General features: G+C 46.9%; 62 protein-coding genes and 2 pseudogenes (1 of these 64 only partly in view). 44 read left to right on the top strand and 20 right to left on the bottom strand.

Features of this window, described 5'->3' with window-relative positions; translation table 11 throughout:
- The first annotated feature begins 419 nt into the window (after positions 1-419).
- The 7 genes from EGM51_09765 to EGM51_09795 all read left to right on the top strand — a co-directional run bounded on the left by EGM51_09765 (position 420) and on the right by EGM51_09795 (position 5535).
- A complete protein-coding gene (locus EGM51_09765; protein ID QBG47666.1) occupies positions 420-923 on the top strand; it encodes a hypothetical protein in 504 nt (167 codons plus the stop codon).
- A gap of 346 nt (positions 924-1269) precedes the next feature.
- Positions 1270-1824: a menaquinone-dependent protoporphyrinogen IX dehydrogenase gene (locus tag EGM51_09770; protein QBG47667.1), complete on the top strand. Its 555-nt coding sequence runs from the start codon at positions 1270-1272 to the stop codon at positions 1822-1824.
- Between the two features lie 67 nt (positions 1825-1891).
- The gene (locus tag EGM51_09775; GenBank protein QBG47668.1) at positions 1892-2356 is read left to right on the top strand and encodes a hypothetical protein; all 465 of its coding nucleotides are present in this window, start codon (positions 1892-1894) and stop codon (positions 2354-2356) included.
- Positions 2357-2692: 336 nt separating this feature from the next.
- Positions 2693-3235 carry a hypothetical protein gene (locus EGM51_09780; protein ID QBG47669.1) on the top strand — a complete coding sequence of 181 codons (543 nt, stop codon included), beginning with the start codon at positions 2693-2695 and terminating at the stop codon, positions 3233-3235.
- 51 nt (positions 3236-3286) lie between these two features.
- The gene (locus tag EGM51_09785) at positions 3287-3919 is read left to right on the top strand and encodes a PEP-CTERM sorting domain-containing protein (protein ID QBG47670.1); all 633 of its coding nucleotides are present in this window, start codon (positions 3287-3289) and stop codon (positions 3917-3919) included.
- A 15-nt stretch (positions 3920-3934) separates the two neighbouring features.
- Positions 3935-4546: a PEP-CTERM sorting domain-containing protein gene (locus EGM51_09790; GenBank protein QBG47671.1), complete on the top strand. Its 612-nt coding sequence runs from the start codon at positions 3935-3937 to the stop codon at positions 4544-4546.
- Between the two features lie 395 nt (positions 4547-4941).
- Positions 4942-5535, top strand: a complete 594-nt coding sequence (locus EGM51_09795) for a hypothetical protein (protein QBG47672.1) — start codon at positions 4942-4944, stop codon at positions 5533-5535.
- A gap of 546 nt (positions 5536-6081) precedes the next feature.
- Here EGM51_09795 and EGM51_09800 read toward each other — a convergent pair.
- Both EGM51_09800 and EGM51_09805 read right to left on the bottom strand, forming a co-directional pair.
- Positions 6082-6357 carry a hypothetical protein gene (locus EGM51_09800; protein QBG47673.1) on the bottom strand — a complete coding sequence of 92 codons (276 nt, stop codon included), beginning with the start codon at positions 6355-6357 and terminating at the stop codon, positions 6082-6084.
- Between the two features lie 60 nt (positions 6358-6417).
- Positions 6418-6735, bottom strand: coding sequence for a hypothetical protein (locus tag EGM51_09805; GenBank protein QBG47674.1), 318 nt, complete (start codon positions 6733-6735; stop codon positions 6418-6420).
- Positions 6736-7349: 614 nt separating this feature from the next.
- Between EGM51_09805 and EGM51_09810 the strand changes: the two genes are divergently transcribed.
- The 13 genes from EGM51_09810 to EGM51_09870 all read left to right on the top strand — a co-directional run bounded on the left by EGM51_09810 (position 7350) and on the right by EGM51_09870 (position 20597).
- On the top strand, positions 7350-8033 hold the full coding sequence (locus EGM51_09810) for a PEP-CTERM sorting domain-containing protein (GenBank protein QBG47675.1): 684 nt from the start codon (positions 7350-7352) through the stop codon (positions 8031-8033).
- Between the two features lie 128 nt (positions 8034-8161).
- Positions 8162-9418, top strand: a complete 1257-nt coding sequence (locus EGM51_09815) for an ISL3 family transposase (protein ID QBG49289.1) — start codon at positions 8162-8164, stop codon at positions 9416-9418.
- A 316-nt stretch (positions 9419-9734) separates the two neighbouring features.
- Positions 9735-10058: a hypothetical protein gene (locus EGM51_09820; protein QBG47676.1), complete on the top strand. Its 324-nt coding sequence runs from the start codon at positions 9735-9737 to the stop codon at positions 10056-10058.
- Positions 10059-10461: 403 nt separating this feature from the next.
- Positions 10462-10710, top strand: a complete 249-nt coding sequence (locus EGM51_09825) for a hypothetical protein (GenBank protein ID QBG47677.1) — start codon at positions 10462-10464, stop codon at positions 10708-10710.
- 113 nt (positions 10711-10823) lie between these two features.
- Complete coding sequence (locus EGM51_09830) at positions 10824-11399, top strand: hypothetical protein (protein ID QBG47678.1); 576 nt, start codon at positions 10824-10826, stop codon at positions 11397-11399.
- Positions 11392-11574: a hypothetical protein gene (locus tag EGM51_09835; GenBank protein QBG47679.1), complete on the top strand. Its 183-nt coding sequence runs from the start codon at positions 11392-11394 to the stop codon at positions 11572-11574. The genes EGM51_09830 and EGM51_09835 overlap by 8 nt, the downstream gene beginning before the upstream one ends.
- Before the next feature lie 695 nt (positions 11575-12269).
- Positions 12270-13526 (top strand): ISL3 family transposase, encoded by a 1257-nt coding sequence (locus tag EGM51_09840; GenBank protein ID QBG49290.1) that lies wholly within the window; start codon positions 12270-12272, stop codon positions 13524-13526.
- Positions 13520-13957 carry a hypothetical protein gene (locus EGM51_09845; protein QBG47680.1) on the top strand — a complete coding sequence of 146 codons (438 nt, stop codon included), beginning with the start codon at positions 13520-13522 and terminating at the stop codon, positions 13955-13957. Before EGM51_09840 ends, EGM51_09845 begins: the two co-directional genes overlap by 7 nt.
- 58 nt (positions 13958-14015) lie before the next feature.
- Entirely contained in the window at positions 14016-15233 is a 1218-nt protein-coding gene (locus tag EGM51_09850) for a hypothetical protein (GenBank protein ID QBG47681.1), read from the top strand.
- A gap of 2767 nt (positions 15234-18000) precedes the next feature.
- Positions 18001-18276 carry a hypothetical protein gene (locus EGM51_09855; protein ID QBG47682.1) on the top strand — a complete coding sequence of 92 codons (276 nt, stop codon included), beginning with the start codon at positions 18001-18003 and terminating at the stop codon, positions 18274-18276.
- 412 nt (positions 18277-18688) lie between these two features.
- Positions 18689-19192 (top strand): hypothetical protein, encoded by a 504-nt coding sequence (locus tag EGM51_09860; GenBank protein ID QBG47683.1) that lies wholly within the window; start codon positions 18689-18691, stop codon positions 19190-19192.
- A 348-nt stretch (positions 19193-19540) separates the two neighbouring features.
- Positions 19541-20131, top strand: coding sequence for a PEP-CTERM sorting domain-containing protein (locus EGM51_09865; protein ID QBG47684.1), 591 nt, complete (start codon positions 19541-19543; stop codon positions 20129-20131).
- A 67-nt stretch (positions 20132-20198) separates the two neighbouring features.
- On the top strand, positions 20199-20597 hold the full coding sequence (locus tag EGM51_09870) for a hypothetical protein (GenBank protein QBG47685.1): 399 nt from the start codon (positions 20199-20201) through the stop codon (positions 20595-20597).
- Between the two features lie 95 nt (positions 20598-20692).
- Here the strand turns inward: EGM51_09870 and EGM51_09875 are convergent, their stop codons facing one another.
- Positions 20693-21937, bottom strand: coding sequence for an IS4 family transposase (locus EGM51_09875; protein ID QBG47686.1), 1245 nt, complete (start codon positions 21935-21937; stop codon positions 20693-20695).
- Positions 21938-22103: 166 nt separating this feature from the next.
- Here EGM51_09875 and EGM51_09880 point away from each other — a divergent pair, with 166 nt between their 5' ends.
- Complete coding sequence (locus EGM51_09880) at positions 22104-22277, top strand: PEP-CTERM sorting domain-containing protein (protein QBG47687.1); 174 nt, start codon at positions 22104-22106, stop codon at positions 22275-22277.
- Positions 22278-22325: 48 nt separating this feature from the next.
- The gene (locus tag EGM51_09885; protein ID QBG47688.1) at positions 22326-22571 is read left to right on the top strand and encodes a hypothetical protein; all 246 of its coding nucleotides are present in this window, start codon (positions 22326-22328) and stop codon (positions 22569-22571) included.
- Here EGM51_09885 and EGM51_09890 read toward each other — a convergent pair.
- Complete coding sequence (locus tag EGM51_09890; protein QBG49291.1) at positions 22568-23479, bottom strand: IS3 family transposase; 912 nt, start codon at positions 23477-23479, stop codon at positions 22568-22570. The two genes, EGM51_09885 and EGM51_09890, sit on opposite strands and share 4 nt — an antisense overlap.
- A gap of 125 nt (positions 23480-23604) precedes the next feature.
- Positions 23605-23838, bottom strand: a pseudogene (locus tag EGM51_09895) (transposase).
- Positions 23839-24049: 211 nt separating this feature from the next.
- Here EGM51_09895 and EGM51_09900 point away from each other — a divergent pair.
- The 9 genes from EGM51_09900 to EGM51_09940 all read left to right on the top strand — a co-directional run bounded on the left by EGM51_09900 (position 24050) and on the right by EGM51_09940 (position 31379).
- A complete protein-coding gene (locus EGM51_09900; protein QBG47689.1) occupies positions 24050-24472 on the top strand; it encodes a hypothetical protein in 423 nt (140 codons plus the stop codon).
- Between the two features lie 80 nt (positions 24473-24552).
- Positions 24553-24972, top strand: coding sequence for a hypothetical protein (locus EGM51_09905; protein ID QBG47690.1), 420 nt, complete (start codon positions 24553-24555; stop codon positions 24970-24972).
- Positions 24973-25664: 692 nt separating this feature from the next.
- Entirely contained in the window at positions 25665-26759 is a 1095-nt protein-coding gene (locus tag EGM51_09910; protein ID QBG47691.1) for a DUF4238 domain-containing protein, read from the top strand.
- Positions 26760-26859: 100 nt separating this feature from the next.
- Positions 26860-27306 (top strand): hypothetical protein, encoded by a 447-nt coding sequence (locus tag EGM51_09915; protein ID QBG47692.1) that lies wholly within the window; start codon positions 26860-26862, stop codon positions 27304-27306.
- 350 nt (positions 27307-27656) lie between these two features.
- Positions 27657-28241, top strand: coding sequence for a hypothetical protein (locus tag EGM51_09920; protein ID QBG47693.1), 585 nt, complete (start codon positions 27657-27659; stop codon positions 28239-28241).
- A 104-nt stretch (positions 28242-28345) separates the two neighbouring features.
- Positions 28346-29023: a hypothetical protein gene (locus EGM51_09925; GenBank protein QBG47694.1), complete on the top strand. Its 678-nt coding sequence runs from the start codon at positions 28346-28348 to the stop codon at positions 29021-29023.
- Between the two features lie 125 nt (positions 29024-29148).
- Positions 29149-29562 (top strand): hypothetical protein, encoded by a 414-nt coding sequence (locus EGM51_09930; protein QBG47695.1) that lies wholly within the window; start codon positions 29149-29151, stop codon positions 29560-29562.
- A 1046-nt stretch (positions 29563-30608) separates the two neighbouring features.
- Positions 30609-30830: a hypothetical protein gene (locus EGM51_09935; GenBank protein QBG47696.1), complete on the top strand. Its 222-nt coding sequence runs from the start codon at positions 30609-30611 to the stop codon at positions 30828-30830.
- Between the two features lie 117 nt (positions 30831-30947).
- Entirely contained in the window at positions 30948-31379 is a 432-nt protein-coding gene (locus tag EGM51_09940; protein QBG47697.1) for a hypothetical protein, read from the top strand.
- Positions 31380-31398: 19 nt separating this feature from the next.
- Here the strand turns inward: EGM51_09940 and EGM51_09945 are convergent, their stop codons facing one another.
- The 4 genes from EGM51_09945 to EGM51_09960 form a co-directional block, all read right to left on the bottom strand.
- Positions 31399-32994, bottom strand: coding sequence for an IS66 family transposase (locus EGM51_09945; GenBank protein QBG47698.1), 1596 nt, complete (start codon positions 32992-32994; stop codon positions 31399-31401).
- A gap of 42 nt (positions 32995-33036) precedes the next feature.
- A complete protein-coding gene (locus tag EGM51_09950; GenBank protein ID QBG47699.1) occupies positions 33037-33387 on the bottom strand; it encodes a transposase in 351 nt (116 codons plus the stop codon).
- Entirely contained in the window at positions 33381-33599 is a 219-nt protein-coding gene (locus EGM51_09955; protein ID QBG47700.1) for a hypothetical protein, read from the bottom strand. The genes EGM51_09950 and EGM51_09955 overlap by 7 nt, the downstream gene beginning before the upstream one ends.
- Positions 33600-33899: 300 nt before the next feature.
- Positions 33900-34088 carry a hypothetical protein gene (locus EGM51_09960; GenBank protein ID QBG47701.1) on the bottom strand — a complete coding sequence of 63 codons (189 nt, stop codon included), beginning with the start codon at positions 34086-34088 and terminating at the stop codon, positions 33900-33902.
- Positions 34089-34518: 430 nt separating this feature from the next.
- Here EGM51_09960 and EGM51_09965 point away from each other — a divergent pair, with 430 nt between their 5' ends.
- From EGM51_09965 to EGM51_09975, 3 genes are all read left to right on the top strand, one after another.
- On the top strand, positions 34519-35127 hold the full coding sequence (locus tag EGM51_09965) for a hypothetical protein (protein QBG47702.1): 609 nt from the start codon (positions 34519-34521) through the stop codon (positions 35125-35127).
- 98 nt (positions 35128-35225) lie between these two features.
- A protein-coding gene (locus tag EGM51_09970) for an IS5 family transposase (protein ID QBG47703.1) occupies positions 35226-35995 on the top strand; the annotation gives its coding sequence in 2 pieces (ribosomal slippage) (positions 35226-35541 and positions 35541-35995; 771 coding nt in all).
- Positions 35996-36019: 24 nt separating this feature from the next.
- Positions 36020-36664: a hypothetical protein gene (locus tag EGM51_09975; protein ID QBG47704.1), complete on the top strand. Its 645-nt coding sequence runs from the start codon at positions 36020-36022 to the stop codon at positions 36662-36664.
- A 469-nt stretch (positions 36665-37133) separates the two neighbouring features.
- On the opposite strand, the gene EGM51_09980 is transcribed toward EGM51_09975, so the two are convergent.
- Positions 37134-38384, bottom strand: coding sequence for an IS110 family transposase (locus EGM51_09980; protein ID QBG47705.1), 1251 nt, complete (start codon positions 38382-38384; stop codon positions 37134-37136).
- A gap of 339 nt (positions 38385-38723) precedes the next feature.
- Here EGM51_09980 and EGM51_09985 point away from each other — a divergent pair, with 339 nt between their 5' ends.
- Both EGM51_09985 and EGM51_09990 read left to right on the top strand, forming a co-directional pair.
- Positions 38724-39494, top strand: a complete 771-nt coding sequence (locus EGM51_09985) for a DUF3108 domain-containing protein (protein QBG47706.1) — start codon at positions 38724-38726, stop codon at positions 39492-39494.
- A 262-nt stretch (positions 39495-39756) separates the two neighbouring features.
- On the top strand, positions 39757-40053 hold the full coding sequence (locus tag EGM51_09990; protein ID QBG49292.1) for a Dabb family protein: 297 nt from the start codon (positions 39757-39759) through the stop codon (positions 40051-40053).
- A 230-nt stretch (positions 40054-40283) separates the two neighbouring features.
- On the opposite strand, the gene EGM51_09995 is transcribed toward EGM51_09990, so the two are convergent.
- Positions 40284-41891, bottom strand: coding sequence for a DUF255 domain-containing protein (locus EGM51_09995; GenBank protein ID QBG47707.1), 1608 nt, complete (start codon positions 41889-41891; stop codon positions 40284-40286).
- Between the two features lie 80 nt (positions 41892-41971).
- On the opposite strand from EGM51_09995, the gene EGM51_10000 reads away from it, so the two are divergent.
- Together EGM51_10000 and EGM51_10005 are read left to right on the top strand one after the other, a co-directional pair.
- Positions 41972-43327, top strand: coding sequence for a CCA tRNA nucleotidyltransferase (locus EGM51_10000; GenBank protein ID QBG47708.1), 1356 nt, complete (start codon positions 41972-41974; stop codon positions 43325-43327).
- 494 nt (positions 43328-43821) lie between these two features.
- The gene (locus EGM51_10005; GenBank protein ID QBG49293.1) at positions 43822-44292 is read left to right on the top strand and encodes a hypothetical protein; all 471 of its coding nucleotides are present in this window, start codon (positions 43822-43824) and stop codon (positions 44290-44292) included.
- A 104-nt stretch (positions 44293-44396) separates the two neighbouring features.
- Here EGM51_10005 and EGM51_10010 read toward each other — a convergent pair whose 3' ends face one another.
- The 6 genes and pseudogenes from EGM51_10010 to EGM51_10035 form a co-directional block, all read right to left on the bottom strand.
- Positions 44397-45326, bottom strand: a complete 930-nt coding sequence (locus tag EGM51_10010; GenBank protein ID QBG47709.1) for an MCE family protein — start codon at positions 45324-45326, stop codon at positions 44397-44399.
- Positions 45319-46083 carry an ABC transporter ATP-binding protein gene (locus EGM51_10015; protein QBG47710.1) on the bottom strand — a complete coding sequence of 255 codons (765 nt, stop codon included), beginning with the start codon at positions 46081-46083 and terminating at the stop codon, positions 45319-45321. Before EGM51_10015 ends, EGM51_10010 begins: the two co-directional genes overlap by 8 nt.
- A complete protein-coding gene (locus EGM51_10020; protein ID QBG47711.1) occupies positions 46080-46868 on the bottom strand; it encodes an ABC transporter permease in 789 nt (262 codons plus the stop codon). Before EGM51_10020 ends, EGM51_10015 begins: the two co-directional genes overlap by 4 nt.
- A 20-nt stretch (positions 46869-46888) precedes the next feature.
- Complete coding sequence (locus EGM51_10025; protein ID QBG47712.1) at positions 46889-48187, bottom strand: hypothetical protein; 1299 nt, start codon at positions 48185-48187, stop codon at positions 46889-46891.
- Positions 48184-49446, bottom strand: coding sequence for an FtsX-like permease family protein (locus EGM51_10030; protein QBG47713.1), 1263 nt, complete (start codon positions 49444-49446; stop codon positions 48184-48186). The genes EGM51_10025 and EGM51_10030 overlap by 4 nt, the downstream gene beginning before the upstream one ends.
- 19 nt (positions 49447-49465) lie before the next feature.
- Positions 49466-50844 (bottom strand): annotated as a pseudogene (locus tag EGM51_10035) (threonine synthase).
- Positions 50845-51179: 335 nt separating this feature from the next.
- On the opposite strand from EGM51_10035, the gene EGM51_10040 reads away from it, so the two are divergent.
- The 4 genes from EGM51_10040 (at position 51180) to trpD (ending at position 54008) form a co-directional block, all read left to right on the top strand.
- On the top strand, positions 51180-52121 hold the full coding sequence (locus EGM51_10040; GenBank protein ID QBG47714.1) for a serine acetyltransferase: 942 nt from the start codon (positions 51180-51182) through the stop codon (positions 52119-52121).
- 187 nt (positions 52122-52308) lie between these two features.
- Positions 52309-52497 carry a 50S ribosomal protein L35 gene (locus EGM51_10045; protein ID QBG47715.1) on the top strand — a complete coding sequence of 63 codons (189 nt, stop codon included), beginning with the start codon at positions 52309-52311 and terminating at the stop codon, positions 52495-52497.
- Positions 52498-52516: 19 nt separating this feature from the next.
- Positions 52517-52873: a 50S ribosomal protein L20 gene (locus EGM51_10050; protein QBG47716.1), complete on the top strand. Its 357-nt coding sequence runs from the start codon at positions 52517-52519 to the stop codon at positions 52871-52873.
- Positions 52874-52997: 124 nt separating this feature from the next.
- Entirely contained in the window at positions 52998-54008 is a 1011-nt protein-coding gene (trpD, locus tag EGM51_10055; GenBank protein ID QBG47717.1) for an anthranilate phosphoribosyltransferase, read from the top strand.
- A 403-nt stretch (positions 54009-54411) separates the two neighbouring features.
- Here trpD and obgE read toward each other — a convergent pair whose 3' ends face one another.
- From obgE to rplU, 3 genes are all read right to left on the bottom strand, one after another.
- Entirely contained in the window at positions 54412-55479 is a 1068-nt protein-coding gene (gene obgE, locus EGM51_10060; protein QBG47718.1) for a GTPase ObgE, read from the bottom strand.
- A gap of 186 nt (positions 55480-55665) precedes the next feature.
- The gene (locus EGM51_10065; protein ID QBG47719.1) at positions 55666-55920 is read right to left on the bottom strand and encodes a 50S ribosomal protein L27; all 255 of its coding nucleotides are present in this window, start codon (positions 55918-55920) and stop codon (positions 55666-55668) included.
- A gap of 18 nt (positions 55921-55938) precedes the next feature.
- Entirely contained in the window at positions 55939-56253 is a 315-nt protein-coding gene (gene rplU / locus EGM51_10070; protein ID QBG47720.1) for a 50S ribosomal protein L21, read from the bottom strand.
- A gap of 323 nt (positions 56254-56576) precedes the next feature.
- Between rplU and EGM51_10075 the strand changes: the two genes are divergently transcribed.
- Both EGM51_10075 and EGM51_10080 read left to right on the top strand, forming a co-directional pair.
- Entirely contained in the window at positions 56577-57341 is a 765-nt protein-coding gene (locus EGM51_10075) for a redoxin domain-containing protein (GenBank protein ID QBG47721.1), read from the top strand.
- A 7-nt stretch (positions 57342-57348) separates the two neighbouring features.
- Positions 57349-57671, top strand: partial view of a hypothetical protein gene (locus EGM51_10080; GenBank protein QBG47722.1) — the 5' portion only. Its footprint extends 178 nt past the window's final position; only the first 323 of its 501 coding nucleotides appear in the window; its start codon is at positions 57349-57351; its stop codon lies beyond the right edge, outside the window.

Here is a 57671-nt window from a genome sequence, read left to right on the forward strand (position 1 = left end):
AACAGAGTCTTTTCCAACCAGTGGTTCGAGTTTACGGTGGCCGACGCCTGTTGATTAAGTAAAGTTTATGTTCACCGAAACTCACCCATTAACGTTCGATACATGAATAAAAACACATGCTGCTCTACTGAAATTTCCAATCATCGGAACAGAATTGAAGAACAGAGATCGTTTAAAGAAAATATCCAAATCTGAATGAAATCATATTTGGCACAGAATAAAGCAAAACCAAAAACAGAGTGGAACTTCAGAGATTCATTGCTTTGCGGATGAAATCAAAAACCATCCTGATCAGGACTAAAAAAAACATAAAAATCGAACCAGTGGGTGGAGCCTACGGTGGCCGACGCCTGTTGATTAAGTAAAGTTTATGTTCACCGGCGGCTCACCCATAACGTTCGCCAGAAAAGGAGAAATTAATGTCAGATCAAATTTTGTCGTTCATCTATAGAGACGCAAAAGGAATTATCACCTTCCGTGAGGTTTTCGATATTTCCGAATCTGATGTTTATCTCCAAGCAATGTGTCTCAAAGCTCGTGCCCTGAGAACATTTAGAAAAGATCGGATTTTAGAAACGATCAAAGACAGTTCAGGTGTTGAAGAAAAGCTAGAGTTCTATAAATCCAAATTTCCAAAGCCTGAAGAAAGTGCAACACATTCCAAAAGCCGAAGTAATCGAGACCACAAACCAGAGATTTGTTTCACAGGTTTTAAGAAAGATGAAAAACAACAGCTGATTGAACTTGCTGAATCATCAAGCTTCTTTGTTCGGACAGCGGTTACAGCCAATCTCCATTATCTTTGTTGCGGAAGCACAGCTGGTCCAAAGAAAATTGAAAAAGCAAGAGCCCAAGGAGTGATAGCACTTAGTAAAAATCAGTTTGAATCATTAGTTGAATTTGGAGAAATACCAGAAGAATAAAAATGGGCGAACCAGTGGCTTGAGCCTACGGTGAACCCGCCCGTTTTGATGAAGGCAAAGTTTATGAGCACCGAGGCTCATCCATAACGTTGGAACAACTCACTTGGGTGCATGAAATTTAATGAAATCAGATTTGCAGACAATTCACCGGACAACCTGCTTTTCACCGGACTTCCTGCTGTGCCCGGACAACCTGCTTGAACTCGAAGAAAACCTGAGATACTGACTTGCTCAAAACAGAGTCTTTTCCAACCAGTGGTTCGAGTTTACGGTGGCCGACGCCTGTTGATTAAGTGAAGTTTATGTTCACCGAAACTCACCCATTAACGTTGTGTGTAGAAAAAAAATGGAAAAAATACTAATCACATATTCAACCACAGATGGTCACACCAAAGAAATCTGCAAAAAGCTGTCCTGTTTATTTGAAGCCAATAAGAAGGCCACAACAATTATTCCGATAGCGGAACTCAAGGCACCCACTCTTAATACATTTCATACGGTCATAGTTGGAGCCAGTATTCGATATGGAAAACATAACCGATCAGTCTACAGATTTATCAACAGCAATTATGAAATGCTCAATCGAATGAATAGTGGTTTATTTTCAGTTAATCTTGTGGCTCGTAAGCCAGAGAAAAAACTACCTGAAACAAACCCCTACTTCAGAAAATTCATTAAACAGATACCGTGGCAACCTAATCACTTGGCTGTATTTGCTGGTTGTCTAAATTATTCCCGTTACAAATTAATGGATCGAATGATGATTCAATTGATCATGAGAATGACAAAAGGCCCCACCAATCCAGATGCAAATATAGTATTTACGGATTGGAATGCAGTAGAAAGCTTTGGGAAGAACATATTAAAAACTCACACAACCAGCGGGTTGACCTTACCGTGAAAACGCTCGTTGAGTCAGGCAAAGCACAAGGCACGGCAGGTCACCCGTAACGTTGGAAAGGATAAAAATGAAAATCAAAATTATGCTGTTAGCAATCTCGGTTGCGTTGAGTTCATTCTCATCCAAAATCCCAGAACCAGAAAAACTACATCCTGAATTCTACACCATTCAATTTTCACTCGCAGAACTTCCCACAGATTTTGAAATGTACAAGAAATCAAGTCCACATGAGCAACCTACAATTGAGCGCGTTGAGAATTCAGGCGCAAATTTCACAACACTTACAACCATCTACACAGCTCTAAATAAAGAGTTTTCTTGTGATACTGGAGATGTAAAAGGAAAATTGGATTCTGAATCTGAAACCATTGATATTCTTAAGCTGAAAATTCCAGATTACGAAATTACTGACCCATTCACCATTGAGGCAAAATCAACCGGCTGGTCTACTTTTTTTCTAGGTGGAAAAATAGTTGAGGGGAAAGAAAAAAAATATTGCTTACTAGTCAAAACATATGCCCCTAAAAAATAAATTTCCAACCAGTGGTTTGAGCCTATCGCGATAACGCCCGCAAATTCGGTCAACGTCGTTTGCGCTCAGGCTCACCCATAACGTTGGAACAACTCACTTAGGTGCATGGAATTTAATGAAACCTGATTTGCAGACAATTCACCGGACAACCTGCTCTGCAACGGACTTCCTGCTGTGCACGGACAACCTGCAATGAATCGTAGAAAACCTGAAATACTGACTTGCTCAAAACAGAGTCTTTTCCAACCAGTGGTTCGAGTTTACGGTGGCCGACGCCTGTTGATTAAGTGAAGTTTATGTTCACCGAAACTCACCCATTAACGTTGGGATAGGAAAATGAAAAAATACATCATACTTCTTAGCATCATTTCATTAATCCCTAAACTGGGTCTTGCCTGCTTCTCTACTCCTCCAGAGCAAATCACTCCCCCAGATGAATTAATTCAGCGATCTAAAAGAATTGTATTGGCAACTGTCGTTTCCGCTGAATTCATCGAAAAAGATTATGATGTCATCTACACCTTCAAGGTAGATGAAAAATTAAAGGGAGAGGTTAAGGAACAGTTTACAGTTATTGGAAGACCATTGATATGGGATGGAGAAGCAAAAATGTTCGATCACCATAAAGAGCCCTCTTTCTGGAAGAATCAAGGTGGCAGATTATTTCATGATACTGATTGTGAAATCTATCCATCATTTTCTGTTGGAGCAACCTATCTAGTTTTCCTCGACAAACCATATCACAGAAAAAGTTTTGAACTGATTATTCGTACCCATGGCAATCCCAAGATTCGAGATTCATGGTTGTCATATGTTGAGCAGAAAATAAAAAATCCCAACCAGAACATGGAGCCTATGCTGAAAACGCCCGCTGAGTAAGTTGAAGTTTATGCCCAGCAAGGCTCACGTTTAACGTTGGAAAATGGAAATATGAAAATAATAATATCACTCATCATCACAGCATTTCTTCCAATAATTGGAATTGCCGACCTTTCTTTCCCGACCCCGCCTCTTATTGATCCTATTCCCCTGCATCAAGGTGAAAGCTATACGTTTTCGTTTAAACCAACTGATTTCTCCTTCAACCGAGACTATGACACAACAAGCGACCTTCCCATAAATGTCGAATGGTCATTTGGAGCTTATCAGCACTCACAAGAAACCATATACGACATTTCGCTGTACTCAGATTCTCCGGATCTGATTCCCACAAAAATAATCACAGTCACAAACTCAATGACTGCAATTTCTGGTCGGCTTTTTTTGTTTCAGAAAAATCCTAATACAGGAGAACCAATTGAAATTTGGGATGACATGGAAGGTTCAATCAAATTTGAGGTTAAACAAGGTTCATTTCAGTTAACTCAAGCTGACGCATCAACAATTATCGATGGTCAGATTTATACAGCAGCAATCCCAGAACCCAGCTCTGTTGCTCTTTTGATTATTGGAGGAGGAGCCATGTATATGCGAAGAAAAAGATTTCCAACCAGATCCTGGACCCTACTTGGACAACGCCCTTTTTTGATGGCGAAGTCTGTTTCCCAAGCGGGTCAGGATTAACGTTGGAAAATCAAGATGAAAACTATAGAGAAATTATTATTATCCTCAGTTATTTTTTCTCAGGTGGCTCTTGGGTCAGTGATTGATCATCTTCAGCCTCCTGTTGATCCAATTGTGATCACGATCCCTGGTGTAATTCTGCAAGAAAATGAAGTTTTTTCATGGAGTTTTGATCAATCAGATTTTTCAATTAAGGGAGATGCTCCAGAGCAAGAATCATCTAGTTCAATTTTCACTTTTTGGAGTGCATCTTTTGACCACGTTAATGAATCCTCTCAAATTGAAGTTTCTTTTTTTGAAAATCCAGATGATGAGTTTGCTTCCAAAAACATCTCGATTGGGTTTGTTGAAAATGATGTTGGAATTAAGGTTGGAACAAATTTTATTTCATCGCCTTATTGGACGGATTTTAATGGGCGCATTGAGTTTGAGTCCACTGCCGGAAATGTACATATGCCGTCATTTGAGATTTATACTATCGCCAATCAAAAAGAGTATGTAGCATCAATACCAGAACCATCATCAGTGGTTTTATTAATTGCAGGCGTGGGTGTTCTTTTTCTAGCAAAAAAAAATTTCCAACCAGTGGTTCGAGTTTACGGTGGCCGACGCCTGTTGATTAAGTAAAGTTTATGTTCACCGAAACTCACCCATTAACGTTCTGCATGATTAAACATAATGCCCAAAACAACCACACAAAGGATGGATAGATGACTGAGACTATTGAAAGAGAAGAAAGTTTTTTCTGCCCAAAAATTAATAAGTCAGTTGAGATTCTCGTAGAGTACAAATGCATCAAGAGTTACATGGGGGACGAAACAACCTCAGAAATTAAAAACAATGCTTCATGCAATCAGATTTCTGTATGTGAAATCAATGACTACGTAAAAGAATGCGCTTTCTTCAACCAAAATAATAAATAGGCAGAACCAGAGGCTTGACCTTACCGTGAAAACGCCCGTTGATTCGGTCAACGTTTATGCGCACGGCAGGTCAGCCTTAACGTTGGGATAGTAGAAAATATGAATAAGTCTATCATCACCACTTTATCGTTTTGGGCAATATCCTTAGTTGCATTCGGTAGTGTTGCAGGAGGTTTCAGAGTCGACTCTAATGAGGCATATCAAAATCTCCCATTGGTCACATACACAGACAAATATTCAACTACAGGAAAAATACATTTCAACTTAGTTTATCGAGAAACTCTACCTTTCAACAGTCGTACATACATTTTCGTTGGTGTGAGAGATGAAAAAGGAAAAGAAGTGTTCTCAGGACTACTCAGACCAAAAAAATATTACATCGGGAACGGATTTAAACACATCCAATTTCAAGTTCATGAATCAAACTTAACTAACAGTACTGTGAGTATTGAAACTGGCCTGTCAGATGAATCATCAAAATTATTTCCAAATAAATATGGATCTTCCATTAGTCATCTAGCCCTGATTATTGATCTCAATGATTTATATAATTGGAGCTCACCCAGAAATAAAAGAAGCGTCTCCCATCTAGAAGATGAAAAAAACCTTTATGAACTAAGTAGAAAACAAGACATGACCAAAGCGAAGTGGGAGAGTTTCAGAAAAAGCATTTCTCCATACACTTCAAAATAAAAATCCCAACCAGCTCATGGACCCTACTTGGACAACGCCCGTCGATTAGGTCAAAGTTTGATTCCCAAGCGGGTCATGAGTAACGTTGGAACAACTCACTTGGGTACATAAAAATTTAATGAAATCAGATTTGCAGACAATTCACCGGACAACCTGCTCAGCAGCGGACTTCCTGCTGTACTCGGACAACCTGCAATGAATCGTAGAAAACCTGAGATACTGACTTGCTCAAAACAGAGTCTTTTCCAACCAGTGGTTCGAGTTTACGGTGGCCGACGCCTGTTGATTAAGTAAAGTTTATGTTCACCGAAACTCACCCATTAACGTTGGAACAACTCACTTGGGTGCATAAAAATTCAATGAAACCTGATTTGCAGACAATTCACCGGACAACCTGCTCAGCAGCGGACTTCCTGCTGTGCCCGGACAACCTGCAATGAATCGTAGAAAACCTGAGATACTGACTTGCTCAAAACAGAATCTTTTCCAACCAGTGGTTCGAGTTTACGGTGGCCGACGCGGAATTAATCCAGTCAACGTTTATGTTCACCGAAACTCACCCATAACGTTGGAGGAGATGAGTTTCACAAAGTCATCATAACCCAACTCTTTCCAATGTTTGGGGATGCAATCCAAGTTTCCGGAATCAATCAATCCGCCTTGCAAAAACAATACACTTCGCCCCGTTTTGAGGAGGTTGTTTCTGCTGTGATTTGTGCTTTTAAAAAATAGAGAGAATTTTGTGCTGAACTCACCTTTCAGCTTAACGCCCTCAAGATTCAGGATTTCGCTATTGTCTTTTATCTTGGTGTAATAATTCATGACAAACCTCCAACCAGCGGCATCAGCCTACGCCGACAACGCCTGATTTTTATGCCGCGTTTATTTCCGGCGCGGCTGTCCCGTAACGTTCGAACTCATTTCTTTTTCATACTGAAGCTTTAGTTCAGCCTCATATTCCTGATTGTCGAACGCTTCCATTTTTACACAATCCAAGCAGTAGTATTCTCCTTCATCAGTCCAATAGCTCGTTCGCCGATAATAAAGCTCTGCGGCAGTCCCGCAGTTGTCGCAATAATCAGCCCCAAAGTCACACGCAGAGAATCCAGTCAATTCTAGCGCTTTTTTGTCCTCAATAACAACATAGTTCGAACCAGAGGTTGCAAGGGACGTGTGCCCCGCTCGCGTTTTATTGCTCATCCGTAGCTCCTTTCCGGGGCACTCGCCCCTGACCCTTAACGTTCGACTCAATAAAAATTAACCGAAGGGAAACAGATGAAAACAGAACGAGTATCAAAATACTGTTCGTATGCTGACAGAGATGTTGACCACATCACCACCCGAATTGAACATCGATCATCTACCAGTGCCCAGCGGGTTACAGACAAACGATTTTCAGAAACCTCATGTGATGAAGCGTTAACGTGCTCTGCTCAATCTAGTGAATGTCCTTTCAATCTAAAAAACTAGTCGAACCAGGGGTTGGACTTTACGGTGAAAACGCCGGTTGATTCGGTCTACACGTTATGCGCACCGAAAGTCATCCCGAACGTTGGAACAACTCACTTGGGTGCATGGAATTTAATGAAACCTGATTTGCAGACAATTCACCGGACAACCTGCTCTGCAACGGACTTCCTGCTGTGCACGGACAACCTGCAATGAATCGTAGAAAACCTGAAATACTGACTTGCTCAAAACAGAGTCTTTTCCAACCAGTGGTTCGAGTTTACGGTGGCCGACGCCTGTTGATTAAGTAAAGTTTATGTTCACCGAAACTCACCCATTAACGTTCGATAAAATAAAAAATCATCATGAAAATTAAATCCATCATAGTTTCAATATTCGTCTTAATTCTGAATGCAAATGCTTCTCTCCATTCTTTCTCGTTTAGCGGAGTGGTCGATACAGTGGATCAAAATGAAAATAACACATTGGGCATAATCGATTCAGGAGATCTATTTTCAGGAACCTTTTCATATTCAGACATTGATGATAGAGATTCTCGAGTGGGAATCGGGAATTATAGCCAAGAAGCAACACTCAACCTGACCCTTGGAAGCAAGCAAATTGAATATGATGGATATATCTATATTCGTGTGTGGAATGATCTTATAAGTCGAGATGGATTTGATTTTGCAGTAGATGATCAATTTGAAGATTGGAACATGGGTTGGTATGGATTTGAGTTGATTGACAGCACACAAACAACTTATAGCGATGAATCGCTCCCATCATCATTTTCAGCTTCAGATTTTAATAATCCAGCATTTCGTTTGGATGGATCAACAATTTCAACAGGAGATCAATTTTCTGTTAATATGACAGTTCAAAATATATCCCCAATTCCAGAACCTTCAACAATATCAATGTTGGGTTTAGCATCTGGAATCATTTGGACAATACGAAGAAAAACAAATCGAACCAGATCCTGGACCCTACTTGGACAACGCCTGTTGATTAGGTCAAAGTTTGATTCCCAAGCGGGTCAGGATTAACGTTCGCCAGAAATAAAATGAGGGTCTTCTGCTGAATCTGTGGGTAAAAAATAATGATTAACGCACCGGGCAACTTATCTGTAATGTGTGGTCTACCAGAACTGCACAACACAGAAGAGGTATGCCCGGTGCGAATCCAGACCCTACTCAACAGAGTTCATCCGCTCAAATCATTTGTTTACTCCGCCTGCCGTCTGGAACTGCGTAATGCCGGTCCGGCGTTGGTGGCGGAAATCAGGCCCCGACTCAACGGCAAGGTGCTTTGCTCGGGGTGCGGCAAGCCAAGGAAATGCTACGACCGCCAATCGGTGCGGCAATTCGAATTCGTTCCGCTTTGGAATATTCCCGTCCAACTTGAATACCGAATGCGCCGAGTCAACTGCCCCGAATGCGGTGTGAAGGTCGAAAAGGTTCCGTGGGCGGATGGAAAGTCGCATACAACCAAAGCGTTTCAGCTGTTTCTTGCCCGCTGGGCACGCAGACTCTCGTGGAAGGAAACCGCCGAATCGTTCCACACAAGCTGGGACACGGTCTACCGCTCGGTCAAAGCCATTGTCAACTATGGGCTGGCGCACCGCAACCTTGACGGCGTGATGGCCATCGGCGTGGACGAAATCCAATACGGCAAGGGACACCAATACCTTACCGTGGTCTACCAGATCGATGCGGGGATGCGCCGCCTGCTGTTCGTCGGTAAAGACCGTACGGCCAAAACCCTGCTGCGGATCTTCCGGGCCTTCGGCCGGGATCGCTGCGCCCGGCTGGAGTTCGTCTGCTCCGACATGTGGAGGGCCTACCTCAAGGTCATCGCTAAAAAGGCCCCGCAGGCATTGCATGTGCTCGACCGCTTCCACATCATTCAGCATCTGAACAAAGCCGTGAACCAGGTTCGTATCGACGAGGTCAAACGCTTACGGCAGGAGGGCTGCGATGACGAGGTGCTTAAACATACGAAATACTGCCTGCTCAAAAACCCGGAAAACCTCACCGAGAAACAGGCACTCAAACTCAATGATGTGCTCACCTACGACCTGAAGAGCGTCCGGGCCTATCTGCTCAAGGAAAGCTTCCAGCTCTTCTGGAACTACACGAGCCCATACTGGGCAGAATGGTATCTCAAGAAATGGAGCACCCGAGCCATGCGCTCGCGACTCGATCCTATGAAAAAATTTGTCGGAACGATCCGGCGGCATCAGCCGCTGATCCTGAACTGGTTCAAAGCCAAGAAGGCCTATTCATCAGGCGTCGTCGAGGGCCTGAACCGCAAAGTAAATCTGGTAACGAGAAAAGCATACGGCTTTCGAAGCTACGAAGTGCTTGAAATCGCCCTGTTTCACACGATGGGCGACCTCCCGGAGCCGGAAGCAACCCACAGATTTTGCTGAAGAGGCTAAAATGAAAGATAACCAAACCCAGAGAGAAGGATAAATCGAATGATTACATTCATTTCAGTTCTACTGACCCTCTCAACAATTGGATCTATAAACTATTTCACCGAAATCGAAATATCTGGGTTCGGAGCATTACTGATCGGAACAATTCTTTTCATGGTATTCAGACAAATTTTACTTACCATAATAAAAATAAAAAATGGGCGAACCAGCGGTTGGAGCTGACACGGTACGACGCCGGTTTCTTCGTGCCATTCGTTTGATTCCCGTGTCAGCTCATCCGTAACGTTCGCTACTAAAAAACATGACAATGCCACTACAAATTCTATCTCCGTGGACAATAATACCCATTGAGTTCATTGATGACCTTATCCCGGCAATCAAAGAATCCATTCCGGATCAACACGAATTGAAATCACATGACCTTATCCCCGACTTCAAAAAGGAAGGACGAGATGTATTCATTGTCGCAGACCAGACTTCAGGCAAAACTCTGCTTTTTGATTTTGAAAAATCATCCAGATGGAAGAATACAAAATTCGTGATTCCCAAAATTCATGAATTTGCAGATGATGAAGAAATAGCAGATTTGATCAAAGAAGATCACAGTAGAGAATACAGCATAACAGAATAAAAAAGCGAACCAGCGGGTTGACCTTACCGTGAAAACGCCCGTCGAGTCAGGCAAAGCACAAGGCACGGCAGGTCACCCGTAACGTTCGGTACAGAAATAAAAACACATGCTGCTCAACTGAAAATTTCCAATCATCGGAACAGAATTTGAAGGCACAGAAATCGATCCCAAACAGAATCAACAGTTGAGAGAAAGAATGCAGGAATACACGCATTCAATCACACGAAACAGAGAGAGGTTTCTGAGCATCATTGCTTTGCGGATGGAATTAAAAGGAATACTCAACTGGACTGAAAAACAATAAAAACCGAACCAGTGGGTGGAGCCTACGGTGGAAACGCCAGTTGATTAAGTGAAGTTTATGTTCACCGGCGGCTCACCCATAACGTTCGGCAGAAATATAATGAAGAAATCAAAGCTAAATCGAGAAATCCAACCGATGCCTGAGTTCGTCCTCGACGCACTTACAAAAGAAGGCTTAATCGAAGATTACAATTCACGTCCAGCCTACCAACGTAATGATTATTTACTCTGGATAAATTCAGCCAAACGAGAAGACACAAAGCAAAATCGACTTAACCAAATGTTATATGAACTCCGTGTTGGCGGTGTGTACATGAAAATGGAACATCCAGCCTCCAAAAAGAAATAGCAAAAAATCGCCGAACCAGGGGTTGGACTTTACGGTGAAAACGCCGGTTGATTCGGTCTATGCGTTATGCGCACCGAAAGTCATCCCGAACGTTGGATTAATAGAGATAAATTATGAATTCAGATTTTGCCACAGATGCCATTCGAATACTTTTATTTCTATTTCCCGGTTTCATCTCTCTAAAAATAGTTTCCTGCAAAAATGCCGTTGCGAAAGAAGAATACGATTCCTATTTAGTTCAAGCTCTCGTTCATTCAGTGATCATTTATATGATAGCGGGATTTTTGAAACTGAATACGAACCTGCTTTCCCCTCAATCGATTTTTTTGACATTATTAATTTCAGTTCTTGTCGGCCTTTTCGTTGGAGAACTTACTAATCGCGAGTGGACAAAATATATTTTCAAAGATAATTCATCCTACCTCTCACCACATGACAAAGTTTTTTTTGCCAACAGAAAAATAATCCTCGATCCAAATAAATGGCATTTAGTCAGCCTAAAAGATGGCACTGAATATCTTGGCTTCATTAAGCAGTTTAATACTGAGAATAATGAGCTCCTCTTGATTCGGTGCAGAAAAATAATCGATGGTTCGATGGCTGAAAACGAAGAAATAGTTTACCTGCCTCCGAATGAAGAACTTTTGTCGATACGTTGCATTAACAGCCAAGGAGAAACAAATGAGTGATGGAGATAGAGTCAAACCCGATGAAGAACAAGTAGTAATTGCTAATGAAAATTTTTCCAGAAAAGGACTCGTGACCAGTCCATCTAATGGCCCAAGAAATCCGCCGGCAGCATTTCTTTCTGGAAGTGGAAAACCTGTTGATCCGCCACCTACTCCTCCCAAAAAGGATGACTAAAATCCAACCAGAGCATTGACCCTACCGTGAAAACGCCCGTTGATTAGGTCAGAGTTTATGTGCACGGCGGGTCATGCTTAACGTTGGAACAACTCACTTGGGTGCATGGAATTTAATGAAACCTGATTTGCAGACAATTCACCGGACAACCTGCTCAGCAGCGGACAACCTGCTGTGCCCGGACAGCCTGCTTGAACTCGAAGAAAACCTGAGATACTGACTTGCTCAAAACAGAGTCTTTTCCAACCAGTGGTTCGAGTTTACGGTGGCCGACGCCTGTTGATTAAGTGAAGTTTATGTTCACCGAAACTCACCCATTAACGTTGGAACAACTCACTTAGGTGCATGGAATTTAATGAAACCTGATTTGCAGACAATTCACCGGACAACCTGCTCAGCAGCGGACTTCCTGCTGTGCACGGACAACCTGCAATGAATCGTAGAAAACCTGAAATACTGACTTGCTCAAAACAGAGTCTTTTCCAACCAGTGGTTCGAGTTTACGGTGGCCGACGCCTGTTGATTAAGTAAAGTTTATGTTCACCGAAACTCACCCATTAACGTTGGCTTCACATAAAAATGAAAATTGGGTCTTCTGCTGAATCTGTGGGTAAAAAATAATGATTAACGCACCGGGCAACTTATCTGTAATGTGTGGTCTACCAGAACTGCACAACACAGAAGAGGTATGCCCGGTGCGAATCCAGACCCTACTCAACAGAGTTCATCCGCTCAAATCATTTGTTTACTCCGCCTGCCGTCTGGAACTGCGTAATGCCGGTCCGGCGTTGGTGGCGGAAATCAGGCCCCGACTCAACGGCAAGGTGCTTTGCTCGGGGTGCGGCAAGCCAAGGAAATGCTACGACCGCCAATCGGTGCGGCAATTCGAATTCGTTCCGCTTTGGAATATTCCCGTCCAACTTGAATACCGAATGCGCCGAGTCAACTGCCCCGAATGCGGTGTGAAGGTCGAAAAGGTTCCGTGGGCGGATGGAAAGTCGCATACAACCAAAGCGTTTCAGCTGTTTCTTGCCCGCTGGGCACGCAGACTCTCGTGGAAGGAAACCGCCGAATCGTTCCACACAAGCTGGGACACGGTCTACCGCTCGGTCAAAGCCATTGTCAACTATGGGCTGGCGCACCGCAACCTTGACGGCGTGATGGCCATCGGCGTGGACGAAATCCAATACGGCAAGGGACACCAATACCTTACCGTGGTCTACCAGATCGATGCGGGGATGCGCCGCCTGCTGTTCGTCGGTAAAGACCGTACGGCCAAAACCCTGCTGCGGATCTTCCGGGCCTTCGGCCGGGATCGCTGCGCCCGGCTGGAGTTCGTCTGCTCCGACATGTGGAGGGCCTACCTCAAGGTCATCGCTAAAAAGGCCCCGCAGGCATTGCATGTGCTCGACCGCTTCCACATCATTCAGCATCTGAACAAAGCCGTGAACCAGGTTCGTATCGACGAGGTCAAACGCTTACGGCAGGAGGGCTGCGATGACGAGGTGCTTAAACATACGAAATACTGCCTGCTCAAAAACCCGGAAAACCTCACCGAGAAACAGGCACTCAAACTCAATGATGTGCTCACCTACGACCTGAAGAGCGTCCGGGCCTATCTGCTCAAGGAAAGCTTCCAGCTCTTCTGGAACTACACGAGCCCATACTGGGCAGAATGGTATCTCAAGAAATGGAGCACCCGAGCCATGCGCTCGCGACTCGATCCTATGAAAAAATTTGTCGGAACGATCCGGCGGCATCAGCCGCTGATCCTGAACTGGTTCAAAGCCAAGAAGGCCTATTCATCAGGCGTCGTCGAGGGCCTGAACCGCAAAGTAAATCTGGTAACGAGAAAAGCATACGGCTTTCGAAGCTACGAAGTGCTTGAAATCGCCCTGTTTCACACGATGGGCGACCTCCCGGAGCCGGAAGCAACCCACAGATTTTGCTGAAGAGGCTGAAAATTAAAGCACCATATATCATTCTGATCATTTTCGTCATCGGTGTTATTTTCACCCTCTCTAAATTCATCGTCTGGGAAACGTCCTACCCAGAAACTGATTTTGCCAAAGATCCTTTCCTCGAAAGAAACCCTGTCGAGCTAGCAATTGAACATCATCAAACAGCCCACAAAATTAAATGGCTCGGTTACGATGGCTACACCGTATATTTCCCAGGAGTTCCTGATGAAATTCTCAAAGAGTCCGACCGAACAGAGCGACATCGAATCATCGGAACAAGTGACAAGTTGTGCGGGAGCAAACATGAACAATATAATATTCAAGCCCAAGAGTTTGCCGAGATTTACAACAAGAAACGACTAGAACTAAATAAACAAGCCAACCAGAACATGGAGCCTACGGTGAAAACGCCCGTTGATTAGATCGGAGTTTATGTGCACCGAGGCTCACGTTTAACGTTAGCTTGTGAGAGAAAATATCATGTCAGAATTAATTCCTTCGCCAACAGCGGAACTCGTAAAAGCATCAGAAGTCCCAACACTTCTGGAAGCCATTCGACCAGCATGGCAAGCAAAAGATTTAATTAACCGAGTGCGACGTCTCATCCCCGTTGACCCAAGTAGCGCATGCCAACGGTTGTTTAATGCATCAGTACATGACTTACGTGAAAAAGTAGTGGTTGCAGGATTAGACATCGCAACAGAGGCCGCCAAGCAATATAAGCTACCTCCAGTTGGTACTGCCGAAGATATCGAGAATTATTCCACCAGCAAACTAATCGATCTTGCCTACAGGATGGGAATTTTAAGCAGACCCGACTGGCGTCGATTATCTCGTTGTTACGAGATTAGGCGAGATTTAGAGCATGAAGATGATGAATATGAGGCTGGGGTTGAAGACTGTGTTTATATTTTTCAAACATGCATCAATGTTGTGTTATCCAACGACCCAATTCATCTAATCAGAGTAACAGATGTAAAAGAGCTGGTTGAGCAACCAGATCCATCAACTCCAGCCCCCAGCCTTCTTGAGGACTACGAACATGCTCCCAAACCTCGACAGGTAGAGATCCTAAAGTTTTTAGCTTCAGTGGCATTAGATAGTAAACAATCTGACTTGGTTCGGCAAAATGCCTTTAACTTCTTAGGTCATTTTTCTGAACTCACTCAAAACTCCTCCCGGCTTGAGCTTGCATCTCACCTGCAAGGCAAGATCACCAGAGGAGGCTCCATTCATCCTATTATCCGTGTTGCATATGCTTCAGGCACATTACCATATTTAAAACAGGCACACCTTAAAGATTTCTATGCTGGCATTTTAGAACAAATGAAAAAAGTGGGATATCGATGGGGAGCCCATTCTTCTCACGGGGAGTTGTTGCGAACATTTAAAGAAGTCGGAGGTTTATCCCATTGCCCTAAGTCTGTTCGTAAAGAAATTTTACAATGGCTTATGCTCGCATATCTTGGCGAACGTGGTGGACGAACATCATACGGAAATATCCGCAATGTTTATTACAGCAACACAGCTGCTCCTTTGGTTGAAGAGTTGATTAGTTCGGCAGCAACAGTGGTTAGAGATGAAGTTCGTGACCTTGCAGAATCCAAAGCAATTAAGAGAGCGGTACAATCAGATCATATTCAAAGACGTCTTGATTCGATTTTAGACTGGATAGAAGAAGGAACAGAAGAAAGCTAACCAGAGCCTTGACCTTACCGTGAAAACGCCCGTCGATTCGGTCAACGTTTTGCGCACGGCAGGTCAGGCTTAACGTTGGAACAACTCACTTGGGTGCATGAAATTTAATGAAATCAGATTTGCAGACAATTCACCGGACAACCTGCTTTTCACCGGACTTCCTGCTGTGCCCGGACAACCTGCAGAGAATCGTAGAAAACCTGAGATACTGACTTGCTCAAAACAGAGTCTTTTCCAACCAGTGGTTCGAGTTTACGGTGGCCGACGCCTGTTGATTAAGTGAAGTTTATGTTCACCGAAACTCACCCATTAACGTTGGAACAACTCACTTAGGTGCATGGAATTTAATGAAACCTGATTTGCAGACAATTCACCGGACATCCTGCTCAGCAGCGGACTTCCTGCTGTGCCCGGACAACCTGCAATGAATCGTAGAAAACCTGAAATACTGACTTGCTCAAAACAGAGTCTTTTCCAACCAGTGGTTCGAGTTTACGGTGGCCGACGCCTGTTGATTAAGTAAAGTTTATGTTCACCGAAACTCACCCATTAACGTTGGAACAACTCACTTGGGTGCATAAAAATTTAATGAAATATGATTTGCAGACAATTCACCGGACAACCTGCTTTTCACCGGACTTCCTGCTGTGCACGGACAACCTGCAATGAATCGTAGAAAACCTGAAATACTGACTTGCTCAAAACAGAGTCTTTTCCAACCAGTGGTTCGAGTTTACGGTGGCCGACGCCTGTTGATTAAGTAAAGTTTATGTTCACCGAAACTCACCCATTAACGTTGGAACAACTCACTTAGGTGCATGGAATTTAATGAAATCAGATTTGCAGACAATTCACCGGACAACCTGCTCTGCAACGGACTTCCTGCTGTGCACGGACAACCTGCAGAGAATCGTAGAAAACCTGAGATACTGACTTGCTCAAAACAGAGTCTTTTCCAACCAGTGGTTCGAGTTTACGGTGGCCGACGCCTGTTGATTAAGTGAAGTTTATGTTCACCGAAACTCACCCATTAACGTTGGAACAACTCACTTGGGTGCATGAAATTTAATGAAATCAGATTTGCAGACAATTCACCGGACAACCTGCTCAGCAGCGGACTTCCTGCTGTGCCCGGACAACCTGCAATGAATCGTAGAAAACCTGAGATACTGACTTGCTCAAAACAGAGTCTTTTCCAACCAGTGGTTCGAGTTTACGGTGGCCGACGCCTGTTGATTAAGTGAAGTTTATGTTCACCGAAACTCACCCATTAACGTTGGAACAACTCACTTAGGTGCATGGAATTTAATGAAACCTGATTTGCAGACAATTCACCGGACAACCTGCTCTGCAGCGGACTTCCTGCTGTGTCCGGACAACCTGCAGAGAAACGTAGAAAACCTGAGATACTGACTTGCTCAAAACAGAGTCTTTTCCAACCAGTGGTTCGAGTTTACGGTGGCCGACGCCTGTTGATTAAGTAAAGTTTATGTTCACCGAAACTCACCCATTAACGTTGGAACAACTCACTTAGGTGCATGGAATTTAATGAAACCTGATTTGCAGACAATTCACCGGACAACCTGCTCTGCAACGGACTTCCTGCTGTGCACGGACAACCTGCAATGAATCGTAGAAAACCTGAAATACTGACTTGCTCAAAACAGAGTCTTTTCCAACCAGTGGTTCGAGTTTACGGTGGCCGACGCCTGTTGATTAAGTGAAGTTTATGTTCACCGAAACTCACCCATTAACGTTGGAACAACTCACTTAGGTGCATAAAAATTCAATAAAATCAGATTTGCAGACAATTCACCGGACAACCTGCTCAGCAGCGGACTTCCTGCTGTGCCCGGACAACCTGCTTGAACTCGAAGAAAACCTGAGATACTGACTTGCTCAAAACAGAGTCTTTTCCAACCAGTGGTTCGAGTTTACGGTGGCCGACGCCTGCTGATTAAGTAAAGTTTATGTTCACCGAAACTCACCCATTAACGTTGGAACAACTCACTTAGGTGCATGGAATTTAATGAAACCTGATTTGCAGACAATTCACCGGACAACCTGCTCTGCAACGGACTTCCTGCTATGCTCGGACAACCTGCAATGAATCGTAGAAAACCTGAAATACTGACTTGCTCAAAACAGAGTCTTTTCCAACCAGTGGTTCGAGTTTACGGTGGCCGACGCCTATTGATTAAGTAAAGTTTATGTTCACCGAAACTCACCCATTAACGTTGGAACAACTCACTTAGGTGCATAAAAATTCAATAAAATCAGATTTGCAGACAATTCACCGGACAACCTGCTCAGCAGCGGACTTCCTGCTGTGCCCGGACAACCTGCTTGAACTCGAAGAAAACCTGAGATACTGACTTGCTCAAAACAGAGTCTTTTCCAACCAGTGGTTCGAGTTTACGGTGGCCGACGCCTGCTGATTAAGTAAAGTTTATGTTCACCGAAACTCACCCATTAACGTTGGAATTAATCCCTGTCCGTCATTTTTAGAGTGATGGTTAGGCCACTTTCTGTCCTTGGCCTTGGGACCATCATGCCGGTGTCGCTGTTCGTCCTCAGAATCCTTTCGTTCTGATCAATAATCTTGGCGAGGTGTTCCATCGCTTGTTTTTGTATTTCTTCGTTCATTGCTTATTTCTCCATTAAAAATTCCAACCAGCCAGTAGAGCCGACACGGGCCGACGCCGCTGGGTTCAGTTAATCGTTTGTTTCCCGTGACGGCTCACCATGAACGTTCGAATAAAAAATTATGACTACTGAAAAATTAGAATCAGACATCAATCATCTCCGCGCTCTGTGCGCCCTTCAGTCCGCAGAGATTTCAGCACTTCTTCTTTTGACCGGACGATTGATTGAAAAAAATCCCGGGATTCTTGGAGATGGCGTCGATTTTGAATCCGAGTATTTACGGCTGAGATCACTTTCAGCACGCCAACAACTAGAAACACTAGAGGACAGTAAACCTCAACTTGCAGCAGACATTTTAGAGCTTCTTGAAAATTCATGTAAAAATCATCCCATTTAAAAAAATTCGAACCAGTGGTTTGAGCCTATCGCGACAACGCCCGAATTTTCGGTCAACGTCGTTTGCGCTCAGGCTCACCCATTAACGTTCGATACATGAATAAAAACACATGCTGCTCTACTGAAATTTCCAATCATCGGAACAGAATTGAAGAACAGAGATCGTTTAAAGAAAATATCCAAATCTGAATGAAATCATATTTGGCACAGAATAAAGCAAAACCAAAAACAGAGTGGAACTTCAGAGATTCATTGCTTTGCGGATGAAATCAAAAACCATCCTGATCAGGACTAAAAAAAACATAAAAATCGAACCAGTGGGTGGAGCCTACGGTGGCCGACGCCTGTTGATTAAGTAAAGTTTATGTTCACCGGCGGCTCACCCATAACGTTCGCCAGAAAAGGAGAAATTAATGTCAGATCAAATTTTGTCGTTCATCTATAGAGACGCAAAAGGAATTATCACCTTCCGTGAGGTTTTCGATATTTCCGAATCTGATGTTTATCTCCAAGCAATGTGTCTCAAAGCTCGTGCCCTGAGAACATTTAGAAAAGATCGGATTTTAGAAACGATCAAAGACAGTTCAGGTGTTGAAGAAAAGCTAGAGTTCTATAAATCCAAATTTCCAAAGCCTGAAGAAAGTGCAACACATTCCAAAAGCCGAAGTAATCGAGACCACAAACCAGAGATTTGTTTCACAGGTTTTAAGAAAAATGAAAAACAACAGCTGATTGAACTTGCTGAATCATCAAGCTTCTTTGTTCGGACAGCGGTTACAGCCAATCTCCATTATCTTTGTTGCGGAAGCACAGCTGGTCCAAAGAAAATTGAAAAAGCAAGAGCCCAAGGAGTGATAGCACTTAGTAAAAATCAGTTTGAATCATTAGTTGAATTTGGAGAAATACCAGAAGAATAAAAATGGGCGAACCAGTGGCTTGAGCCTACGGTGAACCCGCCCGTTTTGATGAAGGCAAAGTTTATGAGCACCGAGGCTCATCCATAACGTTGGAACAACTCACTTGGGTGAATGAAATTTAATGAAATCAGATTTGCAGACAATTCACCGGACAACCTGCTCAGCAGCGGACTTCCTGCTGTGCACGGACAACCTGCAATGAATCGTAGAAAACCTGAAATACTGACTTGCTCAAAACAGAGTCTTTTCCAACCAGTGGTTCGAGTTTACGGTGGCCGACGCCTGTTGATTAAGTGAAGTTTATGTTCACCGAAACTCACCCATTAACGTTCTGCTGAGATAAAAAACATGAGATCCACAATAGCTTTATTTCTAACCCTTCTTCTAACTCTTGAATCCAACGCTATTCCCATAGAGTTTGGAGGCAGTCCATCTGACGGAAACGCTTTTTTGACCTTCCAAGAAAATGTCACATTTCAAATCCAAACCGCCTCCACAAATGGAATAATTTTCGTCATGCAGGATGTTCTTCCAGGAGATCGTTCATTCGATCTTGCCAATTTTGCAGGACTCAATTTTACAAGCAATCAAAGTCAAAATATCGATCTAGATAGATGGGTTGCAAATCCTCACAGTATTATTGGAGCCGACATAAAGCCGGATGATCAATATTTCTTCGCACTAGAAACAGCAGACCAAAATTTCTATTCAGGAGATACGATTATTTTAAATTCAGGAACAGGAACATTATCATCGTCCTATCCATCATTCGATTTACCAAGTAGTGGAGATTACAACATGTTCATAGCAAATGGACATGGGATAAAAATTGGTGAAGTTATACCCGAACCATCAACAATTTCTCTATTTGGAATCGCATATATCGCAATGATAATTTATCGAAAAAAAAGCAGAACCAGAGGTTGGACTTTACGGTGAAAACGCCGATTGATTCGGTCTATGGTTTATACGCACCGAAAGTCACCCTTAACGTTGGAAAATCAAGATGAAAACTATAGAGAAATTATTATTATCCTCAGTTATTTTTTCTCAGGTGGCTCTTGGGTCAGTGATTGATCATCTTCAGCCTCCTGTTGATCCAATTGTGATCACGATCCCTGGTGTAATTCTGCAAGAAAATGAAGTTTTTTCATGGAGTTTTGATCAATCAGATTTTTCAATTAAGGGAGATGCTCCAGAGCAAGAATCATCTACAATTTTCACTTTTTGGAGTGCATCTTTTGACCACGTTAATGAATCCTCTCAAATTGAAGTTTCTTTTTTTGAAAATCCAGATGATGAGTTTGCTTCCAAAAACATCTCGATTGGGTTTGTTGAAAATGATGTTGGAACACTGTCATCCCATAGAGGGCGAAAACCGCTGGTAACCGCCCGGTTTTGTTAAGGTTTTTGATCTCTGTTCCATATAGTCAGTTCCGATTTCCTGGTTATGGGATAACAATGGCTCCTCGTTTTATGCATTTGGCTGTCCCACAGCATTCAGCCGAACCCCGGTAGAAACGCCTGTTCCGGGGCGGCGCACATGCGTCCGGGCGGTTTGGCTGTCCCATAGGATTTGAGCAGCGCATCGAGATCCCATCGCCGCCACAGCGACGCCCGCACTACAGTGAACAGCCGCTTGAAGCTGTGTTCCCATTCGTGCATGCACGCGAGGCTGCGCATAAGCAAATGGACAAGCAATCCCATCCACACCTGCCAGCGCACGGCGTTGGCGCTATGGCCAAGGAAGTCGCTGAGCTGGAGCGTCTGCTTGATTTCCTTGAAGAACACCTCGATGTCCCAGCGGCAGCGGTAGAGTTCGGCGACCGTCCACGCGCTCCACTCCAGATTGTTGGTCATGAAGACCATCTCGACATCCTGACCGTTGATTTCAACGAGGGCCGCGACGCGACGCAACTCGCGGGGGTACGCCTCTTTCGATTTGTCGAGCGCCATCTCGATCACCTCGTCACAAAGGATGCGTTTGTGTTCGGTGGTTTCGAGCGTGCGAACCACATTGTATTGCATATTGTCCTTCGCGCGGCCAACCCACCAGATGCCGCGCTCCGTCAGCTCATGGAGATGCCTGAACTTGGTGTAGGCCTTGTCGAACACGGCAATTTCGCCGGGTTCGAGCCCGGCGCACAGCTCCTGCGCCTTCGTGCTGTCATGGTGCTTCGCCGTATCGATGATGGCGCATTGCGGAAGGAAGCTTTGCAGGTTCAGGCGCAAGTGGCACTTGGCCGCGGCCTTGCGGCGGCGGTGTTTCGCCCAGTCGATGCAGTTGGCCACCAATTGGATCGTGGTCGAGTCGAGCGCGTGGATCGTCTTGTTGAAGCGGCGGAGGTATCCGCTGCGCACCTTGCGCTTCGCGAAGCCGGGCACCGTGTGCGTCAGGTGCTTCATCATGCCCCAGTAAAGCGCCTCGGCCATGTCCGCATTCCGGTTCGTGTTCGCGTGGCTCAGGCCGTTGCGCGACGGCGGCACCGCCGAACGAACCGTGGCGAGCGCCGAGGAGTTCATTTGGAGCGAGTCGCAGACGTCATTAAGCCCGAATGCATGCGAGAGGTGCGCGTACATCACCGAGACCACGTGGCTCCACGGCGTAAACGTCCTGCTTTGGGCGTCCACGCCATGCTCTTTCGCGAGCTTCGAGACCATGTGTCCCGGAATCATGTTGCACAGTTGTTTCAAGGTTGTATACCTATGTCCGGCTGGTTTGTGTTTTTGTCTCTGTTTTTTCATACCCTCCGAGTGGAGGATTTAGAGCTCACAAGCCAGCCTTTTCGTTTTAGAGCTATGGGATGACAATAATGTTGGAATTAAGGTTGGAACAAATTTTATTTCATCGCCTTATTGGACGGATTTTAATGGGCGCATTGAGTTTGAGTCCACTGCCGGAAATGTACATATGCCGTCATTTGAGATTTATACTATCGCCAATCAAAAAGAGTATGTAGCATCAATACCAGAACCATCGTCAGTGGTTTTATTAATTGCAGGCGTGGGTGTTCTTTTTCTAGCAAAAAAAAATTTCCAACCAGTGGTTCGAGTTTACGGTGGCCGACGCCTGTTGATTAAGTAAAGTTTATGTTCACCGAAACTCACCCATTAACGTTCGAATGATAAAAAAATGAAACCAAAAGCAATCACATCATCAATCCGATTCATTGCACTCGGTTTCATCTTCATTGCCCTTGCAATCCTTTGGTGGATTTTTGCACTTCCCCAACAAGCACAGGATCAAGAACCAATTTTAAAGGGACATGGATTCATTACAGCACTACAGCAAGGTGTAACCATCATCATCACCTTAATTACAGCAGGGTTGCTGTGTAATGGTTCACCGGGAATTGGAAAAACCTCGGTTCGATTTTAGTTGGTTAACTCCCGGATTTTGCTCCGCTTTATTCGGCGCTCTTCCCGGGCTTTCGATAACTTCATTTCCCGCTCTTCAAATATTTCTTTCTGCTTCCCATCCAGCATTTGCCCGGGTGTGATAAATCCAAGCGAACTGTGTAAGCGGATCGTGTTGTAATAGGTAACATATTCATCAATATTCCGACGAGCTTCATCCTGAGTTTCTGCACTTCTGGGACGAATGCATTCGGTTTTCAGACTTTTATGATAACGCTCAAGCTTACCGTTGCTCTGCGGATAATACGGGCTGGTTCTCACATGCGTCATGCCTGTCAGACGAATAAACTCCTTGAAATCCCGGGCGATGAACTGCGGGCCGTTATCACTTATAATTCTCGGAGCCGCATCAGGATATTTTTCTCTCGCACGCTGAAGAATCAGCTCTACGTCGGCCTCTTTCATCTGTTCCTTGAGCTCATAGTGAACGATCAACCGGCTGAATCCATCGAGTACCGTGCACAGATAATAAAAGGTGCCGCCACAGTTGATGTAGGAAATATCAATATGCCAATGAGCATGGGCTTTTAATGGCTGAGTGAAGCCGGTTCCCTTCCTGGACGGGCGTACGTTCCGATTGTTCAGCATCCCTGCTTTTGAAAGGACTCTGTACACCGTGGCCGGACTGACCGCAACAACATCCGCATCCATCATCATATAGCAGCACCTGCGATATCCATCAAACGGATGCTCTTTATACCAGTTAACAATCTTTTCGGTTTCATTCGCCAGCAACCAGTTGTCCCGAGGTATTTTACCATTGTGCTCATTGAGTTTTCCGTATCGTTTACGCCAGTCATAAAACCGGCTTTTACCAAGAGATGCTTTAGCAAGAAGCCAGCTCAGGGCCAGCCCGGTCTGTTCCCGGATTTCAAATACGTCATCAATAATTCGATCCCGCAGATCCGGCTCCACCCAACCTTTTAAATCTCCCCATTCTTTTTTTTTGATTTCATCAGCTCTGTTGTCACATAGGCAATAATGCTGTCTTTCTTCTGCAATTGCACTTCGAGCTGCTCGGTCTGTCTTCGCCGGGCCTTCTGTTTACGCGTGTCCGTTTTCTCGAAGGCGGCAGAGGCATTCGCTCTGAATTCGGCCTGCCATCGGTAAAACATATTCGGCTGAATATCATGCTTTACACAGATATCGGAAACCGGCACCTGGTCGACCAGGTGACTCATAACAATGTCGGCCTTCTGTTCGGCCGTGAAGTGTCTTCTCTTTGGCATTCTGTCCTCCATTCGTACTATCTAACTTGAACGAAGGTTTTGTCCAATTCCATCTGAGGCAAAACAGCTGATGTTCTATTTCGGAGTTAGAAAAATAATAACAAAATGAAATTCGAACCAGGGGTTGGACTTTACGGTGAAAACGCCGGTTGAACTATCTGTACGCTATGCGCACCGAAAGTCATCCCTAACGTTGGATAGTGATAAATAAATGACCTCTAAAATTGCCAAACTAGTAATCCAAATACTTTCCGCAGTCATTGGTTTGCTCGGACTTATATCCCTCATTTTATCCGTAATAATGATCATTATGGGAATTTCTAAAGAAATAGTGTTCATCCTGTTTGCAGCATTATTTTTGATGATCGGTTTATTATTTTTAGCAACAGCATATTCAGCGTTATTCAGATTCAAAAAAGAATCCATCAGTAACGTCACCTTCATTCTTGGTTTTGTAATCTTCGGCCAATCCAGCGATGTATTAAGACAGTTCAGCGACAATCCAATATTTGAGAATTCATCACAGGAATCTTTGTTATTTGTAATTCCAGTAATTATGGGAATTCTTACACACGTGATCCTCAAATGGATCTTTGTTAAACTAATATATAAAGACATCCAACCAGTGGTTTGAGCCTATCGCGAAAACGCCCGTGAATCCGGTCAACGTCATTTGCGCTCAGGCTCACCCATAACGTTCGAAAGAGAAAAAGAATGAGGAAAAAATATATCCCGATTGCTTTAGGAATCCTGTTTTCAGTCTCAAGCTGTGCCCATAAAACTCAAAATTCAATTTTGGGTAACTGGCAATCCCCAACGGATAATGGAGGTTCTTTAGAGTTTATAGAAAACGGCAAACTCGTGAGTCATATGGAATTCACAACAAACATTATGCAAGAGAAATTTCAGCCTCACCTCTCAGAGGAAGATATAAAAGCGATTAGACCAGAAATGGTTTCTTCTGATGTCGAGATTCCTGGTAGTTGGAAAATGATTAACAGCTCCAACATAATCCTAAATTTTGAATTCAGTAATGAAACGATCACTGTCACCAATTCAATTGTTCAGATTACTGACAATCAAATGATCATGAGTATCAATGGTAAAAACACCGTTTACACCAAAGTAAAATAAATTTCGAACCAGTGGCTTGAGCCTACGGTGAACCCGCCCGTTTTGGTAAAGGCAAAGTTTATGAGCACCGAGGCTCATCCATAACGTTCGATAAATGAACAAAAAGAGATGCTGCTCTACTGAGATTTCCAACCATCGGAAAAGAATTGGAGAACAGAGATCGTTTAAAGAAAATATCCAAATCTGAATGAAATCATATTTGGCACAGAATAAAGCAAAACCAAAAACAGAGTGGAACTTCAGAGATTCATTGCTTTGCGGATGGAATCAAAAACCATCCTGATCAGGACTAAAAAAAACATAAAAACCGAACCAGTGGGTGGAGCCTACGGTGGCCGACGCCAGTTGATTAAGTAAAGTTTATGAGCACCGGCGGCTCACCCATAACGTTCGAAGGAACACGTAGAAAAACCACAGATTCTCGGAAGAGAAAAATTCCGATGGTCGGAGAAAACCCAGTATTTTCCTTAACGGATTCCGCATCCGAATGCGTAGAAAACACACAGTTTCTCCACCATTCCTTCCTGCTGGATTTCGTAGAAAATTCACTCCCTTTCTCGTAGAAAACAAATAAGAACCAAACTAACTTCGAACCAGTGGCTTGAGGCTATCGGGACGACGTGGGATTAATCCGGTCAACGTTTGATTCCCCTCAGCCTCACCCATAACGTTAGGCATATAAATAAATCTCAATGGCATCCAATAAAAATCAGCATTATGTCCCCCAATGTTATCTTCGTCAGTTTGCCGATGCTGACTGCTCAGCTACAATAAACCTCTTCAATCTTGACCGGAAAACGTTCATACAAAAAGCTCCTATAAAAGGTCAGTGCTCAAAGAGTTATTTCTACGGCGAAGATTTAGAGTTAGAAAAAGCACTTCAGCCATTCGAATCACAATATTCCTTAGTTGTTTCTGAAATTGTAAAAAATGGATACAGACTGACTAATGAACATCGGTTTTTCCTAAAACGGTTTTGGCTTTTGCAATATATGAGGACAGAAGCGGCCTCTAGACGAGCCATTGAATTAAACGAAAAAATGGGGGAAACAGTTGGTGAGACAGCACGAGAATTTAAGCTTGGTTTAAAAGAAGCAGTTCAGCAATCAATGCTTATGTTCATAAGGGAAATGAAGGTTATAGATGATTTAAGTATTTGTCTTATTAAAAACGAATCAGACACTAGCTTTATCACCTCTGATGACCCAGCTGTACTTACCAACCGATGGCATCTGCAGAATAGAAAAACACGGGGCAGATCTTTTGGTTTAGGAACAGGAGGGAATCTTTGCCTACTACCTCTAAGCCCTAAAATAATATGTCTCTTATATGATGAACATGTTTATACAGTTGCGCACAAAAATGGATGGGTAAAAATTAAAGATAATCGTGATGCAGACGCAATTAATCAGCATCAAGTCCTTAATTGCAGAGCTAATATTTTCACACACGATAATCAATCTGCGACAGCTCTTTCATCATTATACACCGCAATCGAATCTAGTCGTCCCCCTACTCGTGTCAAAATTAACTATGCCGTACTTGATCAAGAGGTTGATGGATATAAGAAATACAGAGTAGTAGACCGTGAAGATGCTCCGGAACACACCAATGCATTAATGCATTTCCAATCTATAAACCCAACACCAACGGCTTGGCCAAAACAAATACGTTTGAGGCAAGATGGTTATGTTTACACAAATGGATCTGGTGCTGGATATGTAAGAAAAGAGCATGTGCCACAGATGAGTGATCGTGGATACTGGAAAGAGAAAATAGTAAAATAAATGGCCTAACCAGAGCCTTGACCTTACCGTGAAAACGCCTGTCGATTCGGTCAACGTTTTGTGCACGGCAGGTCAGGCTGAACGTTAGGCACAAATAAAAATGGACTATTACCAAGGAATCGTAGCGGAGTATCTTGATGCGGATCGGTCAGTATTCGTAAACAACGAATGTTTCCTACAGTTGGAACCGGGAAATAATCCTCCAAAAGGAACATCATGGTACTGCGATATTGTTGCAGTCAATTTACGTGAATCTTCTGTTTATCTGTATGAAGTAACATTTTCGTCCAGTTTGCACGCACTATTGCAAAGATTGAAATCATGGGATTCAAATTGGGATAGCTTATGCACTGCAATCAGAAGAGATTGCTCAATCCCATGCGATTGGAAAATACAACCATGGGTGTTTATTCCCGAAGATCGACGACCAATTTTGGATGCAAAACATAACTCATCTAACATGCCGGACATACGCATTACTCATTTAGAATCGATAGTTCCATGGAAATATAAATCATGGAATAGAACGAAAGATGCAATAGACTAGAACTTGCCTAACCAGAGGCTTGACCTTACCGTGAAAACGCCGGTTGATTCGGTCAAAGTTTATGCGCACGGCAGGTCAGCCTTAACGTTGGAACAACTCACTTAGGTGCATAAAAATTCAATAAAATCAGATTTGCAGACAATTCACCGGACAACCTGCTCAGCAGCGGACTTCCTGCTGTGCCCGGACAACCTGCTTGAACTCGAAGAAAACCTGAGATACTGACTTGCTCAAAACAGAGTCTTTTCCAACCAGTGGTTCGAGTTTACGGTGGCCGACGCCTGCTGATTAAGTAAAGTTTATGTTCACCGAAACTCACCCATTAACGTTGGGGAAGGAAACTTAAAAATATGTCTCTCACAAAAAATGGAATTTCAATTTCACCTGATCAGTCCGTTCGAGATATCGAAATCTATGCCTATAAAAACAACATCAATTTCATTACAAAATGGCACAATTTCACAGTTACAACATATGGAGCATATCTAGAAAACCTTGATCCAAGTTTAACAGAGGAAGACAGGACTAAGGTTAAGTCTGTTGCCGAAGGATTCATGGAACGGAAAACCCGAAATTTCTGTTTTATAATGCATATGAGTAATTTTGAGGAGATTAGTTATTTAATCTGCAAATCAGAAAATGTCGAAATTGAAAACAACAGTTCCATTAAACGTTTTGCAGAGGGCTGGAAGAAGAGAACAGGGAAAGATCTATCGACTCTGAAAGAGTGGACGATCCTCACTAATGCAGAAAAAGTCAGGCACTGTATTTTGCACGCATGCGAACGTCTGTCTTTAGTCAAAGAAAAAAAAAGACCCGCACTTGAAAGCATTATTAATCAGGAAAATCTTCCTGTGAATTCTGGGCGTGTGGAGATCACAATTGACTACCTAAATAAAGTTAAGAACTCGATCATTAGAATACTTGAAATATAACAACCCAAAAATCCCCAACCAGCAGGTGGACCCTACCGTGAAAACGCCCGTTGAGTCAGGCAACGAACAAGGCACGGCGGGTCACCCGTAACGTTCGAAGGAAAATGAAAAGCATATTGATTATCATTGCGTCAGTGACCCTTTTTGGTTGTTCCCAGAACAAGCATGAAACGAAAGGGACTCCATTTAGCGCCTTCAATGAACGAAAGATAAAAAAGAGAATAACAAAAGAACTCAACTACCTGGGAATACCCCGTAATATTGAAGGGGAAATCGAATATCCTGAGCAAGTTCTCATGGCGTTTACTAGATATTATGATCTCCCATTCATTAAATCAGCTACCCATGCCACATACATTCGGAAACTTGAAAACAAATATGAATGTCTTTACTTTATAAATACCAATGATCATTGGGAAGTAATAATCCTAAACCCTATATCCAAATGTCCAGATCGGTTGTCTAACTTTGAGAAAGTTGCTGATTACGTTTACTATAAGGAATTAGAGGGAAAAGAGATCATCGGCAAATGGTCTTATGTTGAAGATGAAGATCAGTATATTGAGTTTTTGCCAGATGGAACCGTTTCCAAAGGAACGGGAGAAATCGAGGCGTATGGTTTTGATGTGACATGGACAATACAGAACAAGGACACACTTCAGCTTCACGTTCTTCATGATGGAGAACTCAGTATGGAATCATGCACAATATTAATCATTGGAGATGAATTGACCATGACCTCTCCCAAAGGACTCGTTGTTAAATGCCGACGGTTTAAATGATTTTCGAACCAGTGGGTGGAACCTACGCATAAAACGTCCGCAGTTTTAACGTTTCAGCGCATACATCCAAACCACTCTCCACCCTCTGCGAGGCTCACCCGTAACGTTAGGCAAGGAAAAATATAATGATCAAAAACCTATTCATCATCACCATGATTTGTGCTTTTGCCACAGCTTGCTCCACAACAAAGGAAGAGACTCAAACGGCAGAACCAATTCCTGAAAAGAAACTCCAGAAGGAACCAATTCCAGAGGCGTTATCAGCGGAATTATTAACCCAAATTCAAAAAACCAATTTTGACATTTCTGTTTCGGAGCAATCCCTTTCCCCTAATGGCAGTTTGATTTTAGTTTTAGAGGAAAATGAAATTTTCACACAGGGAGCGACAATCAAAATCCCCAAGGAGTCACTCAAAGAATTAAGTGGCGTATTTTATAAATTGAAAACAGTAGTGAGCATTTCATCTAAAAACGGAAAAGGTAAGATCAAGTCACTACAGTTTACTGATGAAACTAAAGTTGCGGTAGCATACGAATAAACAAGCCTAACCAGCGAGTGGACCCTACCGTGAAAACGCCTGTTTGATTCGGTCAAAGTTTATGGTCACGGGCGGGTCACTCGTAACGTTGGAACAACTCACTTAGGTGCATGGAATTTAATGAAACCTGATTTGCAGACAATTCACCGGACAACCTGCTCTGCAACGGACTTCCTGCTATGCTCGGACAACCTGCAATGAATCGTAGAAAACCTGAAATACTGACTTGCTCAAAACAGAGTCTTTTCCAACCAGTGGTTCGAGTTTACGGTGGCCGACGCCTATTGATTAAGTAAAGTTTATGTTCACCGAAACTCACCCATTAACGTTGGAACAACTCACTTGGGTGCATGGAATTTAATGAAATCAGATTTGCATACAATTCACCGGACAACCTGCTTTTCACCGGACTTCCTGCTGTGCCCGGACAACCTGCAGAGAAACGTAGAAAACCTGAGATACTAACTTGCTCAAAACAGAGTCTTTTCCAACCAGTGGTTCGAGTTTACGGTGGCCGACGCCTGTTGATTAAGTGAAGTTTATGTTCACCGAAACTCACCCATTAACGTTCTGCACTAAAAGATAAAATGAGATTATCTCCTAAGAAATATTGCGTAAGCGTAGCGGTTCAAATCGTAATCTCCCTTGGCATTGCTTTTCTCTGCCTTGCTTTAGCCTGCCTGTTTGTCGCTGACTTCAGTGACTTTTTCTCATACTTCTGGGATCCATACCTCCCGGTTGCTTGGTGGACTCTTAACCTCATTCCATCAGTAGAAATGGGACCACAAGTGATAAACATTGTATTTGGTATCCGAATTATATGGACCCTTGCTATTGCTTTGTTCTCTGGAAAGAATCTCAAGCTGGCATTAATACTCGAAACAACCCTCTCGGTAATCAGTTCACTGATTTATATGTTTCAGGCGTTTTGTATGTAGATAAAAATGGGCAGAACCAGTGGGTGGAGCCTACGGTGGCCGACGCCAATTGAATAAGCAAAGTTTGTGAGCACCGGCGGCTCACCCATAACGTTCGCTACTGATAAAATGAAAGAAGACAATTGGTCAGAACATCCAGAATTGAATCGTTCAGTAAATTGGAACAAATCAAATATCCAATGCATCATCGGCACAGCAAAGGTCGGTGACAACACATGGGTAATTAGAATGAATGATTTTCCAGATGAACCATTCCATTCCTTAATCATCAATAATCAGGAAGTGATCCATTTTAATGATTGGCCTGAATTTTGGAACAAACCTAAATAACTAAAAATCAGCGAACCAGCTCATAGACCCTACTTGGACAACGCCCGGTTTTGGAGGCAACGTTTAATTCCCAAGCGGGTCATGAGTAACGTTAGGCATCATAAAATAAGGACAAATATGAATTCGTATCTATATCCCACGGAACCAGGCTGGTTTCCAGCAGAACTAGAAAAATGGAAATCATCAGGCAAGCGTTATTTTTGTTTCCCATTTTTGTGGCATGAACCACACACTCTTCCTTCAGATCAAACCAAGGAATTTTGGCTTTATCTATATTATGCTCAAGGCAGAACAGGTGAAGGAGAACTCCAGCGTGTTGTTCAGTTTCGAGCAAAAGTCGTTGAGACATCACGAGAGGAAATAGAAGGAAATGACATTCATTTGCTCTTTAATCCTGAAGCAAAAATGTATTTCAAGTGCGATATCGTTGAGGAAATAAAATCTATAGAGGGGAAATTTTTAACGGATGCAGATTTTCAGCATATTGAGGGAAAAAATTTATTATCAACAATTCGGAAATCAGTGGCACCAATTATCCGAAATACGTAAGCGTCTTTTGGATCACCCCCTATGCAGCCTCGCGAGATGCTGATAAGGTCTTGGATGATGGAGCAGGTTCGGCGTTTTCCCGGCGCGCCTTCCATTGGGCTGGCGTCCAGTCGGGGGCATCCCGACTGTCCATGGTCGGCAGGGCGTCCAGGACTTCTCTCAGATAGTCGGCGGGGTTGATATCGAGTTTGCGACAGGTTTCGACCAGGCTGTAAATGACTGCGCTGGTCTGTCCGGAGTCCGGGCTGCCGAAGAACAGGAAGTTCTTCTTGCCGATGGCCGTGGGCCGGATGGCATTCTCCACGAGGTTGTTGTCGATTTCCAGGCGGCTGTGATCGACATAATGAGTGAGGCTGTCCCACCGGCTCAGAGTGTAGCGAATGGCTTCGCCGAGTTTGCTTTTCGGGAGCTGACGTGTCTTTTCTCGCTCCAGAATGGTTTTCAGTTTTTCCAGGATGGGTGATGCGTCCTTCTGACGAACTGCGGATCGGTCGAGTTCAGGCGTCTTCCGCAGGTCGGTTTCGATGCGGTAGAGCTTGGCGATGTGTTTGACGATTTTGCGCGAGATGGAGTCGCCGGCCTCTACGAACTTGCGACGTGCATGGGCCCAGCACCCTGCATGGATGATGGATTCTTTTTCTTCAGTGTGGTCCGGTTTATTCAACCAGCATGGATACGCTTCGTAGCCGTCGCTTTGCAGATAGCCGGAAAAATCCGTGAGCATTCCGTCCAGACACTCATTGGCCCGGCTTGCGAACCATTCGAACAGCGCGCCGACCCCCGGGCTGTGATAAACCCATAGGTATCCGTTAGGACAGTAGTCCTTTTGCTTGTCCTGATGCTTGATAACAGTTTCGTCGGCCTGAATATATCCACTTTGTCGAATTTCATTTCGAAGGGATTCATAAATCATCGTCAGCCAATTGGCCGTCAGATACATCCAGTTGCCCATCGTTTTCCGACTGACTTCGATATCGTACCGATACTTTAAAATCCATTCCTGTCGATACAGGGGAAGATGGTCGCAGTATTTGTTCAGAATAATCTGTGCGATGAGTCCGGCTGAGGCATAGCTGTTTTGAATCAGTCGCTCCGGGGCCGGGGCAATCACCGGAGCGGCTTCACGATCATCGATCAGGACATATTTTTCGCGGACAATAATACGACGAAAGTAACGGGACGGAACCACGTCGAGTTCTTCAACCGTTTCTTCGCCAATTTTCTTATAGAGCTCCGGTTCTTCCTGTACTTCATCCGGAATGATCACAACCCGTTCAACAGGCAGATCTTCCGGCACCCGTTCTTTCAGTGGTTTACGTTTCCCGCGACGAGAGTCTTTTGGATCCTCCGGTTGCGGCATCTCATCCGCCGACTCTTCGGCCTCCTCCAGCTGCTTCTGCAATGCGTAGAGTTCTTCAAAGGCCAGCTCCATCTGATCCGGACTCAGTTTTTCCGAACTGCGCCCGAACAGTTTCTTCAGCAGATACTGAACCTTCTCTTCCAGGATTTTTATTTTGGATTTAAGCTGCTCACTTTCGGATTCGAGCGCTTCAAAAGAAGCGCTCTTCTCCAGCAGCAGATCGAAGTTTTCCCGATTAAAATCCATGGGATGCATTATACCAAAACCCGGCGGAAAATCTGATAGAAACTTCAATAATTATCGCTGATACCACGGCTTGAGAGAGCCGCGTCTGAGATCCACTCCGTCCAGTAGAAGCGATAGGGATTCCGGGGCAAGCTCCAGCTTTTTATCATCGCCCGTTACGCCTTTCGGCCAGGTAAAGCGCCCCTGCTCCAACCGCTTAATCATCACCCACATTCCCGTTCCATCCCAGTAAAGCGATTTGATCAAGGTTCTTCGCCGGTTCGTAAAAACAAACAACGCCCCGGAACAGGGATCTTCCTTCAGTTGTTCGAGCACAACGGTATGCAACCCGTTAAAACTCTTCCGCAAATCAACCGGCTCCACGGCAAGAAACACCCGCAGCGATCCTGTTAGGCTCAGCATTGTGCAGCCTCACGAAACACTGTCCCCAATGCCGAGGGAGAATCCACCTGCATGCGAACCTCCACCTGATTGGGGAAACAGACCCGAACTTCCAGTCTCGGAGCAGGCAGATTCACTTGAACTTCCTGCATCGGCGGTGAGTTCTTGCGCTCTTTTGCGAGCCAGCTGTAGAACGTCTGCAGATTGATCTCGTGCTCCGCACAGAACTTCACCGCCGAAAGGCCGCTCCGATGAAACTGAGCTACGAACTCCTGACGAACTGCCGCGCTGCGGTAAACTCGTCTCCGACATGTTTCTTGAGTATTGTTATCCATGCCGATACCGTATCAGCGAATCGCAAGCCTGACTACGGGGTCGACGAAGAGACGTTTACCGAAATACTCCAATGATCACAGTTCAAAAGACTATGTATCTACTAAATGACTAATTTGCCTAACCAGCGGGTTGACCTTACCGTGAAAACGCCCGTTGATTAGGTCAAAGTTTATGTGCACGGCAGGTCACCCGTAACGTTAGGCGCGATCTTTTTCCATCTCACGGTGAATGCAGTTTGCAACGCGCTTGCAACCAGCCTCGCTTTTCAAAAGACACACAAAATTCCACCCAAGCTTCAGTGAGAAGGCATCCCCGCTCTTATGGATACTCCAGTTTCCCGCTTCGATATAGCTTCCGTGTTTAGCCTTGTTCCATTTTAACGCCATAATAAACCACCTAACCAGTCAATTCAGATTTACGGTGTTTAACACTCGGTTTCGATGCCACACCGCAAGGCACCTAAACTGATTTAACAAAACACCTAACCAGAGGTTCGAGCCTACCGTGAAAACGCCTGTCGATACGGCCAACGTCATTTGCACGGCGGCTCATCCTTAACGTTGGAACAACTCACTTAGGTGCATAAAAATTTAATGAAATCAGATTTGCAGACAATTCACCGGACAACCTGCTCAGCAGCGGACTTCCTGCTGTGCCCGGACAACCTGCAATGAATCGTAGAAAACCTGAGATACTGACTTGCTCAAAACAGAGTCTTTTCCAACCAGTGGTTCGAGTTTACGGTGGCCGACGCCTGTTGATTAAGTGAAGTTTATGTTCACCGAAACTCACCCATTAACGTTCGCTAAATAAAATATGAAAAAATGGCTCATAGGTTGTTCGATCCCAATACTGATAATCATCGGATTAGTCGTAGCATTCTTCGCATGGCTAATCAACATGTCCTCATATTATGTAGAAGCGTACAAACCAGAGAGCAGTGTTATTTCAAAGAATCAAGATGAACTTCATCATCGCTTCACAACATTTGAGTATGAGGACGCCAACATTCATCTGGAGTGGTACACATACGATAATCAAAAAATAAATGTTGCTCCATATAAGCTGTTTGTCGTTGTAGAGCCAAAGTCCGAGGAACTAAAAAAGGTGAATATCACCAGCATATCAATTTCATCCAGCCTTGGTGAAATTTATGAATTCTCCCCTTCAACCCAATGGCCAACAGTTCTGAACGTCACAAATGTAGACAGACGAGTTTCCCACACATTTGAACCTGGATTCATGTTCAAGTTTGAAGAGAAAGAGGAAATCTCAACTCAGGTAGAATTTGAAATAAAGACCAAAGATAAAGTACGGAAAGAAACCATCGATATAAAATGGGTTCCAATCCGAGTAAAGCACGCAGCACCAATAGTAAAAAACAGCGAACCAGAGGTTGGACTTTACGGTGAAAACGCCTGTTAATTCGGTCGATGGTTTATGCGCACCGAAAGTCACCCATAACGTTAGGGCCTGTTAACACTTATGCTTGCAATATAAAACAAGTCTGGTACTATCTTTATATGAAAATAACCGAAGCCCAGTACGACAAAATCGCCCATGTGTTGCCGGTGCAGCGAGGCAACGTAACTCTTTCCAATATCGAGGTTTTAAACGCCATTCTCTATGTGGCCGAGCACGGCTGCAAGTGGCGCGGACTCCCCTCTCGCTTTGGAAACTGGCACACCATTTACACCCGCATGAACCGCTGGGCAAAAAAAGGCGTTCTCGCAAACGTGTTCGATGAACTGCAGAAACAGCAGCTCGTGAAGATCAACCTTGAAGCGGTGTCCATCGACAGCACCTCGATCAAGGTGCATCCCGACGGAACCGGCGCATTAAAAAAAACGGCAAACAATCCATAGGAAAGTCCCGTGGTGGCTGGACTACCAAGATCCATTTGATCGCCGCCAACGCCCGGATCGCACTGGATTTCTCCCTTTCCCCGGGACAAGCCGGTGATGGTCCGGAAGGTCGTAAACTACTGGCCAGCTGGGGCGAGGATCGCCCTGAAGGCATTTGCAATGTATTGATGGATAAGGCCTACGAAGGAGATGAAACCCGGCAGCTGGTGTTCGATCTTGACCTCACTCCCGTTGTGCCGCCCAAGGCCAATCGACTTGAACCTTGGGAATACGACAAGGAAATGTACAAGCGGCGCAATGAAGTGGAGCGCCTGTTCCGCCGCTTAAAAGGATTCCGTCGAATCTTCTCCCGCTTCGAGAAACTCGACGTAATGTTCTGTGCGTTCATCCACTTCGCCCTGACTGTGGACATGCTTCCGTTGTGTTAACACGCCCTAGCATGAGATAAAAAAATGGACTTAACCAAAACACTCATAACCATAGCCTGCAGTTCTGTCACAGCGGCTTTGATAACGCTATTTTTTCAGAACAAACATTATAAAGGAAATCTCATCGAAAAATGGATTTCCGATTTGAGAAATGAATTAGCTCACTTACTTGGCCATGTGGAGGAATATCGTTTACTGGGAAACATGACCCCTCTTTCGAGTGATGTGCGACATCAGATTCATGCACGTAAACAAAAAATCCATCTTTTACTGAATGACAATAAAGATCAGGAAGAGATAGCCAAACTTGTCGATGAACTTATTCAAAAAGTAGATCAAGGCGCAGTATTCCAAGATGTCTCCGACATAGAAGATGATCTCATGGAAAAGTCGAGATTACTACTCAGGCAGGAATGGCATAATATTTCCCGTTTCAATGGGTTAGATATCACTTTAAAAATTATTGCACCAATCTCACTATTTCTTTGGTTGGGTTTCTATATTCTGGATCAAAAACTATGTGGCGTAATATCTGATGCTGTGGCCTCTGGCTCAAAAACCTACGGGGAAACTTATGGGCCTCTTTCTTTTTGGAAACCCATAATTTTTTGGTGTTCCTTTGGAGTTACAACCCTTATGGCAACTATCAACTTAGTTAAAATAAAATGATGCTAACCAGAGGCTTGACCTTACCGTGAAAACGCCCGTCGATCCGGTCGAAGTTTATGTGCACGGCAGGTCAGCCTTAACGTTCATATGGCTGAAGTTTTGTCAACAGGGCAAAAAAATATAAGACCCACTTTTTTCTCTCTTTGAAAAAGGGCCGGGCGATCGGAATCGGAGGCGGCCATGGAACCATTATCACAGGGTGATACGGTTGTTACCCGTTTACAGTGTATGCTCATATTCGTGGACTTTTCAATCCGCCCGGCCTCGGCCGGAGCGAATGGCACGTTCGTTTAAACAAACGCACTACCGACAGTATCTTTGATCACCGCGGCCTTGTACCCTTAGTCTGGGTATCGAGTGCTGGCCGTACTCAATGAAGCAGTAGCGACGTAACTCATAACGTTATCAAGGACCGGCCTCTGTATTTCCAGTGAGCACACCTCCGATTCGATCATCTGTAAAATATATATTACCTCACAAGGTGAGCCAGATCCCATAGATAGGAGGAGAGCTCACGTGCGATGGCTACTTGAATTTTATTGTGATGCACTTTTCTGAACATCAATTTATACCAACGGTTATTAAGTCGGTTCTGGGCGTGCCAGGAGAGTGCTCGCACTTCGCGGCTCAATCCTTCCTGGCGTTTGGAAAGTGCTTTGGAAACTTTTGGCGGCATACGGTAATGACCGGCACATTCAATGAGCATCCAGCGCGCATGCGAATTACCGCACTTGGTGATATTTCCCTGCCGGCGATGGTTACCCGTTGTGTTTTCTTTGGGAACCATTCCCGGAAATCCCATGAACAGTTTCGGATGAGCGAACCGCAGAAAGTCCCCCACCTCGGCGGTGAGCACCATCGCGGCGGTCGTCCTGAATCCCCGGAAGCCCATCAACGCCTCAACGAACGCGCGGCGGCTCCAGGTCTGCAGCAGCAGTTCCATCTGATGATCAATCCGTCCGACCTGCGCCGTAGCGGCATCGATTCGAAGCAGATATTCCTCCATTACCATTTTCTGCGCACGCTCCGGCATCACCAGTTCGCGCAGATAACGCATATGCGCCTCGGTCCAGCCGGCTTTCCCGGTATAGCGGTATCCATTGCGCAGCAGAAAACCCGAGAGCTGCTGCTTCCCGCGTTTGGTATAGCGGTATCCATTGCGCAGCAGAAAACCCGAGAGCTGCTGCTTCCCGCGTTTGGTATAGCGGTATCCATTGCGCAGCAGAAAACCCGAGAGCTGCTGCTTCCCGCGTTTCACCTCATTCACCGCATCGGTGCGGCCGCGGCAGACATCGCGGATCACCTCGTCCTCCACATTCGGGATATGAACGGAAATCAGTTCACCGGCCCGATGCAGCCGCGCGAGTTTGCATGCATCCAGCCGGTCGGTTTTAACTTTATCTCCGGCGCGTTCCGGAATTTTCGACGGAGCAATCACCTGGCAGTCAAATCCGAGTTTAATCAGGCGCCGCGCCAATACAAATCCCGTCGGCCCGGCCTCATAGCAGAGGTGCAGTTGCTCCTTCGTCAGGTTGTTATTTTTCATGTACCTCCGAATGAAGGTCAGTGTCCGGTTCATATCAGCCGAACATTTTCCGATGAGCTCTCCCCTGCAACGCCCGTCAAAGGCTGAACCGAATACATTTTCATCTTTGTGAACATCAATTCCTACGTATACTTCTTTCATGGCGTGCTCCTTTGGTTTGAATGCTTCGTTCATTCAATGTTGGATAGGCTCCGGCTCGCCGGAGCAGCCCACGGAACCCCCGAGGGCACGCCTCTTAATTTAAAGGGAAAATGACCGAGGCGCCATCAACTTCAGGCATAAGGTCTGGAACAACTCACTTGGGTGAATGAAATTTAATGAAACCTGATTTGCAGACAATTCACCGGACAACCTGCTCTGCAACGGACTTCCTGCTGTGCACGGACAACCTGCAATAAATCGTAGAAAACCTGAAATACTGACTTGCTCAAAACAGAGCAGCTTTTGCAGCGCGCATTTTTCTGTAAAGATAAATGATGTTTAATGTCAGGATAATACAGAAAGGGTGAATTTATGATCCGACGCAGATCGTTTCTGGCAGGTACGCTCAGTCTACCTTTTTTCCCCGGCTTATCGCACGCGAGCGAACCGACTGAAAAACGACTCTCTGCATTTGAGCCGGGGGAGCAACTGAGGTACAGCCTGGGCTGGCAGTTTATTGTGGCGGGCTATGCAACGCTGGAGGTGCTGCCTGATGAAAATCAGGATGGGGTCAAATTGCGCAGTTTCCAGATGCAGGCCAGAACCCGGAAAATCGTAGATTCCATCTTCAAAGTGCGGGACACGCTTTCCTCACTCACCACCTATGATGTGGACCGTTCGATGGGCTATTCAAAAATTCAGCGCGAGGGAAAAACAAAGCGGGATATTACGGTGGATTTTGACTGGGAGAATATGGAGGCCCATTATTTTGAAGCCCGGAAGCAGAAGTCGGTGGTGACGCCGGTTCAGGCAAATACACTGGATCCGCTTTCGGCCTTTTATTTTGTGCGCCGGCAGGAACTTGAAGTGGGTAAAACCATTGAAGGTCCGATGACGGATGGGAAACGCTGCAAAATTGCGCGGATCGAGGTGAAAGAACGTAAAACCATAAAAGTAAATGGAAAAAAGTATGACTGCTTTCGTCTGAAGCCGGATATTTCCGATGTTGGAGGCGTTTTTGAAAAAAGCAAGGATGCTAAAATTGAGATCTGGTGCACGGCGGATCACCGGCACATTCCGGTCCTGCTGAAGAGCAAAGTGGCGGTCGGCAGTTTTAAAGCGGAACTGATCCCGGATGAATAAGTCATCGAAAATCCCGGAGTTATCCGGGATTTTTTGTATTTACATCATGCCCCCCTGCCCTGCATAAAATTGCGATCGGCTTACAGAGGTCAGCCAATGGTTTGACACTGGAGATGAATTATAAAATAAGCATCAAAAAATGCTCCCAAAGCGGTGATGGGGAGAAAGGATCATCATGAAAAGAAGCCTGGCCCTTTTTGCAGCGGCAGCCCTGCTGAGTGGCTGCACAACAGTCAACATGATTTCAACAGAGAAAACCGATATGATTACGCACTCCGTCTTCTTCAAACTGAAACACCCTGCGGGCTCTGCGGAGGAAGCTGCATTCCTGACTGAAGCGCAAAAACTGGCGGTAATTCCGGGCGTTGGAAATTTCCAGGTATTGAAAGAAACCAGCCCGAAAAACGATTTTGCCTATGGTCTGACGATGACGTTTGAAAACCAGGCCGCATACGACGCCTATAACAACCATCCGGACCATGTTGCTTTTGTTCAGCAGATCTGGCTGAAAGAAGTTGAAGCATTTCAGGAAATCGACCATGTCCCTTTCGGGAAATAACGATCCGCACAACCTAGCAGTTGCTGCACCGGATATATTCCGAAAATCAGCGTCGGTGATATAAAAACCCACAAACGGTCTGGATCAACGAATAATCATCTTCGGCGCTTGATCTTATTCGGGGTCGTTGCGGCCTGTAATCCGGGCAAAAGAACAGGATTTTAAATGTATCGCGAGGCAGGCCGGAGACCTGCTTCGCACACATAAAACCGGATCCGCCTGAGTTCCGTTTACCGGGGGTTAAGCACAACAAAGGTAGGCAGCCCCTGAACGCCGAATTCGTTCATCACCGCCAATGTATTTTCATCTGTAGGATCCTCGGCGATATATTTGATGAAGGTATAGTCCGCGAGACGCGCCTTTACCATCTCATCTTTAAAGGTGGTTTTATCCATTGCTTTGCAGTTCTTGCACCAGCTTGCCCAGAAATCCAGGAAAATCGGTTTTCCAGCGGCATGCGCTTCAGCAAACACTTCGGCCAGACCGGCATTTGAAGATCCATCGATGACCATATGCCCCTCTATCTCACCTTCATCAGTGATATCGGCCGGTTTAAATGCACGGAAACTCAGGTTTCCGTAGTAAAGCGCAAAGAAGATGATACCCACGCCGAAACCGTATTTCACATACTCCATCCATTTTCCCGGTTTGGGAAGAAAAGCGAGGCCGGCACCGGCAAACGGCCAGGGTAACGCCATTCCGATACCCAGCACAAACGGCAGTGCCAGACCGGCCGCAGCGTTGGCTTCATAGACATTGGTAGCCAGCAGGAGCACAGCAATCACCACCGGAGCAACACAGGCTCCTGCAAGCAGTGCTGCCACAGCCCCCATCGTCAATGCCACCCAAAAACTACCCTGCTTCTGTGTACCACCGCCCAGTTTTGACTGGAATCGGGAGAAATCAATGTGGAAGACATCAAACATAGCCAGAGCCAGCACCACAAAAATCAGCGCAATACCCAGATTAAACCAGGGATTAGCCTGAATGGTACCGAACTGCGAACCCGTCAATACAACGCCCACACCGAGCAATCCATACACGAGCGCAATGCCCAGACCATACACACCGCCCAGTGCAAATCCTCGCCCTTTCGATCCGGCCTGCGCGCCGGCGCCGATGATGGCCAGATTGATCGGCACCATCGGAAGGACGCAGGGAGTAAGGTTCAGCAAAAGCCCGCCGAACAGAATAAAGATAATGGTCAACAGCAGTCCCGACTCGCGAACAAAGGCCACCGGATCGGAAAGAAACAGCTTAAAACTGCTGACCTTCACCGCTTCACCTCCGTTTTCTGCCGTATCCAGAAAATCAATAAAATCTTCGGCGCGCATGTAGCCCACCGCAGATCCGCCGACAGCAAAGCGGTCCCGCTCGCTTTTCCAGTCATTGAACTCTGCTTCCGTCTGAGCGGTTTTCAACGCGGTTTCCGAGGACCCCGCCGGCGCTTCCAGTTCAACCACCTTGGTCTGCGGAAGAAAACAGACCTCGTCGTTACAGCCCCAGTATTTCACGTGCACCGCGCCGGCACCTCCGGAAGCGGGAGCCCAGTTATATTCGGCAGAAAAAGAATGCGCATAAACCGGCTTCGGCTTCCCGGTATTCGGATCGGTGACCTCTTTAGTTTCGGGAAGCTGCAAAGCAGCCTGTTCATTTCCAAGAGCGTCCAGCACCTTGAAACTGTCCGCATAGAGATAATGCGACTCAGGGACGTTGACATCGACGCGGACTCTGTCGGAGTCCGGAGTAACGGTAACCTCAAAAGGGTCGCCGAACTGACCAAAGGATGAAAGTACTAACTGTACCGTGAACAACAATGCGAACCAGGTTTTCTTCATACAATAACTTCCTATTTTTTATTGGTTCCTTCGACAGAGCACCCAAACTATAGTTCATTCTTTTACAGGTAAAAAATTATATGGATAAAACAGTCGCACAGAGAACCGTAGCGACCGGCGTGGTACAGACGCTGCGCGACCGGGGATATATCGCCTTTTTTGCCGGCGGCTGCGTCCGGGATGAGCTGCTCGGCCGCACTCCCAAAGATTATGATGTAGCGACTGATGCCCATCCTGAGAAAGTGGAAAAAATTTTCCCGAAAACTGTGCCGATCGGCAAAGCCTTCGGTGTAATTGCGGTCATTCAGAATCATCAGATCATCGAGGTGGCCACCTTCCGCGAAGAAACCGGCACCCTGGATGGACGCCATCCGGAAACCATCACCTTTTCGGCCGCCAAAGAGGACGCTCTCCGCCGCGACTTCACGATCAACGGTATGTTTTTTGATCCGATTCAGAACGAACTGCACGATTATGTCCATGGGCGCCGTGATCTGGAACGCCGACTGATTTCCGCTATCGGCGATCCTGCGGAACGGTTCCGCGAAGATCATCTTCGGATGTTGAGGGCGGTACGTTTTGCACACACACTGGATTTTGAAATCGATCCCGAAACAGAAACAGCCATTCAGGCGATGGCCCCGCTTATCCGGAACATCAGTGCAGAACGTATTGAACTGGAGCTGACCCGTACACTGACGGAAAGCAGCAGAGCCGGCCGTGCACTTAAACACCTGCATGCACTCGGTCTGATGCAGTATATCCTTCCCGAACTGGTTCCCATGGACGGACAGAAACAGCCGCCGCAGTTTCATCCGGAAGGTGATGTCTTTGAACACACCTGCCTGATGCTTGATGCCATCAATGAAATTCCGCAAACCGATGCATTCACCCGGCGCGAACTGGCCTACTCCGTCCTGCTGCATGATGTCGGCAAACCGTCCACCGCGTCAGTCGGGCCGGGAACGGACGGCCAAACCCGTATCCGATTCAACGGACACGCTGCCGTCGGAGCCCGCATGGCCGAAGACATTCTGCTTCGGCTGAAATTTCCGAATATTGAAAAGAAACGCATCATTACCGCCATCGCCGGGCATATGCGGTTTATGGACGTCCGGAATATGAAAGCCTCCACCCTGCGCAAAATGATCGGAGCCGACACCTTTGAACTCGAAATGGCTCTGCACCGGCTCGATTGCCTGGGTTCACACCGCATACTCGAAAATTATGATTTTATCCGCGCCTATCAGGAAAAAATGGCGGATGAACCGATTCTTCCGAAACCGCTGGTCAACGGCAGAGATGTCATGAATCTGGGCATTGATGAAGGCAGAACCGTCGGCCGGATCCTGAAAGCGGTATACAATGCCCAGATGGAGGGTCAGATCCGCAGCAAAGAGGATGCCCTCATCTGGATTAAGGAAAAATATCTTTAATTCACAACCCGGAATCCACCGGCATTCCGGGGCACCAGTTCCAGTACGCCCTTATAATGAACCACCGGAGCCTCCACCCGCAGTCGGCGGCCTTTGTCCACCGCATCGCGTTCCTCCTCGGAAACGCAGCAGTCCCTGAAGAGCAGCTGAACAGTGCCGGTATCATCGGACATAGGATAAATCACCCCGCCCGGAATGGAGCGCGGTTCCCCCAGCACCCCCTCCACAATCACTACCCGTCCTTCCATCAGCGCATGGATCTCACCGATTTTAATTTCCTCCGCCGATGCCTCACCCATTCCAGGGCGCTGTATCCACTCTTCTCGGATCACCTTAAGCTCAAGACGCCCATTGTATTTCTGAACCAGGCCGGTGACTTCGAGCGGTTCGCCAACCTCCAGCACCGGAGGGCGTTCCAGCCAATGGATGATATCGATACGGCCTGTAGGATCTTCCAGCACAATCCTGTACGGTGCCTTTGAACCGGCCCGTGGATTCCAGATCCCGGAAACCACCCCGTTCACCCGCATGGTTTCTCCTTCGCGGTCGGGCGTGACCCGGGAAATCCGGAATTCAGAACCGGCCGATTCAACCTGACCGGTCCTCCGGATCGTCGTTGCCCGCAGACTGATATAGTTTCCGACTCCGACCCGAAGATTTCCTTCGGCTTCCACACGGGCGCCTCCGGGAAACAGCGTATCCACTGCACCGGCCGGAACAAATACCGCAAGCTGTCCGGTACCGTCATGCAGAAGATGAAAGACAGAACCGCTTTTCAGCTTTCGGGCGGGCTCGAGCAGCACCCCTTCCATCCGAACCCGTTTAAAGTTCATATAGGGTTTAATATCGGCCACATGCACCATGCCGGGTTCACGGCCGTTCACCGCACGGAAAATTATAACAGCAAGAACAATCAGACCGCAGTAGGTTATTATGCGAACCGCACCATCCCACGGTTTCTCTAAACGAATTCCGCAGTTTGAACACCGATCGCTACGTTCAACCATTGCTCCGCATCCGGAGCAGCGAACCGGTTTTCCAGACTTTGGATACAGGGTCATTCCATCCGCTAAAACGCACCAAAGAGCACACTGCCGAACGATGTTACCGGAGAGGCTTCGCGCAGATCGTCAACCGCAGCGCGGACATCTTCAACCAGTAGCGTAGTTTCATTATAAAGTTTGGCATCGCGCACCAGCATACCAAGCGTACCTTCCCCGTTATTAATGCTTTCAGCAATCTCCCGGGCGGCGGCCATGGTGGCATCGAAATTTTCATAGAGCTCGGCATCTTCGGAGAGCAGTTTGCCCACCGTTCCCTCACCGTTGGCAACCCGGTCGGAAATCATACGCAGATTCGCCATCATTGCGGCAGCATCGTTATAGACGGCATCGTCGGTCAGCAATTTACCCACGGTGCCCTCCCCTTCAGCAATACGGCTGACAACCCCCTTCAGATCTTCCGTCAGCACCGCCATGTTTTTATACATGGTATCGTCATTCAAAAGCTGCCCCAGCGTACCTTCACCGTTTTCCACCGATTTAATCATACGCTGAAGCCCGTCAACCGCTTCAGACAGCTCCGCAATCATATCAACCGGTTTGGAGCCGAGAATGGTTACATTTTCACCCAGCAGCGGTGCGTCTTCGGGGCCCTCGTAGATTTTAAGGTATTTTCCGCCCAGCATCGATGCATCGACAATTTCAATCTTATACCCATGACGCAACTGCAGCGGAACATCCAGCGTGGCATAAACATGCACACGGCTGTTTTCCAGCGAGGTCTGCTTCACCCGCCCGACGTTCATGCCGCGCAGATAAACCGAATCGCCCTCGCGCAGACCGCCGACTTCGGTAAAGACAAATTCATACGAATAACTCTCGCTCCACAGCTTTTCACGGCTGAGCACTATGGTGAAAACGCTGAGAGCAATGAGCACCACAAACATGAAAAGACCCACCAGGATCTCAACGCTGACTTCACGGCTGAATTTATTCATGACTGAACTCTTCCCACTTGCCTCTCTTCGTGATGTATTGCGACTCCAGAAAACGCCGCACCGTCTCGTTTTCTGATTTTATGAAGTCCGCCGGCGGAGCATTTTCCACAATTTTTCCCTCATGCAACATCATAATACGCGATCCTATAGCCAACGCACTGTGCAGATCATGCGTCACAACAACACTCGTTATACCGAGCTGTTCACGCATATCCACGATTAAATCATCGATTCGTCTCGATGTCACCGGATCCAGTCCGGACGTCGGCTCATCGTACAGCACAATTTTCGGATCCATAATAATAGCGCGCGCCAGACCGGCACGTTTCTGCATCCCCCCGGAAATGTCCGACGGAAACTTGTCACCGGCATCCCCCAGACTGAGCAGTTCCAGTTTTTCGCTCACCCGCCGATAAATCTCCTCTTCTTTCAGACGGGTATGCTCTCGCAGCGGAAGAGCCACATTGTCGAAAACGCTCATCCACTGCAGCAGTGCCGCACTTTGAAACAGCACCCCGAACTTTTCACGAACCGCCCGGAGATCGCGACGGCTCAGATCGTTGATCACTTCACCATCAATGGAAACAGTTCCCGAATCCGGAACCATGAGGCGGATCATATGCTTGAGTGTGACGCTTTTACCGGCTCCGGAAAGCCCCACAATCACAAACGTCTCCCCCTCGCCGACCTCAAAGTTCACACCGTCGAGTACGTTCCGGTTTCCCAGTTTTTTTGTAACCTGATCAAACCTGATCATACGTAAAAAAGCCTCGTTATCATGTACCCCACCACGAGAATCACCAGGAAGGATATTACGACAGAGCGCCGCGTAGCCTTACCCACACCCACTGCGCCCTCGGTCGTCATAAACCCCTCATGGCATGAAACGGTGGTGATGATGATTCCGAAAACGAATGCTTTAAAAAGCCCGACATACAGATCTTTATTCGTAGCGAACTGCGTGGCGTTATCCATATAGGCCGTCACTGAAACCCCAAGCTGCGTCACGCCCACAACCGCCCCGCCGGCAATCCCCAGAATATTGGTATACACCGTAAGAATCGGCATCATAACACACAGCGTAAAAAGGCGCGGCATAACAAGAAAACGGTTGGGATTGATGCTCATCACTTCGAGCGCGGCAATTTCCTCGGACACCGTCATGGTTCCCAGCTGCGCCGCAATCGCCGATCCCACGCTGGCCGCGATAATCAGTGCCGTCATAAACGGCCCCATTTCACGGATAATGGAAACCGCAACCGCAGAACCGATAAATTCCTCCTGTCCCCAGCGCTTCAACTCAAGCCCGGTCTGCAATGCGAGAATCATGCCGGTGAAGAGCGCCACCACGGAAATTACCGCCAGACTCTTAATTCCGGTGATATAAAGCTGCGAAACGGTTTCGGCCCGGCTGCGTTTACCGAATGCAAACTGCAGAAACCAGACCGCCTCAAACAGCATAAACATGGCATGCCCGGTATCGTGCAGCACCTGCAGCACCCGTGCCCCCAGCCGCTGGGCCGAGTGCACCGGATAGCGCATATAATCTATGTGTAAACGTGCTATGGCTCCTGCTCCTTATCTCCGCCGAACCACATAAAAAGGAAACGGTATCGGCGATCATCCTGCTCCTTTTTATAGCCCGCCAATCCCTTGAGCAAGCTCCATTCAAACCGCTCCTCATCTTTATGGCGAACCTGCCGGTACAATCCCCACAGCACATGATGCCCTATTTCACCCTGATCATCGACCCGCCGATAGAGCGTCCACCACGGCGCCCAGTTCCGTTCAATCCCCGGCGTATTCCGAAAAGGCCAGAGCTCCAGCATCCGGAAGCGGGAACGGTCTCCAATCCGGTCCCAGCTCATCAGCGGCCACAGCTTCCAATAGCCGGTAAATGCCTCGCCTTCAACATACGGCCCGGAGTTTTCGATCATGACATCGGTCTGCGAATAAAAAAAAGGAATAATTTTGCGGCGCCGCTGCTCATGCGCAGTATAGGTGGTTTTATTGTTCCAGAACAGTGGCCAAAGCCAGTACTGACGCTGCTGGGTGCCGAGTGATTTTTTCCCGTAGAACGGCCAGAAAATGCGCTTATGCATCTCTCCGTCAGCCAGCTGGATAAACGGCCACGGCGCGTGAACAATCCACTGATTATCACTGCTCATATAACGGAAAAACGGTGGAATCAGCCAATAATTATCCGCCCGTTCGGTTTTGATCCGACCGTAGACCGGCACCAGAATAAAGCCGCCGCCGGGATTGCGTTCGTTGATGTATTTCACCTGACTGTAAAGCGGCCACAGATAGTAGGTTTTCTCAAATTCGCCTTTGAGCCGGTTATGCCCGTAGAACGGAAGTACACGGAACCGGTCGACCTTATCGCCCTGTGCCGACGAAATCAGCGGCCACAGCACCGTCCACGACTCCACATCATTAATCCGGCTGGTGTACCAGGCGGGAAAGAAAACAAACGAGGCTTCGTCGCGCGCCATAAATTCATAGAGATTTCCATAGATTGGAAACAGCGCCCAATAGTTCTCCCCTTCTTTATTGATTCCACTGAACCAGAAGGGAAAAATCCAGTTGCGGTGCCGCTCGGTATCCGCCTCAAATTCAGCGGAATGCCCGAAAAACAGGAAGCGGCTGTATGTTTCGTCCTTGAATCCTTTCTGCGTATAAAGCGGCCAGAGGTAATCCTTCCGCCAGCGCTCCGGCTCCGTGAAGTGGGAATAGAATGGTCGCCAGGCATAAAACGTTTCATTACTCTCCGCAACGCGGGCATAGAGCGGGTCTCCGTCGATCTGCGCAAACGTGCTGACCGACAAGACACAGGCCAGACTGACCAGCAGCCGCCTCATTCATACCTCAACGCATCAACCGGCTGCATCATGGCCGCCCGGATGGCGGGAAGCACGCCGGCCAGAATACTGAAAACCATGACAATCAGACAGACAAGCACAACGTCTTCCGATGTGGTACGGGAAGGCATCTGACTGAACTGATAAAATTCCGCCGACATCAGGTTCGGGTTGAACTTCCGCAGAAATTCAAGGATCGCATCGAGATTCCCCGAAAACCAGATCCCCAACGCAGAACCCAGCACACAGCCCAGTACGCCCTGCACAATGCCGAGAAATAAAAAGATACCGACGATTTTTCCGGACGAAAACCCAACCGCCTTTAACAGACCGATTTCATGTGTTTTCTGAATCCCCATATTGATCAGATTGATCGAAACGCAGAACGCGGCGACCACCGAAATGGCAATCAGCAGCAGAAACATCATATTTTTTTCCACCGCCAGTGTACTCAACATGCTCTGATGAATATCCACCCACGAACGGATGGTCAGAAAACGGAACCAGTTCAGACTGTCATCAGCCAACATGGCCTCGCCGAGTTTTTCACGGATTTTAAGACTGGTTTCATCCACCGTAAACGGATCCTCTGTAATCAGCCGCAAGGTTTCCACCCCCTCTTCAATGGCAAAAACATCGCGTGCTGTAGGCAGAGAGGTGATCATATAGCCGGCATCAATCTCATACATATCGACCGAAAAAATACCCGAAACCGTCAATTCAGCCGGCAGTCGCAGTTCGTCTTCGCTCACAAAGCATTCCGGCGAATAGACGGTTATGGTATCGCCGATACCCACACCCAGCTGCATCGCCAGACGGCTGCCGACCACCACCGTTTCCTCCTCCACCGGGAGCTCCCCCTCAATCAGGTAGGATTCAATATCGGAGATTTTCTTTTCCAGTTCCGGCTCGACTCCCCGCAATACCGCCGTAATTGCCTGGCCGTAGCGCGTCATCATCACAAAGCCTTCAACCGCCGGAGCGGCGGCTTTGACTTCCGGCATTTCATTCAGCACATCCAGCACCGGCTGCGCATAAAATGCGGAATTTCCGCGGGTTGAAATCTGAATATGCGAGTCCAGTTTGATCATGTGCTCTTTATGCACATCGTCAAAACCCGTCATCACCGAAAGCACCACAATCAGAATCGCAACGCCCAGCATAATACCGCACATCGTCAGAATCGTGATGAACGATACCATCGAGCGCTTCGGCTTCAGGTATTTAACGGCCAGAAAGAGTGAAATCGGAAGTTTCATTCAACAGGTGTAGCACACGTTAAATATGTTCAACCACATATTGTTTCACCAGATCAACGTCGTTGGCGATGGATTCACAGCGGGTTTCTACATTTTCCAGCGCGTCGAGCGCCGGATGATGCACCGCTTCGCCGGTGGCATCAATAATCGCCTGCGTGAATTTAGCCGGATGCGCCGTCGCAAGGCAGATTGTCGGAACTTCCGGAGACCGGAACATTTCAGCAACGTAAACGCCGACCGCCGTATGCGGATCGAGCACATACCCGTATTGTTCTTTGTACCGTTTGATGGTTTCGAGCGTGGATGCCGTATCTCCACGACCGGCCGCAAAAAGGTCGTCCACTACACCGTTATCATTCAGAGCCACCTTCAGAGCACCTTTATCCTTGAAATCGTTCATCAGACCAGTGAGCTTCACCGCATCCTTACCCACTTTGAAATAGAGATAGCGCTCAAAATTGGACGCCACCTGAATATCCATCGAGGGACTGATGGTCGGAACCGCCTGCGCCTTACTGTATTCGCCCGTATTAAAGAAACGGGTCAGAATATCATTTTCGTTGGTCGCCAAAATCAACCGACTGACAGGCAGCCCCATCTGCTGCGCGAGGTAGCCCGCCAGAATATCGCCGAAGTTGCCGGTCGGAACCGAAAACTGAACCGAAGACGCACCCGTCTTTTCCATCGTCCGGAACGCCGAATAAAAGTAATAAACGGTCTGCGCCAGCACACGTGCCCAGTTGACCGAGTTCACTGAGCCGAGCGAATGCTCTGTTTTAAACGCCACATCACCGAACGTGGTTTTCATGATATTCTGGCAGTCATCAAACGAACCGTCGACCGCCAGATTAAATACATTGGCATCCAGCACACTGGTCATCTGCTTTTCCTGCAGCGGACTGGTCCGCCCTTCCGGATGCATAATGAAAATATTGATATTCGGCTTACCGCGAACCCCATGAATTGCCGCACTGCCGGTATCACCCGACGTCGCACCCAGAATATTCAGCTCCCCCCCCGATTCTTCAGAATATAGGCAAAAAGGTTCCCCAGAAACTGCAGCGCCACGTCTTTAAACGCCAGCGTCGGCCCATGAAAAAGCTCCAGAATCCGGAATTCACCCACTTCAACCGACGGACAGACCTCGGAATGTTCAAAGGTGGAATAGGAATCGTCAATCAGCTTTTTCAGGTCCGCATCCGGAATATCCGAGGCAAAAAGGCGGATCACCTCAAACGCAAGATCGGTATAGGAAAGGTTCGACCACGCCTCCAGTTCATTTTTAACATTCGGAAGCTTTTCCGGCAGCAGCAGTCCGCCGTCGGGAGCCAGTCCGGTCATCACGGCATCCTGAAATTCAATGGGCTCCATCTGCCCGCGTGTACTGATATATTTCATATGACATTCCTCAAAAAATGGTTGACGCAGGATCATTAATGACTTCCCGGAATGATGAAAGCCAAATTTACCCCGCAGCTCTTCCAAAAACAATGAGCCGGAAAACTCCGACCTTACATGATCCCTTATTTTTTTACTGCGGATACTCTCCAAGACTCCGGCTTTGAGCAGAATTGACCCCCTTTCGGTCGTTTTCTTTCTTTCTACAGGACCGGCGACCGATTCCGCCTTTCAAAAAGGTCCTGTACCAACTTTAACGACTAATTCGTCAAAATCTGTTTTACCGCCGCGGTTGTGCGCGTTAGCGTCTGATTCATTCAACGAGGATGTTTTTTATGAATACGATTCAGCAGATTGAGAAAACCGCACAGCAGTTGCTGCCTCTCTATGCCCATCAGGATGCGGATCTTCCCGACCGACCGCTCTGGGCTCATCCGGAAATTGATCAGGTAATCGAGGCCCTGCGCATCCTTTCAGATGTTCTCTTTCCCGGCCGTCACATTCCTGAACCGGCGGATTTCAAGAATTTTTTTATTAAACAGCTGAAAAACACAGCGGAACTCCTGCAACAGGAGATTGAGAAAGCGCTGCCGTTCCGCTGGATCGGCGCCGCCTATCTTCACGACCACAAAACGCCGGAGGAAAACCTCTATATTACCTCCAATTCCATCGTGAACGAATTTCTCGCCAAAATCCCCCACATTCGGGAAATGCTGGTGGAAGATGTCAAAGCAGCCTACAACGGCGATCCCGCCGCCCTGAGCTATGCTGAGGTCAAGCTGGCCTACCCCGGTCTGGTGGCCATTACTTCCCACCGTATCGCCCACGAACTCTACAACCTCGATGTACCGATCATCCCCCGGATTATGAGCGAATATACCCACTCGCTCACCGGGATCGACATCCACCCCGGTGCCACCATCGGCAAAGGCTTCTTTATCGACCACGGCACCGGCGTCGTTATCGGCGAAACCTGCCATATCGGTAACAACGTCAAGCTCTACCAGGGCGTCACCCTCGGTGCGAAAAGTTTCCCGCTCGACGAACACGGCCGCCCGATCAAGCACATCCAGCGCCACCCGACCGTCGAAGACAACGTCATTGTCTATGCCAACAGCACCATTCTGGGCGGCGACACCGTCATCGGTGCCGGCACCACCGTCGCCGGCAACGTTTTCCTGATGGAAAGCACCCCACCGCGCAGTCTCGTAACCCGCTCGGAAAACGGCGTAAACATCCGCACCCGCGAAGTGCACGGCCACGGATTGGGAATTTGAAGGGGAACGGGAAAAAGCCCCGATGGTCTGCATCTTTAAATTCCCGGCTTTTAAGGTTTTCGACAGACCGCCTTTTTTCCGCGAAAAAAGGATAGACTTGCTCAGGTCCTTTCCCTATACATAACCCTCTTTTGCGCGATTCCCCGATCTCGCATAGACCTGAATTTAACGAAATGGTGGTATTATTATGCCGAAAATGAAAACAAAAAAATGTGCAGCCAAACGGTTTAGCAAAACCGGTAGCGGCAAACTGAAGCGCAATCACATGGGCGGAAGCCATATTCTGTCGAACAAGAACCGTAAACGCAAGCGGAAGATGCGCAGCCAGGACATCGTCCACTCGGCCGATATGAAGCGCATTACTCCGTACATCTAATTGCCGAGGAGATTAAACCATGCCAAGAGCAACCAATGGACCGGCGTCACGCGCCAGAAGAAACAACCGCCTGAAACTTGCTAAAGGTTTCCGCGGTGCCCGTAGCAAACTGTTCCGTCAGGCTACCGAAGCCGTCGATCGCGCACAGGCTATGGCTTACGTTCACCGTAAGCACAAAAAACGCAGCTTCCGCCGCCTGTGGATCGTCCGCGTTAACGCAGCCTGCCGCATGAACGGTATTTCCTACAGCCGTTTCATCGACGGATGCAACAAAGCCGGAATTACCATCAACCGCAAAATGCTGTCCGAAATCGCCATCCACGATGCCGAAGGATTCAGCAAAATTGTGGAAGCGGCCAAAGCCAAAGTTGCATAACGCAGCGCAGGCCTGATTGCACAAGAGCTCCGGAATTCCGGGGCTCTTTTTTTGTGCTCCCTCCTTTTATTCCTCATCCCCCTTCACTATCGTTTTCCAATCATTGGAAAATCAGGGAGTACAAATGATCAAAGAAGCCATTTCAAAACTCGTCAGCCACGAAACCCTTTCCCGCGCGGAAGCTGCCGCCACCATGACCGATATTATGTCGGGCAAGGCCTCCGAAGCCCAGATCGGTGCCTTCATCATGGGCGTACGCCAGACCGGCGAGACTCCGGAAATTATTGCCGGCTGTGCCGAGGTCATGCGCGCCAACGTCACCAAAATAAAGTGCAAAGATCCCAATGCCGTTGATATCGTCGGCACCGGAGGCGACGGAGCCCACACCTTCAACATCTCCACCACCGCCACATTCGTCATCGCCGGCGCAGGCGTTACCGTGGCCAAACACGGGTCCTACGGCGTATCCAGCAAATCCGGCGCCGCCAATGTACTCGACGCGCTCGGCGTGAATATTCAGTACAGTCCGGAACGCGCAGAAGAATGCCTGAACAAACTCGGCGTCGCTTTCCTTTTTGCCCCCGCCCTTCACCCCGCCATGAAACATGTGGTCGGCCCGCGCCGTGAACTGGGCATCTGGAGCATTTTCAACATTCTCGGCCCGCTCTGCAATCCGGCCGGCGTCAAAAACGGCGTCATGGGAGTCTTTAAACCCGAGCTCGTGCCGATCATTTCCGATGCCTGCGCCCAGCTCGATATGAACTACCAGTTTATCGTCCACGGCAACGACGGCCTCGACGAATTCACCACAACGACAACCACGCTTGTCACGGAAATCCGTCGTGGAAAAGTGGAAACCTATGAACTCCAGCCTTCCGGCCTCGGTTTCAAAACCGCAAAACCGGAAGATCTCATTGGCGGAAACCCGGCGGAAAATGCCGAAATTACACGGAATATTCTTCAAGGCGAAAAAGGTCCGAAGCGCGATATTGTTCTACTCAACGCCGCCTTCGCAATCATGAGCGGCGGAAAAGCGGATACCCCTGCGAATGCAATCCGCCTCGCGAAAGAATCCATCGATTCCGGAGCCGCCCTTGCAAAACTCAATGCCCTGGCGGAAATGTCTCAGAACTGAAACTCCGGTTTCCTTCAAAATAAACATGCACAATGTGAAAGGCACCTCCCGCGAGGTACCGAATAAAAAGATCCGCCTTTCTTCTTTCAGCGGCCCTTGCTCTTCCTACCCCTGAAGAAGAGAATGCCCCTCCACGAAATTCGGAACCCAGAATCAATCCGGTCAGCAGATGGATCCGGACCGGATTATGGATCAGGGCTTCATCCGCGTGCTGACCCGCAACAATCCGGCCTGCTATTTCATGCATCGCGGCCGGCTGCCGGGTTTTGAATACGAAATGGTTCGGCGGTCCGACAACTCACGACATCAATAAAGACGGCTATATATCATCCGACGAAGCTCCGATGGAGCAGAGATCTTAGTCGGAAACCATTCCGGGTGACCCTGATCATATTCAGCACCTTTACCGTGAGTCGGACTCATCACCGGAGCGTCTCTGTTCAATTTCAGCGGTTTCCGAAACCACACGCGGCGTTTCAAAAAAATGCCTGTAAAGATACTCTTTGACCGGTTCCAGGCCCTCACCAAGTTCAGCCGAAATTTCAAAAACAGATTCAGTGGTCCGCTGTTTGAATTCTCTGAGATTCTCCTCGGCACCCGGGGTGTCCATTTTATTGGCAATCACGAGATAGGGCGTACAGGACAGCTCTTCCATATGCAGCCGCAACTCTTCTTTCAGATGCAGAAAATCATCGGTCGGATTACGGTCGTCCGTGCCGGCCATATCGAGCACAAAAAGAATGAAGCGCGAGCGCTCAATATGACGTAAAAACTGGTGCCCGAGACCGACCCCCTCGTGAGCCCCATCGATCAGCCCCGGAATATCGGCAAATTTAAGGCGGCTGAAATTGGGATATTCCAGCGTACCGACAATCGGATTAATCGTCGTAAATGGATACGGCGCAATTTTCGGATGCGCATTGGTCAGGCGGCTCAGCAACGTCGACTTTCCGGCATTCGGATAACCCACCAGGCCGACATCGGCCATGAGTTTAAGCTCCAGCCAGAATGTTTTTTCTTCACCTTTAGTGCCTTCAGTATACTGCCGAGGTGTCTGATTCGTAGAACTTTTAAAGCGGACGTTGCCAAGCCCGCCATGCCCACCTTTACAGATCACCAGCTCTTCACCGTCTTTGGTCAGCTCGCCGACAAATTCACCGGTATCCGCATCGGTAACCACCGTACCCGGGGCCACTTTAACAATACAATCTTCAGAATTTGCACCGTGCTTCTGCTGTCCGGCACCACTCCCGGCATGCCTTGCTTTTACATGCGGCTGATAGTAAATCGGGAGCAGTGAATCCTCATTCACATCGCACCGCAGAATCACCGAACCGCCATGGCCGCCGTCACCGCCGTCAGGGCCGCCTTTCGGAATTCCCTTTTCACGCCGGAATGAAATACTGCCATTGCCGCCGTTACCGGCCCGGGCATAGAGTTTTACGCGGTCTTTAAATACAACGTGTTTCATAAGGAAGTAGTTTTACGTTTTATGTGACAAAGAGTTAAGAACCAAGTTTCAGCTTTCGGAAAATGTTTTACCGGCGCTTCTTTGTCTTGAAATGCAATACCTGAAATCAGCGTTTATTCATACAGCCGTTTACTGCATAAAAAAAGGCGGGCTTAACCCGCCTCTAAACTGTCGTGCTTAAAAAATTCAAGCCGTGACTTCTTCGCGAATATGAATCTTGCGCTGACGCTTGTTGAATTCAACAACGCCGTCTTTCAATGCAAAGAGTGTGTAGTCCTTACCGCAACCGACGTTTACGCCGGGATGAAAACGGGTACCAAGCTGACGAACCAGAATAGTTCCCGCTGTTACTTTTTCACCGCCGAAACGTTTAACACCGCGACGCTGTGCATTCGAATCGCGACCGTTGCTGGATGAACCCTGTCCTTTTTTATGAGCCATGACAAACCTTCCTACAACTTATGCGTTGATAGCTTCCACTTTAATTTTGGTCAGTTCCTGACGGTGACCGATTTTACGACGATATCCTTTACGGCGCTTCTTCTTGAAAGAATAAATCTTATCGCCGCGCAGATTTTCAACAACCGATGCCGTCACTTTGACACCGTCAACAACCGGAGTTCCGATAGAAAGCTCGGAACCGTTGGATACGGCCAGAGCATCGAACTCAACGCTTGCGCCGGCTTCTTCAGCAAGCAGTTCAACTTCAAGGACATCGCCCTGCTGAACACGATACTGCTTACCGCCGGTTTCAATTACTGCATATGCTTCCATAAATAACCTCAATACCCTTGCAAGGGCGTTCTTTCCAAAAAATCAAGGGGCGGAAACTACGGAATCACCCCGCAACTGTCAACCCCAAACAAACGCGAATTCTTTGCGTTTTTTCAAGCGAGGCCGTTCTCCGGCAACCGCCCCGCAAAATCGGACATTCCGGAGTTCTCCACACTCCGAAAAACAAACAGATAAAGTAAGCTCTGATTCCACTCCGGTCAAGTACCGGATACCTGCCCGTCAGGCACAATCACATTTCCGGCTCAGACTGGTATGACACATGCTTAATTTTCTCATCAAAAAAATAAAAGGGTTGTATTTCTATGAAAAAGGCATTTCCTCTCATCGGATGCGCTGTATTGCTGCTTGCCGGCTGTAGCGTTAAAGTTGCGTCATCACTCGAAAAAACCCTCAACGAAGCCGTCATAGATCACCGCGGCGATGCAGTGGACAGCGATTACGTACTCAATACGGACTTTCTGTTGCTCTACTTTTCCGGTCACTGGTGCGGCCCCTGTCGCAGCTTCACGCCCGAACTGGTGAAATATTATAATGACAAACAGGGCGGTCACCTTTTTCAGGTGCTGTTCGTCAGTTCCGACCACTCCGACTCGGAAATGAATCATTACATGGAATCTGCCGAAATGCCCTGGCCGGCCGTGATCTATCATTCCGAAGCCCGAAAAATACTCAAACGCCAATACGCCGGCTCCGGCATCCCGCAGCTCGTCCTGCTCGATAAAAACGGCCACATCCTTGCCGACAGCTTTAAAGGCAAAAAATATCTCGGCCCCCGCCACGTACTCAACGTACTCGATGAGCGGCTCGAAAAACGCCTCAAAAAACGCGAAGTCGATCCCGTCGGCCTTTCCGAAATCACCGGAAAAGATCTCCCCACCCCGAACCGGCTTGCCAGGAAATATCGCGTCGACGGCTTTGGAAAAAGCAAAAATGAAAATGTGGCCTTTATCAACGGCGATATTGTCATGGCCGGGCAGGAACTTGAGGATGGCGTTGTTGTTGAAGCCATTACCGACAGCTATGTAGAGATTTCATACGAAAAGAATAGATATAAGCTTTTCCCGTAATGAAAATATGAGTATTTCTTTCTGCATGTCAGATCGAATACTATTAATCATTATGGCTGTGTGCCTGCTTATCGGCGGGTACAAGCTCGTTTCCAGATCCCCCAGCGAAACCAAAGAGACCGCCCCCAAGACGGCTTCTCCTGCAGTTGATTCCGCTAAAACCGACTCCGGAAGCGCCACGCCGCAGCCCCACATCGCACCGCCCCCTCCCCTTGAGAAGGCATCCTCCGTCATAACTCCGGCACCGGCCGTCAACATCCCGAAACCGGCCACCGGAAAAAACGCCGCACCCGAAACCCCACCGAAAATAAGCACAAAAGAACTTCGCAA

This window comes from Verrucomicrobia bacterium S94 (assembly GCA_004299845.1).
Classification (GTDB): domain Bacteria; phylum Verrucomicrobiota; class Kiritimatiellia; order Kiritimatiellales; family Pontiellaceae; genus Pontiella.

Excerpts from the sequence above, each read along its gene's own strand:
- EGM51_09910 (QBG47691.1), top strand. The coding sequence starts at position 25,665 with ATGGCATCCAATAAAAATCAGCATTATGTCCCCCAATGTTATCTTCGT.
- EGM51_09900 (QBG47689.1), top strand. The coding sequence starts at position 24,050 with ATGACCTCTAAAATTGCCAAACTAGTAATCCAAATACTTTCCGCAGTC.
- EGM51_10010 (QBG47709.1), bottom strand. The coding sequence starts at position 45,326 with ATGAATAAATTCAGCCGTGAAGTCAGCGTTGAGATCCTGGTGGGTCTT.
- EGM51_10075 (QBG47721.1), top strand. The coding sequence starts at position 56,577 with ATGAAAAAGGCATTTCCTCTCATCGGATGCGCTGTATTGCTGCTTGCC.
- EGM51_09985 (QBG47706.1), top strand. The coding sequence starts at position 38,724 with ATGATCCGACGCAGATCGTTTCTGGCAGGTACGCTCAGTCTACCTTTT.
- trpD (QBG47717.1), top strand. The coding sequence starts at position 52,998 with ATGATCAAAGAAGCCATTTCAAAACTCGTCAGCCACGAAACCCTTTCC.
- EGM51_09945 (QBG47698.1), bottom strand. The coding sequence starts at position 32,994 with ATGCATCCCATGGATTTTAATCGGGAAAACTTCGATCTGCTGCTGGAG.
- EGM51_09925 (QBG47694.1), top strand. The coding sequence starts at position 28,346 with ATGAAAAGCATATTGATTATCATTGCGTCAGTGACCCTTTTTGGTTGT.
- EGM51_09960 (QBG47701.1), bottom strand. The coding sequence starts at position 34,088 with ATGGCGTTAAAATGGAACAAGGCTAAACACGGAAGCTATATCGAAGCG.
- EGM51_09850 (QBG47681.1), top strand. The coding sequence starts at position 14,016 with ATGTCAGAATTAATTCCTTCGCCAACAGCGGAACTCGTAAAAGCATCA.
- EGM51_09905 (QBG47690.1), top strand. The coding sequence starts at position 24,553 with ATGAGGAAAAAATATATCCCGATTGCTTTAGGAATCCTGTTTTCAGTC.
- EGM51_09940 (QBG47697.1), top strand. The coding sequence starts at position 30,948 with ATGAATTCGTATCTATATCCCACGGAACCAGGCTGGTTTCCAGCAGAA.
- EGM51_09880 (QBG47687.1), top strand. The coding sequence starts at position 22,104 with ATGCCGTCATTTGAGATTTATACTATCGCCAATCAAAAAGAGTATGTA.
- EGM51_09855 (QBG47682.1), top strand. The coding sequence starts at position 18,001 with ATGACTACTGAAAAATTAGAATCAGACATCAATCATCTCCGCGCTCTG.
- EGM51_10020 (QBG47711.1), bottom strand. The coding sequence starts at position 46,868 with ATGCGCTATCCGGTGCACTCGGCCCAGCGGCTGGGGGCACGGGTGCTG.
- EGM51_09885 (QBG47688.1), top strand. The coding sequence starts at position 22,326 with ATGAAACCAAAAGCAATCACATCATCAATCCGATTCATTGCACTCGGT.
- EGM51_10065 (QBG47719.1), bottom strand. The coding sequence starts at position 55,920 with ATGGCTCATAAAAAAGGACAGGGTTCATCCAGCAACGGTCGCGATTCG.
- EGM51_10015 (QBG47710.1), bottom strand. The coding sequence starts at position 46,083 with ATGATCAGGTTTGATCAGGTTACAAAAAAACTGGGAAACCGGAACGTA.
- EGM51_09785 (QBG47670.1), top strand. The coding sequence starts at position 3,287 with ATGAAAATAATAATATCACTCATCATCACAGCATTTCTTCCAATAATT.
- EGM51_09975 (QBG47704.1), top strand. The coding sequence starts at position 36,020 with ATGGACTTAACCAAAACACTCATAACCATAGCCTGCAGTTCTGTCACA.
- EGM51_10045 (QBG47715.1), top strand. The coding sequence starts at position 52,309 with ATGCCGAAAATGAAAACAAAAAAATGTGCAGCCAAACGGTTTAGCAAA.
- EGM51_09770 (QBG47667.1), top strand. The coding sequence starts at position 1,270 with ATGGAAAAAATACTAATCACATATTCAACCACAGATGGTCACACCAAA.
- EGM51_10050 (QBG47716.1), top strand. The coding sequence starts at position 52,517 with ATGCCAAGAGCAACCAATGGACCGGCGTCACGCGCCAGAAGAAACAAC.
- EGM51_09990 (QBG49292.1), top strand. The coding sequence starts at position 39,757 with ATGATTACGCACTCCGTCTTCTTCAAACTGAAACACCCTGCGGGCTCT.
- EGM51_10025 (QBG47712.1), bottom strand. The coding sequence starts at position 48,187 with ATGAGGCGGCTGCTGGTCAGTCTGGCCTGTGTCTTGTCGGTCAGCACG.
- EGM51_09800 (QBG47673.1), bottom strand. The coding sequence starts at position 6,357 with ATGAATTATTACACCAAGATAAAAGACAATAGCGAAATCCTGAATCTT.
- EGM51_09810 (QBG47675.1), top strand. The coding sequence starts at position 7,350 with ATGAAAATTAAATCCATCATAGTTTCAATATTCGTCTTAATTCTGAAT.
- EGM51_09820 (QBG47676.1), top strand. The coding sequence starts at position 9,735 with ATGCCACTACAAATTCTATCTCCGTGGACAATAATACCCATTGAGTTC.
- EGM51_09995 (QBG47707.1), bottom strand. The coding sequence starts at position 41,891 with ATGAAGAAAACCTGGTTCGCATTGTTGTTCACGGTACAGTTAGTACTT.
- EGM51_09930 (QBG47695.1), top strand. The coding sequence starts at position 29,149 with ATGATCAAAAACCTATTCATCATCACCATGATTTGTGCTTTTGCCACA.
- EGM51_09780 (QBG47669.1), top strand. The coding sequence starts at position 2,693 with ATGAAAAAATACATCATACTTCTTAGCATCATTTCATTAATCCCTAAA.
- EGM51_09765 (QBG47666.1), top strand. The coding sequence starts at position 420 with ATGTCAGATCAAATTTTGTCGTTCATCTATAGAGACGCAAAAGGAATT.
- EGM51_09980 (QBG47705.1), bottom strand. The coding sequence starts at position 38,384 with ATGAACGAAGCATTCAAACCAAAGGAGCACGCCATGAAAGAAGTATAC.
- EGM51_09835 (QBG47679.1), top strand. The coding sequence starts at position 11,392 with ATGAGTGATGGAGATAGAGTCAAACCCGATGAAGAACAAGTAGTAATT.
- EGM51_10000 (QBG47708.1), top strand. The coding sequence starts at position 41,972 with ATGGATAAAACAGTCGCACAGAGAACCGTAGCGACCGGCGTGGTACAG.
- rplU (QBG47720.1), bottom strand. The coding sequence starts at position 56,253 with ATGGAAGCATATGCAGTAATTGAAACCGGCGGTAAGCAGTATCGTGTT.
- EGM51_09965 (QBG47702.1), top strand. The coding sequence starts at position 34,519 with ATGAAAAAATGGCTCATAGGTTGTTCGATCCCAATACTGATAATCATC.
- EGM51_10030 (QBG47713.1), bottom strand. The coding sequence starts at position 49,446 with ATGAAACTTCCGATTTCACTCTTTCTGGCCGTTAAATACCTGAAGCCG.
- EGM51_09915 (QBG47692.1), top strand. The coding sequence starts at position 26,860 with ATGGACTATTACCAAGGAATCGTAGCGGAGTATCTTGATGCGGATCGG.
- EGM51_09865 (QBG47684.1), top strand. The coding sequence starts at position 19,541 with ATGAGATCCACAATAGCTTTATTTCTAACCCTTCTTCTAACTCTTGAA.
- EGM51_09870 (QBG47685.1), top strand. The coding sequence starts at position 20,199 with ATGAAAACTATAGAGAAATTATTATTATCCTCAGTTATTTTTTCTCAG.
- EGM51_09790 (QBG47671.1), top strand. The coding sequence starts at position 3,935 with ATGAAAACTATAGAGAAATTATTATTATCCTCAGTTATTTTTTCTCAG.
- EGM51_09950 (QBG47699.1), bottom strand. The coding sequence starts at position 33,387 with ATGCTGAGCCTAACAGGATCGCTGCGGGTGTTTCTTGCCGTGGAGCCG.
- EGM51_09830 (QBG47678.1), top strand. The coding sequence starts at position 10,824 with ATGAATTCAGATTTTGCCACAGATGCCATTCGAATACTTTTATTTCTA.
- EGM51_09805 (QBG47674.1), bottom strand. The coding sequence starts at position 6,735 with ATGAGCAATAAAACGCGAGCGGGGCACACGTCCCTTGCAACCTCTGGT.
- EGM51_09860 (QBG47683.1), top strand. The coding sequence starts at position 18,689 with ATGTCAGATCAAATTTTGTCGTTCATCTATAGAGACGCAAAAGGAATT.
- EGM51_09920 (QBG47693.1), top strand. The coding sequence starts at position 27,657 with ATGTCTCTCACAAAAAATGGAATTTCAATTTCACCTGATCAGTCCGTT.
- EGM51_09775 (QBG47668.1), top strand. The coding sequence starts at position 1,892 with ATGAAAATCAAAATTATGCTGTTAGCAATCTCGGTTGCGTTGAGTTCA.
- obgE (QBG47718.1), bottom strand. The coding sequence starts at position 55,479 with ATGAAACACGTTGTATTTAAAGACCGCGTAAAACTCTATGCCCGGGCC.
- EGM51_09825 (QBG47677.1), top strand. The coding sequence starts at position 10,462 with ATGAAGAAATCAAAGCTAAATCGAGAAATCCAACCGATGCCTGAGTTC.
- EGM51_09935 (QBG47696.1), top strand. The coding sequence starts at position 30,609 with ATGAAAGAAGACAATTGGTCAGAACATCCAGAATTGAATCGTTCAGTA.
- EGM51_09875 (QBG47686.1), bottom strand. The coding sequence starts at position 21,937 with ATGAAAAAACAGAGACAAAAACACAAACCAGCCGGACATAGGTATACA.
- EGM51_09795 (QBG47672.1), top strand. The coding sequence starts at position 4,942 with ATGAATAAGTCTATCATCACCACTTTATCGTTTTGGGCAATATCCTTA.
- EGM51_10040 (QBG47714.1), top strand. The coding sequence starts at position 51,180 with ATGAATACGATTCAGCAGATTGAGAAAACCGCACAGCAGTTGCTGCCT.